Below are 56,794 nucleotides of genomic sequence, written 5' to 3' on the forward strand. Positions count from 1 at the left end.
GGCCCGACGAGATGCCTCACACCGGGGGGTGAGGTGCTGCCACTGTGACACCAACCGGCCCTTTCCGTGAAGGTGCCGTTATCAAGCCGTTAGTTGCTTGCCACGTTGCCGATACTTGAGAAAAGATCACAAACGGCGCGGATCACACGGCCCTGAACAGGCAAGACGTGCACACACCGATCGAGACCACCCGGCGCTTCCGGCGCGGCGGACGAACCCCGACCCTCGGCGGAGCCCTCGAACGGGTGCCGGGTACGCGCAGTTTTTACCCGTACGGCTGAGGTGGCCGTCGACTGTGCGGGTGTCGTCGCCGACCGGGTGGACGAGGGGGACGCCGTCAGACCAGCCGGCGGTCGGCGGCCCAGCGGGACAGCTCGTACCGGTTCGACATCTGGAGCTTGCGCAACACGTTGGAGACGTGCGTCTCCACCGTCTTGATCGAGATGAACAGCTCCTTGGCGATCTCCTTGTACGCGTACCCCCGGGCGAGCAGCCGCAGCACCTCGCGCTCCCGGTTGGTGAGCTGGTCCAGCTCGGGGTCGGCGACCGGGGCGTCCGGCCGGGACGCGAACGCGTCCAGCACGAACCCGGCCAGCCGTGGGCTGAACACCGCGTCCCCGTCGGCCACCCGGCGGATCGCGTCGGTCAGCTCGTCCGGCGAGATGGTCTTCGTCACGTACCCCCGGGCGCCTGCCCGGATCAACCCGATCACGTCCTCGGCCGCGTCGGACACGCTCAACGCCAGGAACCTCACCTGCGGATGGGTACGCCGCATCGCCTCCAGCACGGCCCGGCCACCCCCGTCCGGCATGTGCACGTCCAGCAGCACCACGTCCGGCTCGACGGCCGCGATCCGGGCCACCGCCTCCGCCACCGAACTGGCCTCGCCCACGACCTCGACCCGGGTCCCCAGCTCGGCGCGGACGCCGGCCCGGAACATGGCGTGGTCGTCGACGAGGAACACCCGCAGCGGCCCTCGCGGCGCCGCGCCCTCGACCGGTTCCTGCTCGGACATGGTCACCTGTCCCTTTCCGCCGTGGAACCGGAACCGGAGCCGGAGCCGCTGATCGGCAGGATCAGCCGGACCTCCGTCCCCTCTCCCGGCTCGGACCGGATCTCCGCCCGGCCACCGTGCCGCTGCATCCGCCCGATGATCGAGCCCCGGACGCCGTGCCGGTGATTCTCCACCGTATCCGGGTCGAAGCCCTTGCCCCGGTCCCGCACGAACGCGCTGACCTGCTCCGGCTCCACCTCGGCATAGAGCGAGACGGTCTGCACCCCGGCGTGGCGGGCCGCGTTGACCAGCGCCTCCCGGGTGGCCGCGACCAGCGCCCCGACCCGCTCGTCGGTCTCCCGGTCACCGACCACCACCGCTTCGACGGTGATGGCGAACGTGTCCTCCACCTCGGCGGCGGCCTGCTCCAGCGCGGCCGCGAAACGCTCGGTCGGCGAGGCGGCCGGCTTGTAGAGCCAGTTGCGCAACGAGCGCTCCTGCCCCCGGGCCAGCCGCTGCACGGTCTTGACGTCGGTGGCGTTGCGCTGGATCAGGGCGAGCGTGTGCAGCACCTGGTCGTGCACCATGGCGGCCAGTTCGGCCCGCTCCTGCTCGCGGATCCGCCCCTCCCGCTCCGAGCGGAGCTGGTTCCAGGTGCGCCACAGCACCGGACCGGTGACCACGCCCACGCCGGCCAGCCCGACCAGCGCGAAGATGACGCCGTTGAGCACCGCGTCGAAGTTCTGCGCCGGCGAGTAGACAGCGGCCACGCCGATGATGCCGACCGCGACGAGCACGCCGCCGCCGATGAAACGGAGCACGAACGCCCGCCGGTCGCTCTCCTCCACCACCGCGCCCAGCCAGGGCACCGCCGAGTCGCCCCACTGCCGGCGGCGCTCCGGGCCGGACTGGTGCCAGATGACACCGGCGCCGACCGCGATGATCGCCACCAGCCAGCCGGCGGTGCCGGCCGCCCCGACCGAGTCGAACGCGACCACCTGGAGCAGCAGCACGCCCAGCCCGATCACCACGAACGGCAGCAGCTGGGCGAGGTCGCGGCGGGGCGGCGCGGCGGTGTCGCCGGGCCGGGGCGGGACCACCGCCCAGAAGGCGGCGTAGAGCAGCAGCCCGAGCCCGCTCAGCCCGAGCAGCACCATGAACGCCACGCGTACCCGGAGCACCGGGATGCCCAGGTGCTCGGCGATGCCGGCGGCCACCCCGGCGGCCAACCGGTGCTCGGTGGCCCGGTAGAGGCGCGGGGGATGCGGCGTGACGGTGCTGCTGATCTTCAGGCTCCTTCAGTCGGTGCGGAGGTGCCGGTGGTGACCGACGCCCCGATCGTCACACGGCGGGAACGCCCCGGACCACGGGGACGCCCCGGACATTCACCGCCGGGGGATCTCAGGGTGGGGTCAGGGTCACCTCCGGAGGTCGGCCGGGCGGCCGGGGCCGCAGTATCGGAGGCATGACCGAGGACGCTGCCCGTCCGCCCCGCCCCTGGGCGGCAGCACAGGACGATCCACCGCCGCCCCCGCCGGGGCCGGCACCCGCCGCCGACGACACGACCCCGCCGCCCGGCGGCGGCGCGCCGTTCGCCGATCCACCCCCCGGTGGGTACGCCCCACCGCCCGGCGCCGCCGGCTTCACCACCCGGTACGGGCTGGTCCGCCCCCGGGAGGGCCGCTACCTGGCCGGGGTGTGCGCCGCCATCGGCCGGGCCACCAACACCGACCCGGTGCTGTGGCGCGTCCTGCTGGCCGTGCTCGGCTTCTTCGGCGGCATCGGCATCCTGGTCTACGTCGCCGCGTGGCTGATCATCCCCGGCGAGGGCGACACCGCCTCACCGGTGGAGTCGATGCTCGGCCGGGGCCGCTCCAGCATGTCCCCGGTCACCGTCATCGTGCTCGGCATCGTGGTCGCGGTCGGCTTCGCGTACGTCGTCACCGACGGTTTCCGGGCCATCCTGCTCGGCGCGGTGATCCTGGTCGGTGGCGCGTTGCTGCTCAACCGCGACCAGCGCGGGCCCGCGTCCGGAGCCGGCGCGTACCCCGGTCCGGTGCCGCCGGCCGCCGGGCCGTTCCCCGCGCCACCGACCGCGGCCTGGGCCGGCCCGTCCGCCGGTTCCGGACCGGCATGGCCCACGCCGCCGTGGCCCGGCGGACCCGCCGGGTACGCGCCGCCGACCGGGACCGGCACCGCGTCCCCCACCGGCGGACCGGGCGGCGTCCGGTCGCCGGGGTGGCCCGCCGGCTCCCCGCCGGCCGCCCCTCCCGGACCGGACCACCCGGCCACCCCGCACGCCTGGGCCGAGCCGGGGCACCCCGCCACGCCGCACCCGCACGCCGAACCCGGCTACCCGCCCGCGCCGGCCATCGGCGCCGGGACCGGCTACCCGGCCGCGCCGGTGTCCGGCCCGGGGTGGCCCGCCGCGGCCGGCACCCGCCCGGGTCGACCCGAGCCGGTGACCGCCGCGCTCCCCGCGGTGACCTCGCCGGGCGGTGACACCGCCGCCCGGCCGACCTCCGGCGCGGCCCCGGCCTGGCCCGCCGCGCCGACCACCGGCGCTCCACTCGGCGAACCGACCGCCGTGCCCCCGCCCGCCCCGGTGGGCGCGCCGCTGCCGCCGGGCGGCTACCGCCCACCGTTCGCCCCGCACGGCCCGTACGCCGGGTCGCCCGCCGCCCCGGTGCCGGTCCCGCCGCCCCGGCCACCGAAGCGGCCGAAGGAACGCTCCCCGCTCGGCGCGATCACGTTCTCGCTGATCTTCCTGGCGCTGGGCCTGGTGGCCATGCTCGACCTGCTCGACGTGTTCCCGGTCGGCGCGGCCGGCTACTTCGCCGCCGCGCTGGCCACCATCGGCCTCGGACTGCTCGTCGGCACCTGGTTCGGCCGGGCCCGCTGGCTGATCGCTCTCGGTCTGGTGACCGCGGCGGCGCTCGGCGTCGCCACCGTCGCCGAGTCCTACGACCGGGTGCGCGGCATCGACGGCAACGTCACCTGGGCGCCGCCCGACCGCCGCGACCTGGCCGACCGGTACGAGAACAACCTCGGTGACGCGGTGCTCGACCTGCGGGCGATCGACTTCGACAAGCAGGACATCCAGGTGACCGTCGACGTGAACCTCGGCAACGCGACGGTGGTCGTACCGCCGAACGTCGACGTGACCACGGTGGCCGACGTGAACGCCGGTGACGCCTCCGTCTTCGGCCGGCACACCGGAGGGCTCAGCGGTCGCCGCTGGGAGAGCACCGACGCCGGCGCGGACGGCCCCGGCGGGGGCAAGCTGCGCCTCTATGTCCACGTGAACGCCGGCAATCTGGAGGTGACCCGGTGAAGGCCCACCGTACGGACATCGTGTCGTTCGCCTTCGGACTCGTCTTCCTCGGGCTCGCCCTCTGGTGGCTGCTGGCCCGGATCCTCGGGCTGGACGTGCCACCGGTGGGCTGGTTCCTGGCCGGTGGGCTGGTCGTGATCGGGTTGCTCGGCCTGGTGGGCGCGCTGCGCTCGGTCCGCGGCCCGGACCGGCCGGCGTCACCGGACCAGCCTGGCGAGCCGGACCGGTGGGCGGCCGAGCCGGCGACCGGGGAACCGGCCGCCGTCGAGCCGGCGGACCGGTCCGAGCCGACCACCCGCGAGCTGCCCCCGGTCGACCCCGGGACGGTCGCACCACCGGCCGGCCGGTGTACCCCCGGGGAGCCACCGGCCTGACCGCGCCGGTGCGGCGGCCCGTCGGCGCGGCCTATGCTGGGTCGAGGGAGATCTCGCCCCCGCCGTCCGGTCCGGGCCGCCCCGACCACGCCCGGCGCTCCCCGTTCCGCCCGGCCGACCGGTCGCGTCGCCGCAGCGGTCCCTGTCCGTCCCTACCGCGTCAGGAGCTCGTCCGCCATGACCCAGTCCCCCGCCGCGCGCGTCACCGGTCCGTCCGGTGCGATCCGCATCGGCGAGCGCGCCGCCCGTACGCTCGTCAGCGAGTTCGCCCGGCGTAACGACCCGAAGACCGGCCTGCTGGTCGGCGCGACCCCGGAGTCCGCGGTGCTGGCCGCGGCGATCGAGGCGCTGCTCCCGGGTGACCGGCTGGTCGTGGCGCCGGCGGAGGGCGCCTCGGCGGCGGCGCTGCGCGAGCACGTGACGGCCCAGGGCCGCTGGGTCGCCGAGCGGGTACGCGTGGTCGACACGCTCGCCGAGGCGGACGCCGCCGCGGCGGTGATCGTCGCCGAGCCGTTCACCGGCACCGCCGAGGACGCCCGTGCCGCGGTGGACGGCCTGTCCAAGTACGCGGCCGACGGCGCGGTGCTCAGCGTCGCCGCGCCGCTGTTCCGCACCGAGGGCGCCGGCCCGGAGCTGGACCGGCAGGGCGTGCTGCACGGCGTCCGCACCGACGTGGTGCTGCGCAACTCCCCGCCGGTCCGGGTGCACCACCTGCGCTTCACCCCGGCGCCGGCCGCGCTGGCGGCCTCGCTGGCGCCGGCGTACCGGCCGTCGAGCGTGCCGGTGACCCGGCAGATGCACATCGACTCCAACGGGGTGGCCGCCGCCGGCATCACGCTCGGCCTGGCCGCCCTGGCCCGGGCCGCCCGGCCGAAGTCCAAGCTCTGGCTGGTGCCGGCGTTGGCCGCGGCCCCGGTGGCCGCGTTCTTCCGGGACCCGCAGCGGGACGTCCCGGAGGACCCGTCGGCCGTGGTCGCCTCGGCGGACGGCCAGGTCCTGTCCGTGCAGCGGCTCGCGGACGAGCGTTTCGGCGACGGCGAGTGGCTGCGGGTCGCGGTCTTCCTGTCGGTGCTGGACGTGCACGTCAACCGCGCTCCGGTGGCCGGCAAGGTGGTCGACTACTTCGTCGCCGACGGCGGGTTCGTCAACGCCATGAAGCCGGACGCCGAGCACAACGTGGCGGCGTACACGGTGCTGGACACCGACCGCGGCACGGTGGTGGTGGCCCAGCGCACCGGCCTGATCGCGCGCCGCATCGTGCAGCGGGCGCCGGTCGGCTCGCTGCTGGCCAAGGGCGAGCGCTTCGGCCTGATCCGGTTCGGCTCGCGTACCGACGTCTACCTGCCGGTCGACGCCGCGGACCCGCTGGTCGGCCCCGGTGACAAGGTGGTCGGCGGTTCGACGGTCATCGCCCGCTGGCGCTGACCCGCCCGGGAACTACGGAGAAGGGGCGCCGCTCGCGAGAGCGGCGCCCCTTCTCGGCGTTACGTGACGCGTGTCAGGCGGCGCGGCGCTGGTGCAGCCAGAGCAGCGGGCCGCTGACCAGGTAGCCCACCACCACGAGGGCGAAGGTGAGCCGGATGTCGACGAGGGCGCCGACCACCGGGGCCACCCAGAGCCACGGCGGCAACTTCACCAGCCGGGCGAGCTTGGCGTAGGGGAAGCTGGACACCATGGCGAAGGCGAGCAGCGCCACGCCGGCGACCATGACCAGGCCGGGGACCGGCACCCCGATCGCCACCGTCAGGGCGAGCACCATCGCCGCCATGGTGGTCGGCACGCCGCAGAAGAACCGGCCGTCCTTCGGCGAGACGTTGAACCGGGCGAGCCGGATGGCCGCGCACGCCGCGACCAGGGCGCAGGCGACCGCGGCGGCTGCCGGCGGGACCGAGCCGGCCAGCGAGGCGTAGACCACCACCGGCGCGGCGAGGCCGAACGAGCACATGTCGGCCAGCGAGTCCATCTGCGCGCCGAACGGGCTGGCCACGCCGAGCTTGCGGGCCAGGGCGCCGTCGAGGCCGTCGAACGCGACGCACGCGATCAGGCAGACCGCGGCGAGCCGCACCTCGCCCTGCATGGCCAGGAAGATGGCCAGCATGCCGAGCATGAGGCTGCTCAGGGTGCACGCGTTGACCAGCGCGAACTTGGCGCGCCGGGCGGCGGTGCGCTCTCCCGGCAGCAGCGGGATCGACATCGCGGGGGACTCGTCGACCGGCGCGGTCATCGGGAGCGCCGGGCTGATCGGGCGTACCGCTTCGACGTCGGCGTCGAACCGGCCGTAGCGGAGGCGCTGGCGGTCGGCGTAGCGGCGGTCGGGGGTGACCAGGTCGGTTCCGGGGCCGGTCAGGCCGTCCCGGCGACCCACCCGGACCAGCAGCACCTGGCGGGCGAACGTGCTGCTGCGGCGCAACCGGCCCGCCCAGCGACGCCCTGCGGGGCGCGGACTGTCAGTCGTACGACGCCGGCGCCATGGGGCTCTCGGCACGTTTCCTCCATCACCGGATCGGCTGGCCGCCCACATCGGGGCGGGTGTCCGGCTGTCTCGTGCCGGACCTTTCGGGCCCGGCAGCCCATTTGCGGAGTACACCATTGCACAGGGGACGGGGGCTTGGCGATAGCTGCCGGCGGTACTTATATCTGCCTCAACCGCACGAACCGCTCAGTTATTCCCATCTCGGGCCGCAACGCCCTTTTCTCTCCGCCGTCCCACCTCCTGACTGTACCGGAGGTGGCCCAGGGCGGCTCGGTGAGCGGTTCAGCTCACTCGCCGCCGGGTGGCCCGGACCGCCACCTCGGTCATCGACAGACCGGCCACCTGCGCCCGGGTGAACCAGGCGGCCCGGGCGGTGGATCCGCCGGCCAGCTCGGTCACCACCGCCTCGGTCGGCGCGTCCACCCGGACCCGGTAGATCACCCGGATGCCGTGCCAGTCCAGCGGACGGCCCTCCGGACCGAGTGCGGCCGGCGTGTGCAGGTTGTCCAGCGCCAGCAGCTCGACCACCCGACCCAACTGCCCGGCCTCCTCGACCAGCTCGCGGAGCAGCCCGGCGGCCGGCTGCTCGCCGTGGTCGGTGCCGCCGCCCGGCAGGTGCCACTTGCCCGCGCCCGGATAGCCGGGGGCGATCATGGTGAGCAGCACCCGGTCGTCCGGGTCGGTGACCAGCCCGTACGCGGCGAAACGCTGCCGGCGGTCGGTGGCCGGCCGGGCGGGCAGGGCCCGGGGCAGGTCGGCCGGCAGCGGTGACACGGGCAGGCCGAGCAGTTCGGCGGTGAACGGCATCAGTGGCCGGCCGGTGGCCTCGTCGGGGGTGAACCAGCCCAGCTCGTCACTGCCGCCGGCCGGCTCGGGCCGCAGCCGTCCGCCCCGGGCCTCGACCTCGAAGATCAGCCGATCGGTGTGCACCGCCACCCCGTCGGCGCGGGAGACGGCCACGTCCGCGATCGCGTCGGCGATCCGGCCGGCCGCCACCGTCAGCCCGGTCTCCTCGGCGAACTCGCGCACCACGGCGTCGGCCGGGTGCTCGGCGTGCTCGACGCCGCCGCCCGGCAACTGCCACACCCCCGGGTACGGGCACCGGACCGACCCCCGGGCGAGGAGCACCCGCCCCGCCCCGTCCCGAAGGACCCCGTAGGCCCCGACCCGCCGCCACCGTTCCACCCCGCGCCCTCCCACCCACTCCCCGCGCCCACTCGCCGCGTCGATCATGAGGTTAGCGGCACCGGGACGGACATTTCGTCCCGCCAACCTCATGATCACCGACGCGGGGGGTGAGGGCGGGTGGGGGGCGGGTGAGGGTCAGAGGAGGTGGGCGGCGTGGACGGCTTCGGCCGTCACCTCGGTGAGGCGGTCGGTGGGGAGGGCGCCCAGCTCCTCGCGACGGAACCAGCGGGCCTCGCAGGTGGAGCCGCCCACGTCCGCCACGGTGGGCGGGGCGGGCTGGTCGACGACCACGCGATAGAAGGCGCGGACGCCGTGCCAGTCGATCGGGTAGCCCTCCGGGCCGAGCGAGGCGGCGTCGCGGTGGCTGGCCACCCCGAGCAGCTCGACCAGGCGGCCGGTCTGCCCGGTCTCCTCGACCAGCTCCCGGATCAGCGCCGCGGCCGGCTGCTCGCCGTAGTCGGTGCCACCGCCGGGCAGGTGCCAGCAGCCGGCGCCCGGGTAGCCGTCGGAGACGCGGGTCAGCAGCACCCGTTCCTCCGGGTCGGTCACCACCGCGTACGCGGCGAAGCGCTGCGCGCGGTGCAGCCCGTCCGGGCCGGGGACGGCGTAGAACGAGGGGAACTCGGGGACCTCCTCCGGCACCACGTCGTGGGAGGAGGTGGGCAGACCCAGGGCACGCGCGGTGAACGACCGCAGCGGGAGCTCGCGGGCCTCGTCGAGGGTGAACCAGCGGGCCAGGTCGGTGGGGCGGTCGACCCGTTCGGTGAGCGTCCCGCCCCGCACCGACACGGTGTAGAGCAGGCGGTCGGTGTGGATCGTGATGTGCCGCTCGGGCAGCGCCCGCATGTCGGCGAGCACGTCCTGCAGGCCGGCGACGGCGACGGAGAGCCCGGTCTCGGCCGCGGTCTCCCGGACGACTGTGTGCTTGGGGTCCTCACCGTGGTCGACCGCCCCTCCAGGGAGGGACCAGGTGCCGGGGGTGCCGGAGCGCTCCGATGCGCGGACCAGCAACACTCGGCCGTTCGAATCAGCACAAACTGCGTATGCCGCGATCCTGCGCAGCGGCTCCAGCGAGGTGGTCACGGGAGCAAATTCTCCCCGGCTGCGGTTACCTCCATCGAAAAGAGTCAGATTCCTGACTCTTCGCTGGCGTCTCAGGGATGGGTCAGGGTAAGTGTCCGGGCGGTCACCGAGGTCGACCGCCGGCCGTCGCGGGACCGTTGACACATGACCTCCACGAACCCCTCCCAGGCCCCGTACAAGCAGCTTCGCCGGCCGGTCAGCGACCGCATGATCGCCGGCGTGGCCAGCGGCCTCGGTCGCTACTTCGCCGTCGATCCCACCCTGGTCCGGGTGGCCTTCGCGGTCACCACCGTGCTCACCGGCGGGCTGGCCGCGCTCGCGTACCCGATCATGTGGTTCCTGATGCCCGAGGAGCCGGCCGGCGCGCCCGCCTGGCCGCACCCGCCGGGCACCGCGCCCGGCTGGCCGCCGGTCCCGCCGGCCGCGCCGGGGAGCGCGCGACCGGAGGCCGGGCCGCCGCCGGCGGCGTGAGCCGGCGTCACTCCCACTCGATGGTGCCCGGCGGCTTGCTGGTCACGTCCAGCACCACGCGGTTGACCTCGGCGACCTCGTTGGTGATCCGGGTGGAGATCCGGGCCACCACCTCGTAGGGCAGCCGGGACCAGTCGGCGGTCATGGCGTCCTCGCTGGAGACCGGGCGCAGCACCACCGGGTGCCCGTAGGTGCGCCCGTCGCCCTGCACGCCGACGCTGCGGACGTCGGCCAGCAGCACCACCGGGAACTGCCAGACGCCCCGGTCCAGACCGGCCGCGGTGAGCTCCTGCCGGGCGATCAGGTCGGCCCGGCGGAGCACGGCGAGACGCTCCTCGTCGACCGCGCCGATGATCCGGATGGCCAGGCCCGGGCCCGGGAACGGGTGCCGCCAGACCATCGCCTCGGGCAGCCCCAGCTCCAGGCCGATCGTGCGGACCTCGTCCTTGAACAGCGTGCGCAGCGGCTCGACCAGCGAGAACTTCAGGTCCTCGGGCAGGCCGCCGACGTTGTGGTGACTCTTGATGTTGGCGGTGCCGGTGCCGCCGCCCGACTCCACCACGTCCGGGTAGAGCGTGCCCTGGACCAGGTATTCCACGTCGCCGTGCGCGGCGATCTCCCGGGCGGCGGCCTCGAAGACCCGGATGAACTCCCGACCGATGATCTTGCGCTTCTGTTCCGGATCGGTCACCCCGGCGAGCGCGCCGAGGAACCGCTCCCGGGCGTCGACCACCTTGAGCCTGATGCCGGTCGCCGCCACGTAGTCCTTCTCCACCTGCTCGGCCTCGCCGGCGCGCAGCAGCCCGTGGTCGACGAAGACGCAGGTGAGCTGGTCGCCCACGGCCCGGTGCACCAGCGCCGCCGCGACCGCCGAGTCGACGCCGCCGGACAGGCCGCAGATGACCTCCTTGTCGCCCACCTGCTCGCGGATCCGGGCGACCTGGTCGTCGATGATGTTCTCCGGCGTCCAGGTCGGGGCCACGCCGGCGATGTCGTACAGGAAGCGGGTCAGCATCTCCTGCCCGTGCGCGGTATGCCCCACCTCGGGGTGGAACTGCACGCCCGCCCGGCGGCCGGCCAGGTCCTCGAACGCGGCGACCGGCGCGCCCGCCGACTCGGCGGTGACCGTGAAGCCGGCCGGCGCCTCGGTCACGCAGTCGCCGTGGCTCATCCAGACCGGCAGGTCGGCCGGCAGGTCACGCAGCAGCACGCCGGGCTCGGTCAGACGCGGGCGCAGCGGGGTGCCGCCGTACTCGCGGTTGCCGGTGCGCGACACCGTGCCGCCGAGCGCCTGGGCCATGGCCTGGAAGCCGTAGCAGATGCCGAGGACCGGCACGTCGGAGTCGAACATGCCGGCGTCGATCTGCGGGGCGCCCGGGGCGTAGACGCTGGACGGACCGCCCGACAGGATGATCGCGGCCGGGTTCTTCGCCAGCATCTCGGACACCGGCATGGAATGCGGGACGATCTCCGAGTAGACCCTCGCCTCCCGGACACGGCGCGCGATGAGCTGGGCGTACTGGGCTCCGAAGTCCACCACGAGGACGGGGCGAGGCGTGCTCATGCGCACAAAGCCTACCGACAGTCACCGGCGCGGCGGACGCGCCCCGGCGGCACGTCGCTCGCCGGGTGTTAAGAAGGGGCCCCGCCTCTACCGGAGGCGTTAACAGGGGCCCCCTCCTTTCACCGCAACGCGGCGGGGGCGTGCGGGGGGACGGCGGGGGTGCGCGGGGGGACGGGCGGCACGCGGGTGTACGGGGAGCCGGGCGCGGGGCGTGGGTCCGGGTCGCCCTTGTTGGGCCAGAACGACATGGCCCGCTCCGCCTGCGCGGTGATCGTCAGCGACGGGTTGACGCCCAGGTTCGCCGAGACCGCCGCGCCGTCCACCACGTGCAGCCCCGGATGCCCGTAGACCCGGTGCCAGGGGTCGACGACGCCGTCGGCCGGGGTGGCGCCGATCACCGCGCCGCCGAGGATGTGCGCGGTCATCGGGATGTTGAACGGCTCCGTCACCGCGCCGCCCGGCGTGCCGTCGATCTCCTCGGCGAGCAGCCGGACCGCCTCGTTGCCGGCCGGGATCCAGGTCGGGTTGGCCGCGCCGTGGCCGGGGCCGGAGACCAGCCGGCGACCGCGCCAGCGGGTGGTCAGCGAGTTGTCGACCGACTGCATGACCAGCGCGATCACGGTGCGCTCGGACCAGCCCCGGACGGACAGCATCCGGGCGGCCAGCCCCGGCTGCCGGACGATGCTGCCCAGCCAGCGCCGGACCCGGTGCGGCCCGCCGTCGACCAGCAACGACTGGAGCAGGCCCATCGCGTTGGAGCCCTTGCCGTAGCGGACCGGCTCGATGTGCGTCTGCGGGTCCGGGTGGAACGAGCTGGTGATCGCCACGCCCTCGGAGAAGTCCAGGCCACGCCGCCGGGCCGCACCCGACGCCACCGAGGCGCCGAGGATGGCCTCCGAGTTGGTCCGGGTCAGCTCGCCCAGCCGGGGCGAGAGCGCCGGCAGCGCGCCGGTCGCCTTCATCTCGTGCAGCAGCCGCTGGGTGCCGAGCGCGCCGGCCGCGAAGACCACCTGGTCGGCGTGGATCACCGCGCGGCGCTTGCGCAGCCAGGCCCCGGTGCGCGCGGTGTGCACCGCGTAGCCGCCCGCCGGGTCGGGGCGTACCGCGGTCACCGTGGTCAGCGGGTGCACCTGCGCGCCGAGCCGCTCGGCCAGCCACAGGTAGTTCTTGACCAGCGTGTTCTTGGCGCCGTGCCGGCAGCCGGTCATGCACGACCCGCAGTGGCTGCACCCGGTGCGGTCCGGCCCCACCCCGCCGAAGTACGGGTCGGGCACCCGCTGGCCCGGACGGCCGATGTGCACGCCGACCGGGGTCGGGTGGAACGTGTGCGCCACCCCCATCCGCTCGGCCACCGCCCGCATGGCCCGGTCCGCGCCGGTGTCGATCGGGTACGTGGTGACGCCGAGCATCCGCTTCGCCTGGTCGTAGTGGCGGGCCAACTCGTCGCGCCAGTCGGTGATGTCCCGCCACTGCGGGTCGGCGTAGAACGCGTCAAGCGGTTCGTAGAGCGTGTTCGCGTAGACCAGCGACCCGCCGCCCACCCCGGCGCCGGAGAGCACCAGGACGCCGCCACCGGCCTTGCGGTCGGCGGAGCGGAGCAGCGTGATCCGTTGCAGCCCGAAGCAGCCGAGTCTCGGCGCCCACAGGAACCGCCGCGCCTGCCAGGACGTACGCGGGAACTCCTCGTCGGCGAAACGCCGGCCGGCCTCCAGGACACCGACCGAGTAGCCCTTCTCGGCCAGCCGCAGCGCGGTGACGCTGCCGCCGAAGCCGGAACCGATGACGACCACGTCGTAGCGCATGCACGCATCATTACCGACGGGTAGCTATGGCGCCAGCACGCGTTTTTCGCAGATCATGCAGAGCGCTCGACCGCCGGTGCAACCTCTGGTACCCCCGGACGCGTCGAATCCGACGGGGAGAGGAAACAGCCGTGACGAGACGACGCCTGCTGGGTCTGGCCGCCCTGGTGGCGGCACTGCTGATCGCCGGTGGGGCGGTGGTGACCACCCGACTGGTGGGGCACGACGCGCCGACCCGGGCCGCCGCGCCGGCCACCTCGCCACCCGGCTCACCCACGCCGGCGACGACCACCGCCAGCCCCACCCCGCCGCCCGGCGCCGACCTGACCGGCCCGCTCAACCTGATGCTCGTCGGCGTGGACACCCGGGTCAGCATCCCCGGCTGGGAGCCGCACGCCGACGCCGTGCTGGTGCTGCACGTGCCCGCCGGGCTGGGCCGGGCGTACCTGTTCTCGCTCCCCCGCGACCTCGTGGTCGACATTCCCGCCTTCCCGAAGGCCCGCTACCCGGGCGGGAAGACCAAGCTCACCCACGCGATGAGCTACGGCAGCCGCGTCCCCGGCGACAAGGCCCACCCCAGCACCGCCCAGGGGTACGAACTCCTGCGCGCCACGGTCGCCCGCTACACCGGGCTGCGTATCGACGCCGGCGCGGTGGTCACCTTCGGTGGCTTCGACAAGCTGGTGGACACGCTCGGCGGCGTCGACCTCTACGTCGACCAGAAGGTCGCCTCCCGGCACCGCCGCCCGGACGGCACGATGCGGCCGCTGGCCGGCAGCGGGTACACCGGACCGCAGATGGTCTACCAGAAGGGCGACCGGCACCTGACCGGCTGGCAGGCGCTCGACTACGCCCGGCAGCGCTACACCGCCGGCGGCGACTACACCCGGCAGCGGCACCAGCAGCAACTGATCCGCGCGCTCGCCCGCAAGCTCCTCGACCAGGGCACGGCCCGCGATCCGCAGCGGGTCGAGCAGGTGGTCGCCGCGCTGGGCAGGACCCTGGTGTACGTCGGCGGCGGCCGGAAACTGATCGACTTCGCGTACGCCCTGGGCGGGATGCCGGCGGACCGGATCACCCTGGTCGGGCTCCCCGGCACCGGGGTGGGCAGCGGCGGCGCCTACCGGGGCGAACAGCTCCAGCCGCTGGGCCGCGACTTCCTCACCGCGCTGCGCGGCGGCCGGGTCGACGCGTTCCTGTCCGCCCACCCGTCGCTGCGGGTCAAGACCTGAGGTGTTAGGCGGGGGCCCCGCCTATGCAGAATGCGTTAAGCGGGGGCCCCGCCTTACTTGGCCTTCGGCACGGGCGGGCGCTCGGTGCCGAACAGCCACGCGTCGAAGACCTTGTCGAGCTGCTTGCCGGACACCCGCTCCGCCAGCGCCACGAAGTCCGCGGTGGTGGCGTTGCCGTTCTTCCGCTCCGCCGCCCAGGTCCGCAGGATGGTGAAGAACGCGGTGTCGCCCACCGCGATCCGCAGGGCGTGCACTGTCATCCCACCGCGGTCGTAGACGGAGCTGCCGAACAGGTTCTCCACCCCCGGCCGGCCCGGCGGCGTCCGCCACACCACGCCGGAGGCGCCCGCGTACTTCTGCTCGAACGTGCGCTGCACGGTCGAGGACCCGCTGTGCTCGGCCCAGAGCCACTCCGCGTACGTGGCCAGCCCCTCGTTGAGCCAGATGTCCTGCCAGCGCTGGATGGAGACGCTGTCGCCGTACCACTGGTGGGCCAGCTCGTGCGCCACCACGTCGGTGTTGTCGCCCTGCCGGAAGAAACCGGCGGAGTAGACCGGCCGGCTCTGCGTCTCCAGCGCGTACCGGATCCGGGCGTCGGAGACCACCACACCCCCGTACGCGTCGAACGGGTACGGCCCGAACAGGCTCTCCAGGTAGTCGGCGACCTCGACGGTACGGGCGATCGAGCGGTCCGGCGCGCCCTCGGGCAGTTGGGTGGTGACCGCGCTCCACACCGGCCGGCCCTTGTGCTCGCCGGTCGTGACGCGGAACTTCCCGATCGCCACGGTGGTCAGGTAGCTGGCCATCGGCGAGCTCTCCGACCAGCGCCAGGTGGTCCAGTCGCCGGCCGTCGACTTCCCCTTCGGCACGCCGTTGCCGACCGCCGTCAACCCCTTGGGCACGGTGATCTCGACGTCGTAGGTGGCCTTGTCCGACGGGTGGTCGTTGACCGGGAACCAGGTGCTCGCCGACTCCGGCTGGCCGAGCGCGATCGCCCCGTCGGCGGTGTGCAGCCAGCCGCCCTCGCCGAGCGCCTCCGTGCGCAGCGGCGTCGGCTTGCCGTCGTACCGGATCTCGGTGACGAAGCCGTTGCCGGCGGTGAGCCCGGTGGCCGGCGTGACGACCAGCTCGTCGTCGGTGCGGGCGTGCCGGGCGGCGGCGCCGTCCACGGTGACCGACCGGACGGTCAGCCCGGCCAGGTCCAGGTTGAACGCGGACAGGTTGGCGGTGGCGGTGGCCCGCACCGTGGCGGTGCCGGTGAGCTTGTCGGTGTCCGGGTCGTAGCGCACCTTGATCGTGTAGTTCGCGACGTCGTAACCGCCGTTGCCGTAGCTCGGGTAGTAGGGGTCGCCGGCGCCGGACGCGCCGGGCGCGAAGCTGCGGGCGGCCGTGGGAGCGGGCGCGGTCGTCGCGGCGCCCCGGTCCGGTTCGGCCGGCCCGCAGCCGGCCAGCAGCAGCGTGCCGCAGGCCAGCAGCCCGAACCGTCGTCGTCCGCCGTGCCGCGTCATCGTTCCGATCCCTTTCGAATGCCTGCTCAGCGGTCCAGGACCAGACCGACCTTCTGGAACTCCTTGAGGTCGCGGTAGCCGCACTTCGCCATCGCGCGGCGCAGGCCGCCGAAGAGGTTGAGCTGCCCGTCCGGCTCGTCGGCCGGGCCGAACAGCAGCCGCTCCATCGAGCCGATCGGCTCACCGGCCACCTCGAACGCGCCCCGGGGCAGCGACGGGTGGCTGGCCGCCGAGTGCCACCAGGCGCCGCCGGCCGGGGCCTCCTCGCAGAGCGAGAGCGGCTCGCCGAGCATCACGGCGTCCGCGCCGCAGCCGAGCGCCTTGGCGATGTCGCCGGAGGTCTGCATGTCGCCGTCGGCGATCAGGTGCACGTACCGGCCACCGGTCTCGTCGAGGTAGTCCCGGCGGGCCGCGGCCGCGTCGGCGATCGCGGTGGCCATCGGCACCCGGATGCCGAGCACCGACTCGGTGGTCGACCAGTCGTCGCCGCCGATGCCCACGATCACGCCGGCCGCGCCGGTGCGCATCAGGTGCAGCGCGGTCTTGTAGTCGGTGCAGCCACCGACGATGACCGGCAGGTCGAGGTCGGCGATGAACTCCTTGAGGTTCAGCGGCTCGTCGGTGGTGGAGACGTGCTCGGCGGAGACCAGCGTGCCCTGGATGACCAGGATGTCCACGCCGGCGTCCAGGATCACCGGGGCCAGCGCCAGGGTGTGCTGCGGCGAGACCCGGACGGCCACCGTGCCGCCGCCGGCCCGCAGCTCGCGGACCCGCTCGGCGATCAGGTCGGGGCGGATCGGCTCGGCGTAGACCTCCTGGAGCCGCTTGGTGGCCCGGGCGTCCTCGCCGAGGCCGGCCAGCTCCTCCAGGATCTTGGCCGGGTTCTCGTACCGGGTCCAGAGGCCCTCGACGTTGAGCACGCCGAGGCCGCCCAGCTCACCGAGGCGCACCGCGGAGGCGGGGCTCATGGTCGCGTCCGAGGGGTGCGCGACGCAGGGAATGCCGAACGGGTAGGCGTCGAGCTGCCACGCGGTGGAGACGTCGTCGACGTCCCGGGTGCGGCGGCTCGGCACGATGGCGATGTCGTCCAGGTGGTAACCGCGCTGCGCGGTCTTGCCCAGCCCGATCTCGACCACGTCACGCATGGGGACTCCAGGTGTGTTCGGGGGTGGAGGGAGAGGTCAGCGGGAGTGGTAGTTGGGTGCCTCGACGGTCATCTGGATGTCGTGCGGGTGGCTCTCCTTGAGCCCCGCCGCGGTGATCCGGATGAGCTGGCCCCGCCGGTGCAGCTCCGGAATGCTCTCGGCGCCGACGTAGCCCATGGCGGCGCGCAGGCCGCCGATGAGCTGGTGGGCGACCTGGGCGAGCGGCCCGCGGTAGGGCACCTGGCCCTCGACGCCCTCCGGGACCAGCTTGTCCTCGGCCATCACGTCCTGCTGGAAGTAGCGGTCCTTGGAGTACGACTTGCCCTGACCACGCGACTGCATCGCGCCGAGCGAGCCCATCCCCCGGTACGCCTTGTACTGCTTGCCGTTGATGAAGATCAGCTCACCGGGGCTCTCCTCGCAGCCGGCCAGCAGGCTGCCGAGCATCACCGTGTCGGCGCCGGCCACCAGCGCCTTGGCGATGTCGCCTGAGTATTGGATGCCGCCGTCGCCGATCACCGGCACGCCGGCCGGCCCGGCGGCCCGGGCCGCCTCCATGATCGCGGTGACCTGCGGCACGCCCACCCCGGCCACGATCCGGGTGGTGCAGATGGCGCCCGGCCCCACACCCACCTTGACGCCGTCGGCACCGGCGTCGACCAGCGCCTTCGCGCCCGCGTACGTGGCGATGTTGCCGCCCACGATGTCGATGGTCACGTCCCGCTTGAGCCGGGCGACCATCTCCAGCACGGCCCGCTGGTGACCGTGCGCGGTGTCCACGATGACCACGTCGACGCCGGCGTCGACGAGCGCGCGGGCCCGCTTGTAGCCGTCCTCGCCCACGCCGACCGCGGCGGCGACCCGGAGCCGGCCCGCGTCGTCCTTGGTGGCGTTCGGGTACTGCTCGCTCTTGGTGAAGTCCTTCACCGTGATCAGGCCGCGCAGCGCGCCGGACCCGTCCACGATCGGCAGCTTCTCCACCTTGTGACGGCGCAGCAGGTCGAGCGCGTCGTCCTTGCTCACCCCGACCGGCGCGGTGATCAGCGGGGTGCGGGTCATGATGTCGCGGACCGGCGTGGCCGGGTCGGAGACGAAGCGCATGTCGCGGTTGGTGACGATGCCGACCAGTTGGCCCTGCCCGTCGACCACCGGCACGCCGGAGATGCGGTAGCGGCCGCAGAGCGCGTCGACGTCGCGGAGCGTGTCGTCCGGGCTGGCCGTCACCGGGTTGGTGATCATGCCGGACTCGGAGCGCTTGACCAGGTCGACCTGGAGCGCCTGGTCCTCGACGGAGAGGTTGCGGTGCAGCACGCCGATGCCGCCCTGGCGGGCCATGGCGATCGCCATCCGGCCCTCGGTGACGGTGTCCATCGCGCTGGAGAGCAGCGGCACGGTCAGCTCGATGTTGCGGGTGAGCCGGGTGCGGGTGTTGACCCGGCTGGGCACGACGTCCGACTCGCCCGGCTGCAGCAGCACGTCGTCGAAGGTCAGCCCGAGCGGCACCACCCGGGCGGAACCGGCCGGCAACTCGGGCAGATGGCCGCCCAGCTCGCCGCCGTCGGGGCCGGTCGGGTTCTCGGTGCTGGGCGAATTCTCCACGATTGCTCCCCTGAGCTGGTCGAACGGGCTGCAGCGAGGCGGCGCGCGCGGACACCGGCGCGCACCGGTGTGACGGCGCGTCGCCTCATCGTACCCACTGGCCCGGCCCGCCCCGGGCAGTGGCGGGCCCGACGTAGGCCGGGCCACAGCGGGGCCGGGGGCGGGCTTTCCGGCGGCTCGGAGGCTACGGTGAGGGGGTGCACGACGAGCCCATCGACCCGTTCAACGGCGACCCGGCCGATCCGGCTGCCGGCCTGCACGATGCCGGCGAGGAGGACACGCTCGACCCGCTGACCGAGGTCGAGCGTCAGGACGTGCTGGAGGATCTCGCCGATCTGGAGATCTACCAGGCCCTGCTCCAGCCGATCGGGGTGCGCGGCCTGGTGATCGAGTGCGAGGACTGCCGCGAGCCGCACTACTTCGACTGGGACCTGCTCCGGGGCAACCTGCGCCACCTGCTCAACTCGGGGCGTCCGCGCGTGCACGAGCCGGCCTACGATCCCGACCCCGACCACTACGTGAGCTGGGACTACGCCCGGGGCTACGCGGACGGCGTGCACGACACGCTCACCGAGGGCACTGACGACGCCGCGTCGGAGTGAGCCCGGCCGGGCTCAGGCGACCAGGCCGGCCCGGAAACCGGCGGCCACCGCGTGCGCCCGGTCGCGCGCGCCGAGCTTGCGGAACAGCCGTCGGGCGTGCGTCTTGACGGTGTCCTCGGAGACGAACAGCTCCCGCCCGATCTCCGCGTTGCTCTTGCCTTCCGCCATGCCGAGCAGCACCTGAAGCTCACGCTCGGTGAGCCCGATCGCGCTGCGCGGCGTCCGCGCCGGGCGCTGGCCGGGGCCCGGCTGGGGCCCCTCCGCGCCTTCCGCCGCCGGGTCGTTGGCGTCCTCCCCACGCTGCACCGGCACCACCGTGGGCAGGCCCGCGGGATCCGTCGCCGTCGCCGGCCAGCCCGGCCCGCCCGGGGTACGCCCCGGCGTCGCCGCCCGGGTCGGCCCGCCGACCGCCGCCGCGTCCCGGGCGGTGTCGGCGACCCGGTGCCGGTTGGCCCGTCCGGGGGCGGAGAGCAGCAGCAGCGCCTTGGCCACCGCGCTGGTCAGGTCGTGGTCGGCGTTCTGGATCAGGCCCCGGGCGCCGGCGCTGATGGTGGCCGCCGCCGACTCCGACTCCTCGGCACCGAGCAGCAGCACCGCGGCCTGGGGCGCGCGGGCGAGCACCCGCCGCACGAAGCCGGCACTGTCCGGCCGGGTCAGGGCGGTGTCGGCCAACACGACGTCGACCGGACGCTCGGCGAGCCGCAACATCACCTCGGGATCGGAGACGGCCGTCCGGACGGCGCCGGACAGCCCGAGCCGCGCCGCCGCGGAGGTCAGATGCTGGGCTGCCAGTGGGGTCCGAACGCAGATCAGAACGCTACGCACTGTGGTCTCCTCTCCGACTCAGAGCAGACCACGTGCGGGTCGGGTCGGGAGGGGGTTCCGAGCAATCATCCGAACTTTTCCGACAGATGGGGCATATGCCGCCGAGTGTCCGAGCTTTTCGATCACAGATGTGTGAGCCGGGGACGGCTCGGGTACCGAGTGGTCCAACCGGAACCGGCATCCCGCGCGGACCGCCGCCCGGTAGCTGGCCACGAACATTCTCCGCGGTGCCGCGCGGGAGGAGGGGTGCTGATGTCGAACGTACGTAGGCTGCCTGGACCCATCGTCGACCTCTGGGACTGGCAGCGGCTCGGCGCGTGCCGGGGCCGCGACAGCGCCCAGTTCTTCCACCCGGACGGCGAGCGCGGCTCGTCCCGGCTGCGCCGCGAGTCCGGCGCGAAGTCCGTCTGCCGTGCCTGCCCGGTGCGCGCCGAGTGCGCCGCGCACGCCCTCGCCGTCCGCGAGCCCTACGGCGTCTGGGGCGGCTTCAGCGAGTCCGAGCGGCTGCGGCTGCTCGCCCTCGGCTGGGAGGACGCGGCCGACCGCCGGCAGGCCCGGGTCGACGTGGCCCGCCTCGAGGCCCGCCTCGGCCGACCCCACAAGACCGCCGTCCCGGACCAGCGCAAGGTCGCCTGACCTCGCCCGCACTTCCCGCCGCCGCGCCCCGCACCCCGGGGCGCGGCGGCGTTTCCTCGTCCGGGCCGGACCGGATGGAAGCGAGCGGGTGATCAAGGGGTTTGCGTCCACCGCGGAGATCGACTCCGACGCAAACTCCTTGATCACGCCCCAGGAGGGCTCGGTCGGGGGGTGGGCGAGGGGGGGCCTGCGGTCAGGTGACGGTGAGGGTGAGGGTGTGCCAGCCGGTTGCGCCGTCCGGGGCGACCGGGCTGCGCTGCTCGGGCTGCGTCTCGCCGGCCGCGTCGGTGGCGCGCACCTGGAGGCGGTGCTCGCCGGGGGTGGCGTCCCAGCGCCACGACCACTGGACCCAGGTGTCCGACGACACGGCCGGGGCCAGCGTCGCCTCCCGCCAGGGACCGTCGTCGACGCGTACCTCGACGCGGCGGACGCCACGGTGCTGCGCCCACGCCACGCCGGCGACAGTCACCGGGCCGGCGGCCGGGCGGCTGCGGGCGCGGGGCGTGTCGATCCGGGACTGCGTCTTGACCGGGCCCTCGGCCGACCAGCCGCGCGGCACCCAGTACGCGTCGAAGTCGGCGAAGCTGGTCAGCTCCAGCTCGGTGAGCCACTTGCACGCCGAGACGTACCCGTAGAGTCCGGGCACCACCATCCGCACCGGGAAGCCGTGTGCCACCGGCAGCGGCTCGCCGTTCATCCCGACCGCCAGCAGCGCGTCCCGCCCGTCGCGCAGCACGGACGTGGGGGTGCCGCAGGTCCAGCCGTCGACCGCGCGCCCGACCACCTGGTCCGCGCCCTCCTCCGGGTCGGCCTCGTCCAGCAGCTCCTTGAGCGGCACGCCGAGCCAGCGGGCGTTGCCGATCAGGTCGCCGCCCACCTCGTTGGAGACGCAGGCCAGCGTCACGTAGCGCTCGACCATCGGCCGGGCGAGCAGGTCGTCGAAGCTCAGCTCGATCGGGTTGCGCACCCGGCCGTGGATGCGCAGCTTCCAGGTGACCGGATCCACCTGCGGCACCACCAGCGCGGTGTCGATCCGGTAGAACTCCCGGTTCGGCGTGACGTAGGGGGCGAGCCGGGGCAGGGACAGGTCCGCGCCGGCCGGCACCGGCGGGGCGGGCGCCGTCGGGGCGGGCAGCGTGACCGCCTCGCGGGCCGCCGAGACGCCGCGCCGGCCGGCGAGCCAGTGCCCACCGAGCCCGGCCACCGCCGCCGCGCCGGTCAACAGGCCGGCGCCGCGCAGGAACCGGCGCCGCGACTCCTGGTCCCCGCCGTCCAGGGGCTCCCAGTCGCCCGACGCGTTCTCCTCACGCGCGAGCGCGGCGACTGCCGGGGGCGGCGTGGGACCGGGCCGGGACGCCGTCGCGCCGGCGGTGCCGTCCGGAGACGTCGTGGTGGCCGCCGGGTCGCGGTCCGCGCGCAACGGACCGGCCACGAACGCCCAGAGCGTCAGCCCACCGAGACCGGCGCCGACCACTGACGGAAGCGCGTCGAACGCGTCCGCGCCGGCCCGGGTCAGCGCGGCGACGACACCGAGCACGGCGAACGCGGCGATGCCGGCCAGGCCGACCACCAGCCGCCGGGCCGCCGCCAGGCCGAGCAGCGCCGCGAAACCGGCCAGCAGCAGCGCCGTCCCGACCAGCAGGGCGATCTTGTCGTACGTGCCGAAGACGTCGATGGCGAACTGCTTGAGCGGCTCGGGCACCAGGTCGACCACGAGACCGCCGACCGCGATCAGCGGGGCGGACCGGGGACCGGTCAGGACGGCCACCGGCTCGGCGACGCCGAGCGCCACCACGGCGGCGACGACGCCGGACAGTGCCGCGTGGCGGCGGGAGATCGTGCTCACCCGGCCCAGTGTGGTCGACCGGTCGGGCCGGCCGCCAATCTCGTCAGCGTTCCGTAAGCGGATACGCGTCAGGGCACACCGCCGGCTCGGCGGTGTGCCCTGACGTCGGGCCGTACTCCTCGGGTCAGAAGCCCGGGCCGTGCTGGTGGCCGTGGCCGTGCGAGTGACCGTGCCCACCGGCGGCGGCCGGCTCGGGCTCGGCCGGCTTCTCCACGACCAGGCTCTCGGTGGTGAGCAGCAGGCCGGCGATCGAGGCGGCGTTGGTGACCGCGTTACGGGTCACCTTCACCGGGTCGAGGATGCCGGCCTTGGCCAGGTCGACGTACTGGTCGGTGGCGGCGTCGAGGCCGGTGCCCCACTCCTGGTCGACGACCTTCTGCACCACCACGTAGCCGTCGTGGCCGGCGTTCTGGGCGATCCAGCGCAGCGGCTCGACCAGCGCCTTGCGCACGATCGAGACGCCGACCTTCTCGTCACCGGTGAAGCCCAGGTCGTCGTCGAGCACCGGCAGGATCTGGGCCAGGGCGGCGCCGCCACCCGGGACCGTGCCCTCCTCGACCGCGGCCTTGGTCGCGGCGATGGCGTCCTCGATGCGGTGCTTGCGCTCCTTCATCTCGACCTCGGTGGCCGCGCCGACCTTGATCACCGCGATGCCGCCGGAGAGCTTCGCCAACCGCTCGGCCAGCTTCTCCCGGTCCCACTCGGAGTCCGAGGCCTCGATCTCCTTGCGGATCTGGGCGACCCGGTCGGCGACCTCGGCGGACTGGCCGCCGCCGTCGATGACCGTGGTGTTCTCCTTGTCGACCACGACGCGGCGGGCGGTGCCCAGCACCTCCAGGCCGACCTGGTCGAGCTTGTAGCCCAGCTCCGGGGCGACCAGCTCGGCGCCGGTCAGGATCGCCATGTCCTGCAGCATCGCCTTGCGACGGTCGCCGAACCCGGGGGCCTTGACCGCGCAGACCTTGACGGTCTTGCGGATGGCGTTGACCACCAGCGTGGACAGGGCCTGGCCCTCGACGTCCTCGGCGACGATGAGCAGCGGCTTGTTGTTCTGGAGGACCTTCTCCAGCAGCGGCAGCAGCTCCTCGATGGCCGAGATCTTCTGCGTGGTGATCAGGATGTACGGGTCCTCCAGGACCGACTCCTGCCCCTCCGCGTCGGTGACGAAGTTGGGCGAGATGAAGCCCTTGTCGAACTGGAGACCCTCGGTCACCTCCAGCTCGGTGGTGAGCGCGGAGCCCTCCTCGACGGTGATCACACCGTCGCGGCCGACCCGCTCCATCGCCTCGGCGATCAGCTCGCCGATCGTGGCATCCTGCGCGGAGACGGTCGCGACGTGCGCGATCGACTCCTTGCTGGCGACCTCGACGGCCTTGCCGAGCAGCGCCTCGGAGACCTTGGCGGCCGCCGCGTCGATGCCCCGCTTCAGGCCGGTCGGGTTGGTGCCGGCGGCCACGTTGCGCAGGCCCTCGCGGACCATGGCCTGGGCCAGCACGGTCGCGGTGGTGGTCCCGTCGCCGGCGACGTCGTTGGTCTTGGTCGCCACCTCCTTGACCAGCTGCGCGCCGAGGTTCTCGTACGGGTTGGTGAGCTCGATCTCCTTGGCGATGGTCACGCCGTCGTTGGTGATCGTGGGCGCACCGAACTTCTTGTCCAGGACGACGTTGCGCCCGCGGGGGCCGAGGGTGACCTTGACCGCGTCCGCGAGGGCGTTGACACCGTGCTCGAGCAGGTGCCGGGCGTCATCCGAGAAGCTCAGGATCTTTGCCATCAGTATCCCTTCGAAGCGACGTTGCCCCGGCCCGGCGAGCCGGACCGGGGCAACGACACTGATCGGTTGCTTACTTCTCGATGACCGCGAGGACGTCGCGGGCGGAGAGCACCAGGTACTCCTCGCCGGCGTACTTGACCTCGGTGCCGCCGTACTTCGAGTAGAGAACGGTGTCGCCGACCTTCACGTCGACCGGCACGCGGTTGCCCTTGTCGTCGATCCGGCCCGGGCCGACAGCGAGGACGGTGCCCTCCTGCGGCTTCTCCTTGGCGGTGTCGGGGATCACGATGCCCGAGGCGGTGGTGGTCTCGGCCTCGTTCGCCTGCACCACGATGCGGTCCTCGAGCGGCTTGATCGCAACCTTGGTCGCGGTAGTCACGGGCATACCCTCCTGGGGTACTGGGTGTCGTTACCGGTCGGCGCGCCGACCAGCGTCAATCTGCCACATGCCACCGGGCGGGGCCGTCGTCGCGGGTGCCGGTCCGCCTGGCGTTCAACGCTCGGGCACCAGGCCCGGGCGTTGGCACCCTCAGGGTGAGAGTGCTAATCGCAGGTTATTCCTCGGCTAGCACTCCGTCAAGGAGAGTGCCAGCGCGTCGCCCGCCGAGTCGCCCCGGCGGGCGGTCGGGAGAATGGACGGGTGGATCTCGACCAGCTCACCGCGCTGCGTACCCCCGAGGGGTCGGCGGCGCTCGCGGCGGCCGAGCGGGTGGCCGGCGGCGACCCGCTGGCGGCGGCCGCCGCGCTGCGCTCGGCCGGGATCCCGGGCGGGCTCGCGGCGGCGGCGCTGACCCAGGCGGAGCTGCGTCGCCGGGCGGCCGGCAAGTTCGGCCCGGCGGCGGCCGGGATGTTCCTCACCCGGCCCGGGCTGGAGCAGGCCACCCGCCGGGCGGTCGCCGACCGCCGGGCCGCGCGGCTGCGGGCCGCGGGCGTGACCACCCTGGCCGACCTGGGCTGCGGGCTGGGCGCCGACGCGCTCGCCGCGGCCCGCGCCGGCATCCGGGTGTACGCGGTGGAGGCCGACCCGGTCACCGCCGCGATGGCCACCGCGAACGCCGAGGCGGCCGGGTTGGCCGACCTGGTCACCGTGGAGTGTGGCGACGCCACCGCGTTCGACGTGTCAGCGGTCGACGGGGCGTTCTGCGATCCGGCACGCCGGCGGGCCGGCACCGGGCGGCGCATCTTCGACCCGAGCGCCTACTCGCCGCCGTGGGACTTCGTCACCGGGCTGGCCGAGCGGGTGCCGCGCACCGTGGTCAAGGTGGCGCCCGGCCTGGACCACGCGCTGATCCCGGCCGGCGCCGAGGCGGAGTGGGTGAGCGTCGACGGCGACCTGGTGGAGGCCACCCTCTGGTGCGGCCCCCTGGCCGTCGCCCCCCGCCGCGCCACCCTGCTGCGGGAGAAGGAGGGGCCCCCGCTTAACGCCTCCGGTAGAGGCGGGGCCCCTTCTTATCACCTGACCGGCACCGGCGCGGACGAGGCGGAGGTGGGTCCGGTCCGGCGGTTCCTGTACGACCCCGACCCGGCGGTGGTACGCGCGCACCTGGTCGCCGAGATGGCCGCCGACCTGGACGCGACGCTCGCCGACCCGTCGATCGCCTACCTGTACGCGGACGCGGCCCGGCCCACCCCGTTCGCCCGCTGCCTGGAGATCACCGACGTGCTGCCGTTCTCGTTGAAGCGGCTGCGCGCCCTGCTGCGGGAGCGCGGGGTCGGGCGGGTGGAGATCCGCAAGCGCGGCTCGGCGCTGGAGCCGGAGAAGCTGCGCCGCGACCTGCGCCTCTCCGGCGACGCGGCGGCCGGTCTGGTGCTGACCCGGGTGGCCGGCGCGCCCACCGTGCTCGTCTGCCACCCGGTCCCGGCGCCCGCCTGACCCACGTCACCGCCGCCCGACCTGGGCCGCAGCGCAACCGGGCCCGTGGCCGGGACGGACGGGCCGGCTCGGCTCGCCGTGCGGCGGCGGCCGGGTTAGCTTGACCGTCATGGCGGGACAGGGCACTCCGGCGACCGCGTTGCTGACCAGGCGCAAGGTCGCGTACCGCACCCACCCGTACGACGTCTCGCCGGACGCGCCGAACTACGGCGCGCTGGTCGCCGCCGCGCTCGGGGTGCCGCCGGCCCGGGTGTTCAAGTCGCTGGTCACCAACGTCGACGGCGCGCTGACCGTGGCGGTGGTGCCGGTCACCGGTGAGCTGGACCTGAAGGCGCTGGCCGCGGCGGTCGGCGGCAAGCGGGCCGCGCTCGCCGACCGGGCGGTGGCCGAGCGGGCGACCGGCTACGTGCGGGGCGGGATCAGCCCGCTGGGGCAGCGCCGGACGCTGCCGACCGTGGTCGACGTGTCCGCGCTGGCGCATCCCACGGTGTTCGTCTCGGCCGGCCGCCGGGGCCTTCAGGTGGAGCTCGCGCCGACCGACCTGGTGGCGCTGACCGGGGCCGTGACCGCCCCGATCGCGGCCGGCTGAACCGGACGTCTGGGAGCGTTTCCGCAGTCGGTGTCCGCGGGGTGACAACCGCGTTGCTGAATTGTTACCGCCGCCAACAAACTTCTGACCTCGGCACTCTTGCGGAGCGCGGGAACCGCGGAATACGTTGCCGGACACAACAAAACACCGTCAACAACTCCCCCACCCCCCGAAAGGACCCGTGCACATGCGCAAGGGCTTCCTCACCTTCGCGGCCGTCGGTCTCCTCGCGACCGGCAGCATGGCCGCCTGCGGTGACAACGGCGGTTCCGACCAGGCCGGCGGTTCGAACGACAAGAAGCCGAAGATCGGCGTGATCCTTCCGGACAGCAAGTCCTCCGCCCGCTGGGAGGGCGCGGACCGCAAGTACCTGGAGGAGGCCTTCAAGGCCGCCGGTGTCGACTACACCATCCAGAACGCCCAGGGCGACAAGTCCGCCTTCTCGACCATCGCCGACGGCATGCTGACCAGCGGCGTGACCGCTCTCATGATCGTCAACCTGGACTCCGGCACCGGCAAGGCCGTGCTGGAGAAGGCCAAGTCGCAGGGCGTCGCCACCATCGACTACGACCGGCTGACCCTGGGCGGCTCCGCCCAGTACTACGTCAGCTTCGACAACGAGGCGGTCGGCAAGCTCCAGGGCGAGGGCCTGAGCAAGTGCCTGACCGACAAGGGCGCGCAGAAGCCGGTAGTGGCCTACCTGAACGGCTCCGCCACCGACAACAACGCCACCCTGTTCAAGAACGGCTACGACTCGGTCCTCAAGCCGAAGTTCGACTCGGGCGACTACGTCAAGGGCCCGGACCAGGCCGTGCCGGACTGGGACAACGCGCAGGCCGGCGTGATCTTCGAGCAGATGCTCACCCAGCAGAAGGGCAAGATCAACGGCGTCCTGGCCGCCAACGACGGCCTGGGCAACGCCGCCATCTCGGTGCTGAAGAAGAACCAGCTCAACGGCAAGGTGCCGGTGACCGGCCAGGACGCGACGGTCCAGGGCCTGCAGAACATCCTCGCCGGTGACCAGTGCATGACGGTCTACAAGGCGGTCAAGAAGGAGGCGGACGCCGCCGCCGAGCTGGCCATCGCGCTCGCCAAGGGCGAGAAGAAGGACACCGGCCAGACCGTCAAGGACCCGGAGGGCAACCGGGACGTGCCGTCCGTGCTGCTGGAGCCGAAGGCCATCTACAAGGACAGCGTCAAGGACGTCGTGGCCGACGGCTACGTCACCAAGGACGAGCTCTGCGGCGGTGCCTTCGCCAAGCTCTGCGCCGACGCCGGCGTGAGCTGACCCACCCGCATCAGGCGGCGCCGCCCGGCACGGGAACCACTCCCGCGCCGGGCGGCGCCCACGCCGGACGGGATCCGAGACCTCCCTCCGCCCAAAGGAGACCCCCGTGTCCGCAACCCCCCTGCTGGAGCTACGCGGGATCGACAAGAGCTTCGGTCCCGTCCAGGTGCTGCGCGACGTCGCCTTCGCCGCGTATCCCGGCGAGGTGACCGCACTCGTCGGCGACAACGGCGCCGGCAAGTCGACCCTGGTCAAGTGCATCAGCGGCATCTACCCCACCGAGTCCGGCGAGTTCCTCTTCGACGGCCGGCCGGTGAGCATCAACAGCCCCCGGGACGCCTCCTCGCTCGGCATCGAGGTCGTCTACCAGGACCTGGCGCTCTGCGACAACCTCGACATCGTGCAGAACATGTTCCTCGGCCGGGAGAAGCGCAGCGGCATCGTGCTCGACGAGCCGACCATGGAACAGATGGCCGCCGAGACCCTGGCCGGCCTCAGCGTCCGCACCGTCAAGTCGCTGCGCCAGCACGTGGCAAGCCTCTCCGGCGGCCAGCGGCAGACCGTCGCCATCGCCAAGGCCGTGCTCTGGAACAGCCGCCTGGTCATCCTGGACGAGCCGACCGCCGCGCTCGGCGTCGCGCAGACCGCCCAGGTGCTGGAGCTGGTCCGGCGACTGGCCGACAAGGGCCTCGCCGTGGTGCTGATCTCGCACAACATGAACGACGTCTTCGCCGTCTCCGACCGGATCGCCGCGCTCTACCTCGGCCAGATGGTCGCGCAGGTGAAGACCACCGACATCACCCACTCGCAGGTGGTCGAGCTGATCACCGCCGGCCGGTCCGGTGACCTCGGCCTCACCGCCGAGCCGGGCACCGGCACCGCCGACGCAACCTCGGGAGCCCTCCGATGACCGCCACCGCAGTGAAGAAGGAAGGGCCGGCGGCCGTCACGCCGACGCTCACCGTCGGCGACCACGTCCGCAACTACGTCGCCCGGGTACGCGGTGGCGACCTGGGCTCGCTGCCGGCCGTCATCGGCCTGGTCGTGCTCTGCCTGGTCTTCGCCATCGTCCGACCGGTGTTCTTCTCGGCGGCGAACTTCGCCAACCTCTTCACCCAGGGCGCCGCGGTCACCGTGATCGCGATGGGGCTGATCTTCGTCCTCCTGCTCGGCGAGATCGACCTGTCCGCCGGCTTCGCCAGCGGCGTCTGCGCCGCGATCCTGGCCAACGTGGTCAGCGTGCTCGGCTACCCGTGGTACGTCGCGATCCTCGCCGCCCTGGTCACCGGCGTGGTGATCGGCCTGACCCTCGGATTCCTGGTCGCCAAGATCGGCATCCCGTCCTTCGTCGTCACCCTGGCCGGCTTCCTCGCCTTCCAGGGCGTGGTGCTGCTCCTGATGAAGGAGGGCACCAACATCTCGATCGACGACGACGTGATCATCGGCATCGAGAACGGCCGCATCCCGCCGGCCATCGGCTGGCTGCTGGCCGCCGTCGCGATCGCCGGATACGCCGCCGCCCAGTTGCTGCGCCACCGCAACCGCGTCTCCCGCGGTCTGGTCACCGACCCGATCGCCGTGGTGGGCGCCCGGATCGCCGGCATCGCCCTCATGATCGGGTTCGCGGTGTACGTGCTCAACCAGGAGCGCAGCATCAACCCGCTGATCACCTCGAACAAGGGCATGCCGGTGGTCGTACCGGTCATCGCGGTCCTGCTCGTCTTCTGGACCTTCGTGCTCAACCGCACCGGCTACGGACGGCACCTGTACGCCGTCGGCGGCAACTCGGAAGCGGCGCGACGGGCCGGCATCAACGTGGACCGGATCAAGATCTCGGCGTTCGTCATCTGCTCGGGCATGGCGGCGGTCGGCGGCATCATCGCCGCCAGCAAGGACCGCTCGGTCGACCCGAACACCGGCGGCAGCAACGTGCTCCTCTACGCGGTCGGCGCGGCGGTCATCGGCGGCACCAGCCTCTTCGGCGGCAAGGGCCGCATGATCAACGCGGTGCTCGGTGGCGCCGTGGTGGCTGTCATCATCAACGGCATGGGACTGCTCGACCTCAGCTCCGGGCTGAAGTACATCTTCACCGGACTGGTGCTGCTGCTCGCCGCCGGCGTCGACGCACTGTCCCGCCGACGCTCGGCCGCCACCGGCACGCGCTGACCCCCGAGGTACGGACACACACCATGGCAGTGGCAATGCGCGCGGGTCCCAGCCAGGACGAGATCCGACGGCAGAACCTGGGCGCATTGCTCCGCTACGTGCACGTGCACGGGGCCACCACCCGCGCGGAGCTGACCACCGCCCTCGGGCTCAACCGCAGCACCATCGGCGCGCTGACCGCCGACCTGGCCGGCGCCGGTCTGGTCAGCGAGGGGACGCCGAAGGAGACCGGCCGGGCCGGACGACCGTCACTTGTCGTCCGGCCCGAGTCGGGCCGGGTCTACGCGTACGCGTACAGCGTCGAGGTGGACCGGCTGCGCGCCGCGCGGGTCGGACTCGGCGGCAAGGTGCTCGACCGCCGGGAACTGGACCGGCCCCGCAACCTGGTCGCCGGCGAGGCCGCCCCGCTGCTGGCCGGCGCCGTCAAGGAGATGCACCACTCGGTGCCGCCGGACTCGCTGTGCGTGGGCGCCGGGGTGGCCGTGTGCGGCATGGTGCGCCGCGACGACGGGCTGGTACGGCTCAGCCCCACCACCGGCTGGGTGGACGAGCCGATCGGCGCGGCGCTCGCCGCCGAGCTGGGCATCGACGTACCCATCACGGTGGGCAACGTGGCCGACGTGGCGGCGTTCGCCGAGCACGCCCGCGGCGCGGCCACCGGCTGCGACAACGTCATCTACCTGTACGGCGACGTCGGCGTGGGCGCCGGCATCATCGCCGGCGGCCGGCGGTTGACCGGGCACGGCGGCTACGGCGGCGAGGTCGGCCACATGGTGGTGGTCCGCGACGGGGCGCGCTGCGACTGCGGCCGGCACGGCTGCTGGGAGACCGAGATCGGCGAGCACGGGCTGCTGCGGGCCGCCGGGCACGCCGAGGCGCGCGGCCGGGAGGCGCTGCTGAACGTCTTCGACGCCGCCGACCGCGGGGACGCCCGCGCACAGCGGGCGGTACGGCAGGCCGGCGACTGGCTCGGCTTCGGCGTGGCCAACCTGGTCAACATCTTCAACCCGGAGATGGTCATCTTCGGCGGCACCATGCGCGACCTCTACCTGGCCGCCGCCGCCCAGGTACGCAGCCGGCTCAACCGCAACGGGCTGCCCGCCTGCCTGGAGCACGTGCGGCTGCGTACCCCGGAACTCGGCGACGACGCGGCGCTGGTCGGCGCCGCCGAGCTGGCCTTCGAGCGCCTCCTGGCCGACCCGCTGAACTGATCGGCCCGGTGATCCGTACCAACGTGCGGACGGCCGGTCGGCTCGGCCGTCCGCGACCCCGCGTAGCGGTCCGGATCGAGGAGGCAACCCAACCATGGCATCGCTGGAATCCGCACGTCGCCGGCTGGCGCACCGGGTGACCCTGCTGCTCGTCGTGATCGGCGCGGGGATCGGCGTTCTTCCCGGCGCGGCTCTGGCCGCACCCAATCCGGGGGTGCAGATGAACGCCGCGGACATGACGCTGCTCAACGGCGTCCGGCTGGCCGGGCTCTGGGAGATGCCGGCCGGCACGATGGCCGCCGAGAAGGGCCAGTCCCCCCGGGTCCGGGAGGTCGGCGCGGAGATCGCCCGCCAGCACGGCGTGCTGGACCAACTGGTGGTCGAGGCGGCCAACAAGCTGGGCGCGGTGCTGCCGACGGAGCCGACGACCCAGCAGAAGGGGTGGCTGACCGAGATGCAGAACGCCAGCGGCGCCCAGTTCGACCAGATCTTCGTCACCCGGCTCCGGGTCGCCCACGGCAACATCTTCCCGGTGATCGGGGCGGTCCGGGCCAGCACCAAGGACCCGATCGTGCGCAAGCTCGCCGAGGACGCCAACAAGTTCGTCAACGACCACATGACCATGTTGGAGAGCACCGGGCTGGTCCGCTGGCAGCAGCTGCCGCCGCCCGCGATTCCGGCCGCGCAGAGCGACTCGCTGGTCGCCGCCGCCCAGGCCAACGCCGCCGGCGGCGGCGGGCTCCAGGTGGGCACCGGGATCGTGTGGGCGGTCTTCCTGCTCGCGCTGGGCACCGGTGGGTACACGACCTGGCGGTTGATGCGCCGCGCCTGACGGGTGTTAAGCGGGGCCCCTTCCTATACGCCAGGCGTTAAGAAGGGGCCCCTCCTTGCACCTCAGCCGTGCCAGGAGCGCCAGAGGGCCGCATACGAGCCGTCGGCGGCGACCAGCTCGTCGTGCGACCCCAGCTCGGTGATCCGGCCGTCGGACACCACCGCCACCCGGTCCGCGTCGTGCGCGGAGAACAGCCGGTGCGCGATGGCGATCACGGTCCGCCCGTGCAGCACCGCGGCCAGCGACCGCTCCAGCGCCCGGGCGGCGCGCGGGTCGATCAGCGAGGTGGCCTCGTCCAGCACCAGCGTGTGCGGGTCGGCGAGCACCAGCCGGGCCAGCGCGAGCTGCTGCGACTGCGCCGGGGTGAGCGGGTGCCCGCCCGCGCCGACGGTCGTCGCCAGCCCCTCCGGCAGCGCCTCCGCCCAGTCGAGCGCGTCGACCGCGGCCAGCGCGGCGCGCACCGCCGCCGGGTCGGCGGCCGGCCGGACCATCGCCACGTTGTCGGCGAGCGTGCCGATGAACACGTGGTGCTCCTGGCTGACCAGCGCGACGTGGGTGCGCAGCTCGTCCAGGGGCAGCTCGGCGAGGGGTCGACCGTCGACGGTCACCGCACCGGCGGACGGCGTGTGCACGCCGGCCAGCAGCCGACCCAGCGGGGACTTGCCGGCCCCGGACGGGCCCACCATGGCCAGCCGTTCCCCCGGCCGGGGCACCAGCGTCACGCCGTGCAGCACGTCGTGGCCGGCGCGGTACGCGTACCGGACGTCGTGCGCGGCGAGCCGACCCTCGGTGGTCGACCGGCGCGACGCGACGGGTGCCGGGGACCGCTCGTCCGGCTCGACGGCGACGCCGAGCAGCCGGGCCAGCGAGGCGCCACCCACCTGGAACTCGTCCAGCCAGCCGAGCAGCCGTTCGATCGGGTCGGTGAGCTGCTGGGCGTAGAGCGTGGCGGCGGTGACCTGGCCCAGGCTGGCCCAGCCCTTCAGGTGGAACCAGCCGCCGATGAGCAGCGTGGCCACCATCGGCACCAGGTAGCCGAACTCGGCCACCGGCCAGAACACGGTCCGCAGGTACAGCGTGTAGCGCTCGGCCGCGTACGACCGGCTGATGTCGGCGTCGCCGCGGGCCCGGCGGCGGGCCGCCTGGCGTAGCGCCTCGGTGGTCCGCGCCCCCTCGACCGTCTCGCTGATCCCGTCGGTGATGTCCGAGTAGGCGGCGTTCTCCCGCAGGTAGCCCTGCGGCGCACGGCGCAGGTACCACCGGGTGCCGGCCCAGAGCACCGGCACCGCGAGCAGGCTGGGCAGCGCCAGCAGCGGCCCGGTCAGCACCAGCGCGCCGAGGATCAGCAGCACGGTCAGGGCCGCGATCAGCGTCTCCGGCCCGGCGAACCGGACCGTCCGCGACAGCGCGGACACGTCGCGGGAGGTGCGGGTGAGCAGGTCACCGGTGCCGGCGCGCTCCACCGTGGACAGCGGCAGCGCGAGCACCCGGTCGACGAACTCCTCACGCAGCTCGGCGAGGACCCGCTCGCCGAGCCGAGCCGAGGCCAGGTGCGCGAACCGGACCAGCACCGCCTGCACCACCACGAAGGCGGCGATGGCCGCCACCACCCGGTCCACCGTGGTGGCGGCCACGCCCCGGGAGATCCCCTCGACCAGGTCGCCGAGCAGGCGCGGGGTGACCAGCCCGGCCGCCGCGGCGAGCGCGTGCAGGCCGAGCACGGCGGCCAGGCCACGCGGGTGCCGGCGGACCAGCTCCCGCACGTACCGACGGACCCGCGCGGCGTCGGCGACGGGCAGCGCGTTGCTCATCGGTCCTCCTCCCGGCTCACCGTGGCCGCGTACCGGGGCTCGGCGGCGAGCAGCTCCTCGTGCCGGCCCTCGGCGACGACCTTGCCGTCCTCCACGAAGACCACGTGCTCGGCGCGCCCGAGCACCAGCGGGCTGGTGGTGCAGACCAGCGTGGTGCGTCCGCGCCGGGCGGCGGCCAGCCGGTCGGCGATGCGCGCCTCGGTGTGCGCGTCCACCGCGCTGGTGGGCTCGACCAGGATCAGCGTCTCCGGGTCGGCGACCAGCGCGCGGGCCAGCCGCAGGCGCTGCCGCTGCCCGCCGGAGAACTCCCGGCCCCGCTCGGCGACCGGGCCGTCCAGGCCGCCGGGCAACGCCTCCACGATGTCCGTCGCGCTGGCCGCGGCCAGCGCCGCCTCGACCGCGGCGCGGTCCGCCCGGTCGTGCGGGTCCAGCTCCGTGCGGAGCACGCCGCTGAACAGCTGCGCGTCGTTGTCGGCCACCAGGATCCGCTCGCGCACCGTCGCCAGCGCCACGTCCCGCAGCGGTACGCCGTGCAGCGTCACGTCCCCGTCGGCGTACCGGCCGAGCCGGTCGGCGATCTCCACCGCGTCCTGCGGTTCGGTGGCGGCCAGCGCGGTGAGCCGGCCCGGCCGCAGCACCAGCCCGGAGCGCGTGTCCACCAGCTCGCCCGGCCCGGCCGGCACCGGCACCGGGTGGGCCGGGTCGGTGAACTCCGGCGCGAGCCGCAGCAGCCGGACCACCCGGCGGGCCGCGACGTGTCCCCGGGTCAGCTTGTCGGCCGCCTCGGTGAGGTTGCGCAGCGGGCTGACCAGGAACGCGGTGTAGCCGTAGAAGGACACCAGCTCACCGGCGTTGATCTCGCCGCGCAACGCGAACCGGGCGCCGAGCCAGGTCACCAGCACCACGAACACACCGGGCAGCAGGATCTGGGCGGCCTGGAGCAGCGACTCCACCCGGGCCACCCGCAGGCCGTCGGCGCGCAGCGCCTGCGACCGTTCCCGGTAGCGGGCGGCCAGCACCGGCTCCCCACCCACCCCGCGCAGCACCCGCAGGCCGGAGACGATGTCGACGGCCCGGGCGGTGAGCCGGCCGGTCGAGTCCCGGTAGGCCGCCTGCTGCCGGTGCAGCGGCCGGATCAGCAGTGCGACCAGCGCCATCAGCAGCGGCACCCCGAGCACCACCACCAGGCCGAGCGGCAGCGAGGCGTTGAGCAGGATCACCGCCACGGTGACGATGCCGACCACGGCCCCGGTGCCGCGGGCGGTGATGTCGATCGCGCTGCCGATGTGCTCGATGTCGGACGTGCCGATGCTCACCACCTCGCCGGCGGCGACCCGGCGGGGCAGCGCCGCGCCGAGCCGGTTGGTGGCGTCCACGGTGACCTGCACCGTGCGGTACGCGGCGCCGAGCCAGTTGTGCACCGCGCAGCGGTGCCGCAGGATGCCGGCGCCGGCCTGCACCAGGCCCAGCCCGAGCAGGGCGAGGCTCCAGCGCACCAACGCGTCCGGGTCGCGCTGGGCGAGCCCGGCCTCCACGGCCCGGCCGATCGCGGCCGGCACCAGCGCCTGGGCCAGCATCCAGATCACGCCGAGGGTGATGCCGCCGCCGAAGTACACGGGATGTCGCCCGGCCAGCCACACCAGGTAACGGGTGGCGGACCGCGCGTCGGGGGTGCCGGGATCGCCGGTCGGTGAGAAGCGCATGACCCACCGACGCTAGGCGGCGGGACGCGCCGGACGCCAACCAATTCCGGCTGACCCTAGCGGTCGACCTCGGTGAAGTCCCAGCTGTGCGGCGGGCGGGCGACCAGCCGCATCGGCGGCTCGGGCAGCTCCCGGGGGTTGCTCCGCCACTTGGAGATGACCACCAGCCGGTGGTCGGTGGAGGAGAACACCTCGCTGCCCACGTGCATCGGGTCGTGCTCGAACTCCGGCAGCGCGGTCTCGCAGACCCAGGTGATCAGGTCGGCGAAGCCGTACGGTTCGGCCTTCGCCTCCCACATCCGGACGATCATGTCGGTTCCCTCCCCGGTCAGACGCTGACCACGGTCAGCGGCATGGCCGAGTCGGCCGGCAGGTCCAGCCGGCTCGGGGCGACGCCCGCGGCGACCAGGTGCGAACCGAGCGCCGCCACCATCGCGCCGTTGTCCGTGCAGAGCTTCGGCCGGGGCGTACGCACCCGGACGCCGTGCTTCTCGGCCCGCTGCTCGGCCATCGCCCGCAGCCGGGAGTTGGCCGCCACCCCGCCGCCGATCACCAGCGTGTCGATCCCGCTGCTGCGGCAGGCGTCCAGCGCCTTGCCGACCAGCACGTCGCAGACCGCCTCCTGGAAGGACGCCGCCACGTCGGCCACCGGCACCGGCTCGCCGGCCCGCTGCCGCGCCTCCACCCAGCGGGCCACCGCCGTCTTCAGGCCGGAGAAGGAGAAGTCGTACCGGTGTCCGACCAGGTCCTTCGCGGCGGTCAGTCCGCGCGGGAAGGCGATCGACGCCGGGTCGCCGGCCCGTGCCTCCCGGTCGATGTACGGGCCGCCGGGGAACGGCAGCCCGAGCAGCCGGGCCACCTTGTCGAACGCCTCCCCGGCCGCGTCGTCGATGGTCGCGCCGAGCGGCACGACGCCCCGGGCCAGGTCGTCGACGCGCAGCAGCGAGGAGTGCCCGCCGGAGACCAGCAACGCGATCGCCGGCTCGGGCAGCGGGCCGTGCTCCAGCGTGTCCACGGCCACGTGTGCCGCGAGGTGGTTCACCCCGTACACCGGCTTCTCCGCGGCCACCGCGTACCCCTTGGCGGCGGCGACGCCGACGAGCAGCGCGCCGGCCAGGCCCGGCCCGGCGGTCACCGCGATGGCGTCGATGTCGGCGATGGTGACGCCGGCTTCGCGCAGCGCCCGGTCCATGGTGGGCACGATCGCCTCCAGGTGGGCCCGGCTGGCCACCTCGGGCACCACGCCACCGAACCGGGCGTGCTCCTCGACGCTGGAGGCCAGCGCGTCGGCGAGCAGCGTGTGCCCGCGCACGATGCCCACGCCGGTCTCGTCGCAGGACGTCTCGATGCCGAGGATCAGGGGTTCGTCAGCCATGCGCGTCAGTCCTCGGTGCGCTGCATGACCAGCGCGTCGGTGTTGCTCGGTTGGTAGTAGCCGCGCCGGACGCCGATCGGCTCGAAGCCGTACGTCGCGTAGAGGCGCTGGGCCGGGCCGTTGTCGGCGGCGACCTCAAGCAGGGTGCTGCGGACGCCGCGCCGGGCCGCCTCGGCGAGCAGCGCCTCCAGCAGCAGCCGGCCGACGCCCCGGCGCTGGGCGTCCCGGCGGACCGCGATGTTCTGCACCCACGCCTCGTCGGGCGGGGCCACGGCCAACCCGGCGTAGCCGGCCACCGCGCCGTCGTCGTCGGTGGCGACCAGGTAGAAGTGCCCGTTGGCGAGTTCGTTCCAGAACATGCCCGGGGACCACTGCTCGGCGCCGAACAGGTCCGCCTCGATGGGTAGCACCTCGTCGACGTGCCACCAGCGGAACCGGCCCAGCCTCATCGCAGGACCGGCTTGTGGCCGGTGGCCGCCACCGCGTCCGGGCGGCGCAGGTAGAGCGGGGTGAGCGCCTCGCCCGGGGCGTCCGCGCGGATCCGCTCGGCGGCGAGCCGGACCAGCGCCAGCGGGTCCGGGTAGCGCGGCTCGGCCCGCACCGGCAGGCCCAGCACGTCCGCGTACCGGTGCGCGCCGTCGCCGACCGCGACGGTGACCGCCAGGTCGCGCGCCCGCTCGGCGACGACCGCCGGGGCGGCCACGTCGGGGCCGGCGAGGCGCTGCCCGGCGCCGTCGTAGACGGCCCAGTAGACCTCGCGTCGCCGCGCGTCGCTGGCCGCCAGCACCGTCGCGCCGTCACCCGACCGCTGGCCGAGGCCGTCCAGCGAGCAGACGCCGTACGTCGGGACGCCGAGCACCTGGCCCATGGTGGCGGCGGTGACCAGCCCCACCCGCAGCCCGGTGAACGGGCCGGGGCCGAGCCCGGCGACGATCGCGCCCAGGTCGGCCGGACGTGCGCCCACGTCGGCGAGCACGGCGTCGACCTGGGGCGCGAGCAGCTCGCCGTGGGCCCTGGCGTCGACCGTGCACCGGGACGCGCGCAGCACGACGCCGTCCGCCGAGACCTCGGCGAGCGCCGCGGTCACCGCGGGCGTCGAGGAGTCCACCACCAGTACGAGCACGGTGAACCAGCCTAGCCGCCGCCCGTCGCGCCCCTCCCACCCCATGGCATCACGCTGCGTAGCGTCCCGATGGGGACATCGCTTTTACGCGATATACCTGTCGGTCATATTTATGACTCAGAGGTATACCGCGTGAAAGTGGGGTGGCATCCTGCGGGCATGACGGAGAGTCGCCTGGTCCAGCAGATCGCCCACGCCCTACGGCACGAACGCGAACGGGCCGGGCTCACCCAGCAGGCGCTTGCCGCCCGCGCCGGGCTGAGCCAGGCCGCCATCGCGCGGATCGAGCGAGGCGACCGGCTGCCCAGCCTGACCACCGCGGAGCGCCTGCTCACCGCGCTCGACCGCCAGTTGCGGATCGAGGTCGAGCCGCTGGACAGCCACCTGGACGCGACGCTCGACGAGATGTCCGGGGTCGATCTGGTCGAGCGGCTCGAGGATCTCGGGCTGGACCGCCTGGTCGCCGCGCTCGGTGACCTGCCGTACGTGCTGGCCGGCAGCACGGCGGCCCTGTTGCAGGGCGCGCCGATCCCGGTGGACGCGGTCGAGATCGCGGTGCGCTGGCAGGACTCGCCCCGGTTCACCGCGTTCCTGGAGCGGGCCCGGGCCCAGCGGTGGAACGCCCGCTGGGAGCAGTGGGGCGGGGTGCACCCGGAGCCCGAGGAGCCGGGCGAGCACCGCTGGTCGACCCGCCACGGCGAGCTGCGGGCCCGAATGGTCGACGAGCTGCCCGAGCCGATCAGGGTGCGACTCGGCACGCGCACCTACCCGGTCGAGCCGCTGGTCGAGGTGGAGGTGACCGACAGGCGCGCGGCCGAGCTGCTGCGCCGGCACCGGCAACGCCTCGCGGCCGGCACCGGCGACCAGCCCGACGGGTCAGCCGGCTGAGCGCTCCCAGTCGACGGTCGGCAGACCGGCGTCGGCGAGCGCCTTGTTGGCCGCGCTGAACGGACGACTGCCCAGGAAGCCCTTCGGGTTCATCGGGCTCGGGTGCCCGGCCTCCAGCACCACGTGCCGCGGATTCGTGACCAGCGCCGCCTTCTTGCGCGCGTAGCCACCCCAGAGCAGGAAGACCACCCGCTGGTCGAGCGCGTCGAGCGCCCGGATGGTGGCGGCGGTGAACTCCTCCCAACCCCGGTTGGCGTGCGAGCCGGGGGTGGCCTGACGGACCGTGAGCACCGAGTTGAGCAGCAGCACACCCTGGGCGGCCCAGCCGTCGAGGTTGCCGCTGCCCGGCTTCGGCACGCCCAGGTCCTCGCCCAGCTCCTTGAACACGTTGCGCAGCGACGGCGGCACCGCCACGCCCTCGCGCACGCTGAAGCTCAACCCGTGCGCCTGCCCCGCCTTGTGGTAGGGGTCCTGCCCGAGGATGAGCACCCGGGTCTGGGCCGGCCCGCACAGCCGGTAGGCGGAGAACAGGTCCGCCAGCGGCGGGAAGACCGTGGCGGTCGCGTATTCCCCCGCGACGAAGTCGGCCAACGCCGTGGTGCGGGCCGGATCGAGGTGCGGGGTGAGCGCCTCACGCCACGGCTCGGGCAGGAGCGCCAACAGGTCGAGGGCGGGAACGTCGTCGGGCATCGGCAACCTTTCGCAGTCGTCCCCGGGACTCTAGGCAGCGGGTACGACAGCGCTCAGTCGAGGGTCGCCAGCCGGGCCGCCCAGTCGCCGCCCACCGGCTCCAGCGTGACCACCCGGGTGTCGTCGTCGTGCCGGTCGATGCGGACCCGCAGGTGCGCGTCGACCAACTGCTCGACCATCCCCTCGCCCCACTCCACCACGGTCACCGCGTCGTCCACCGAGGCGTCCAGGTCGAGGTCGTCGATCTCGGCACGCGGATCGGCGGACTCCCCCAACCGGTACGCGTCGGCGTGCACCAGCGTCACCCGGCCGCCCCGCGCCGGGTCCGGCCGGTGCACGCGGGCGATGACGAAGGTGGGCGACGTGATGTCGCCGCGCACCCCGAGGCCCGCGCCGACGCCCTGGGTCAGCGCGGTCTTCCCGGCCCCCAACGGACCGCTGAGCAGCAGCAGGTCACCGGCGCGCAGCACGCCGGCCAGCCGCCGGCCGAACTCGTGGGTGTCGTCGACGGTCTTCACCTCCACCACCACCGTCACAGCGACTCCAGGAACCGCTCCAGCGCCGCGTTGACCTCGTCGGCGTGCTCCAGCATCACCACGTGCCCACTGTCGTGGATCTTCACGAACTCGGCCTCCGGCAACCGCCGGACGATCTCCTCCGAGTGCGTCACCGGCGTGATCATGTCCTTGTCCCCCACGATCACCAGCACCGGCGTGCCGGCCAGCGCCGCCAGCGCCGGGAACCGCGAGTGCGTGGCCAGCGTCCGCAGGTAGCGGGTGACCGTGTCGGCCGAGGTGCGAGAGTTCATCGTCTCCACGTACGAGACCAGGGCCGGGCTGGGCCTCGGCGTGCCGAAACCGTACTTGCGGGTGAGCAGCCAGGCCACGTTCGACGTCGACTTGCGAGCCTTGTCGATCACCGTGCCGCCGTACCGGGTGGCGTTGCTCATCATGTAGAGCACCGGCGCGCCGACCCGGCCGAGCAGGGCGGGCGCCACCAGTTTCGTCTCGGCCGCCAGACCGCCGGAGGTGGCCATCAGCACGGTGCCCACCACCCGGTCGCCGAACAGCTCCGGGTAGAGCTCGGCCAGCGCCATGATCGTCATGCCGCCCATCGAGTGCCCGATCAACACCAGCGGCCCCTCCGGGACCACCTCGTCGAGCACCCGGCGCAGCGTGCGACCCAGCGCGGTCAGGTCGTACTCGCCGGTCTCCAGCCGCCCGGACCGGCCGTGCCCGGGCTGGTCGTACGCGACCACCCGGTAGTCGCCCCGCTCGGCGAGCAGCTTGCGCTGGAAGTGGAACGTTCCCATGTCCAGGCAGAAGCCGTGCACCAGCACCACTGTCGGGTGCCCGGCGACCGGCCGGGTCGGCTCGACCACCTCCACGTGGATGTCGGTGCCGTCCGGCATCTCCAACCGGTACGCCTCGTCGTGGCGCTGCCGGCCGAAGACCTCGTGGGCGTACCGGTCGGTGGGGTCGTTCTTGAGCCGACGGACCAGCACCCGCTCGCTGACCACGCCCGCCGCGAGCCCGGCCGCGGCCACCCCGACGGCGGCGCCGACCAGCCCGGCGACCTTGCCCGCGGCGCCGCGCGGACGCGGCACCCGCAGCCGCTGGCTCATGGCTTCTCGCCGTCGTAGACGCGGGGCACCCGGACGCCGCCGAACCGGGTCACGATCTCGTAGTTGATGGTGCCCACCGCCTCGGCCCAGTCGTCGGCGGTGGGCTCGCCGCCCGCGCCGCTGCCGAACAGCGTCACCACGTCGCCGGCGGCCACCTCGTCGTCACCGCAGTCGACCACGAACTGGTCCATGCACACCCGCCCGGAGATGGTCCGCCGCTCGCCGCCGAGCAGCACCGGACCGGTGTTGGAGGCGTGCCGGGGCACCCCGTCGGCGTAGCCGAGCGGCACCACGGCCAGGTTGCTCTCCGCCTCGGTGAGGTAGGTGTGGCCGTAGGAGACGCCGGTGCCGGCCGGCACCCGTTTGGTCAGCATCACCCGGGCCCGGGCGGTCATCGCCGGGCGCAGGCCGAACTGCTCGCCCGCGATCGGCGACAGGCCGTAGACCGCGATGCCGGGCCGGACCAGGTCGAAGTGGGTGTCCGGCCGGGTCAGCGTGGCCGCCGAGTTGGCCAGGTGCCGGTAACGGGGCCGCAGGCCGGCCCGCGTCACCATCTCCAGCCCTTCGTGGAAGACGGCGAGCTGACGGTCCGTGGTGGGGTGGCCGGGCGAGTCCGCGTACACGAAGTGGCTCCACACGCCGACCACCTCGACCAGACCGTCGGCCTGGGCCTTCGCGGCGGCCTCCAGCAGCGTCGGCCAGTCGGCGACGGTGGCCCCGCCCCGGGACAACCCAGTGTCGATCTTGAGGTGCAGCCGGGCCGGCCGGTCCGCCCGGCGGCTCGCCGCGATCATCTCGTCGAGCTGGCTCAGACTGGCGCAGCCCAGGTCGACCCCGACCGTGACCCCGTCGTGCAGCGGCAGACCCGGATCGAGCAGCCAGGCCAGCACCGGCGCGGTGATCCCCTCCTGACGCAGCCGGAGCGCCTCGTCCAGGGTGCAGACGCCGAGCTGGTCCGCGCCGGCGTCGAGCGCCGCGCGGGCCGCCGGCACCATGCCGTGCCCGTACCCGTCGGCCTTGACCACCGCCATCAGCTCGGCGCTGGTGCCGGCCTTGAGCCGGGCCACGTTCTCCCGGATCGCGTCGAGATCGACACGCACCTCCGACTGCCACATGCCCCCAGCCTACTTCCGCCAGTGATCATCGTGGCCGTGAGCCGCCCGCCCGGCGCCCCCGGCCGGCCCCGGATCAGCCCAGCCGGGCCAGCACCGGGCGCAGCGCGGCGGCCACGTCGGGCGCGGTCACCGGACCGCCGCGCGCCGCCTCCCGGCCGGCCAGCCCGTGCAGGTACGCCGCCGCGGCGGCGGCGCGCTCGGGGGCCAACCCGGCGGCGAGCAGCGAGCCGAGCAGCCCGGCCAGCACGTCACCGGTGCCACCGGTGGCCAGCGCCGGGGTGCCGGTCGGGTTGACGTACGCCCGGCCGTCGGGCGTGCCGACGATCGTCCGGTCGCCCTTGAGCAGCACCACCGCGTTCATCCAGGCGGCCAGCCGCAGCGCCGCGGCCACCCGGTCCTCGCCCGGCATCTCACCGCAGAGCCGGGCGTACTCCCGGTCGTGCGGAGTCACCACGATCGGGGCGTCCCGCCCCCGCAGCCGATCGGCGAGCTTGCCGTCGACCAGCAGCGTCAGCGCGTCGGCGTCCAGCACCACCGGCACCGGCGCGGCCAGCACCGCGCGCAGCTCGGCGGCCGACCCGTCACCGGTGCCGAGCCCGGAGCCGCAGACCCAGGCCTGCACCCGGCCGGCGTCGGCGACCCGGTCGGTGGCGATCACGGACGGGTGCTGGTGCACCACCTCGGCCCGGGCCCCGCCGGCGTAGCGGACCAGGCCGGTGGGACCGGCCAGCGCACCACCCACCGACAGCACCGCCGCGCCCGGGTAGGTCGCGGAACCGGTCGCCACCCCGACCACGCCCCGGGAGTATTTCTCCGACGCGGCACCCAGCGCCGGCCACCAGCCGGCCACGTCGGACCACTCGGTCACCCGCAGCGCCGGCGAACCACGCAGCCAGGGGGCGAGCCCGATGTCGACCAGGTCGACCTGACCGGCCAACTCGGCGGCCGGCCCGACCACCAGGGCCGGCTTGAGCGCGCCGAACGCCACGGTCACGTCGGCGTGGACCGCGCGGGGCCGGCCGGCGTCGGTCAGCGGGACGTGGCCGGTGTCCACCGCGACGCCGCTCGGCACGTCCACCGCGACCACTGTGGCCCGCGTGCCGTCCCGGCCCTGGCACCCGGTCAGGCTCGCGGCGAGCTGGTCGGCGGTCTCCCGCAGCCCACCGGTGCCGCCGATGCCCACGATGCCGTCGAGCACCAGGTCGACCTCGGCCGGCGGCCGGTCGACCACCCGCCCGCCGGCGGCGCGCAACGCGGCCAGGCCGTCGGCGTGTGCCCGCTCCGGGGCGAGCAGCAGGGCGGCGACCGCCGCGCCCCGGCCGGCCAGGCGCGCCCCCGCGTAGAGCGCGTCGCCGCCGTTGTCACCGGAGCCGACCAGCAGCAGCACCCGGGCGCCGTAGACCCCGCCCCGATCCGCCAGCAGCAGCACGCACCGGCGGGCCAGCCCGGCCGCGGCCCGTTGCATCAGCGCGCCGGACGGGAGGGTCGCCATCAGCCCCGCCTCCGCCGCGCGAACGTCCGCGACCCGCCACACCGCTCTCATGTCGTCCCGCCCCGTTCGTTCCCGTCGGCCGCGATCACGGACCTCACCCTACCGGCGGTTCGGGGCCCGGGCCGGCCGCCGGGACGGCCCTGTGGACAACCGGGGACGTTGTCCACAGGGCCGGCGCGGGCGGTTCCGGGCCACCTAAAGTCCCCGCTGTCCGGGTCCGGCCGAGGGGGTCGGCGGAGTGGGGAGGTCGTCGTGGTCGAGGAGCCGTTCACCGTCGATCCGGAGCTGCTGCGTGCGGTGGCTCGGGAGCTGACCGACGACGCGTACCGGCTGGCGTGCGGGCCGGGCGGGGCGCCGGCACCGGTGGCGCCGGCACCGGACGGGTGGCAGGTCGACGCGGCGCTGGACGAGCTGGACGCCGCGCTGCGCCGCTGGTCCGGCACGCTCGCGGCCCGGGTGGCCACCACCGCCGAGGCGCTGCGCGGCGGCGCGGACGGCTACGAGGCGGTGGACGACCGGGCCGCCCGCCGCCTCGCGGTCCGCAACGCCGGCGTCCCCGGCCGCCCAGGTCCGGCGGGCACCGCTCCGGTCGGTGCCCGCTGAACGGCGGCGGGGCGCGCGTCCGCCCACGTCCGGCGGGTGCCGCCCCGGGTCCGGTCGGCTACGCGCAGCTCTGGCGCGCCGATCCGGGCGCCTGGCTCGCTGCCGGGGCGGCCTGGCGCGGCCTCACCGACCCGGTGCGTCGCCGGGCCACCGCGCTGACCGCCCGGGCCGGCGCGCTCCGGCCCGGCTGGTCCGGCGCGGCCTCGACCGCCGCGCAACGGCGCATCGGTGAGCTGCGCACCGCGCTGACCGACGTGCTTCCCGCGCTGGTCGAGGTCGACCAGGCGCTCGCCGAGTTCGCCACCCGGGTGGGCACGGCGAAGGCCCGACTCGACGCCGAGGTGGCCCGCGCCGAGACCGGCGGCCTGCGGGTGGACCGCTCCGGCACGGTCCGGCCGGATCCCGCCCGACCCGTCAGCCGCACCGGCCCGGCGGTGGTGCGGGCGCAGGCCGGGATCCGGGGCGCGCTCGCGCTGGCCGGTGCGGCGGACCGGGAGGCGGCCGGCCGGCTGGCGGAGCTCGCCACCGCGGCGGTGACCGGCTGGGTCAGCGTTCCGCCCGTCTGGCGGCCGGGTCCCGGAGCCGGTCCGGCCGAGGTGAGCCGCTGGTGGGCCGGCCTGAGCCCGGCCGAGCGGCGGTGGCTGGTCGGGCGCGAGCCGGGCCGGGTGGGCCGCCTCGACGGCGTGCCGGCGACCGCTCGCGACCAGGCCAACCGGCTGCTGCTCGCCGACCGGCGGGAGGAGTTGCTGGCACGCCGCCTCGCATTGCGGCGACCGCTGCCGGCCGGGCCGCTGGAGGTGGCCCGGCGTGCCCGGCTGGCCGGGGTGGAGGCGGCGCTACACGGCCTGGACGGGCTGGCCGAGCGGCTGGCCTCATCCGGGGCGCCGCGGGCGTACCTGCTGGGGCTCGACCCCGCCGGGGACGGACGGGCGGTGGTGGCGCTCGGCAACCCGGACCGGTCCGGCGCGGTGCTGACCTATGTCCCCGGCATGACCGCCGACCTGGCGGACGCGCCGGCCGAGTTGGGTCGGGCCGCCCGGGTGCTCGAGCGGTGCGCGGCGATCGGGCCGGGCGAGGAGGCGGCGGCGGTGCTCTGGCTGGACTACGACGCGCCGGATTTCCTCCCCGAGGCGTCCGGCGCCCGCCAGGCCGAGGCCGCCGGGCCGGCGCTGCACCGGTTCCAGGAGGGGCTGCGGGCCACCCATGACGGGCCGCCGGCCCGGCAGACCGTGCTCGGGCACAGCTACGGCTCGCTGGTCGTCGGCGCCACCGCCCGGGACCACGGGCTGGGCGCCGACGCGCTGGTCTTCGTCGGCTCACCCGGCGTCGGCGTCGACCACGCCGCCGAGCTGCGGATGCCGGCCGGGCAGGTCTGGGCGTCGACCGCGCCCGACGACGTGATCCGGCTGGCCCACCCGCCGGACGAGCTGGCCCGCCGTGCCGTGCTGGCCGGTACGCCGCTCGGCCCGGTGCTGGCCGCGCACGACCGGCACGCCGACCGGCTCTGGTTCGGCGCCGACCCGAGCGCGCCGGGTTTCGGCGGCCGGCGCTTCCCGAGCGCGCGGCACGGCCACACCGGCTACTGGGACGCCGACAACCCGGCCCTGGACGGGATGGCCCGGATCGTGCTGGGCCGGTGAGCGGGCGGCGTGGCGCGGGCCGGGCGGTCGGGAGACGCCGCGGCCCCTCCGGTGTGGGCGGAGGGGCCGGGCGGAGGTGGGGTCGGCTACTCGACCGTGACCGACTTGGCCAGGTTCCGCGGCTGGTCGACGTCGTGCCCACGGGCGGCGGCGATCTCCGCGGCGAGCACCTGGAGCGGCACGGTGGTCACCAGCGGCGCCAGCAGCGTCGGCGTACGCGGCACGTAGATCAGGTGGTCGGCGTAACGGACCACCGCCTGGTCGCCCTCCTCCGCGATCACGATGGTGCGGGCGCCCCGGGCGCGCACCTCCTGGATGTTGGAGACGACCTTGTCGTGCAGCATGCCCCGGCCGATCGGCGACGGCACGATGCAGATCACCGGCGTCCCCTTGTCGATCAGCGCGATCGGGCCGTGCTTCAGCTCACCGGCGGCGAAGCCCTCGGCGTGCATGTACGCCAGCTCCTTGAGCTTCAGTGCGCCCTCGAGCGCCACCGGGTAACCCACGTGCCGGCCGATGAACAGCACGGTCGGCTCGGACTTCAACTCACGGGCCAGCTCGCGCACCGGCTCGATCCGGTCGAGCAGCTCGCGCAGCTTGCCCGGCATCTCCTGGAGCTGCGCCACCACCGCGCCCACCTCGTCGGCGAACTTGATGCCCCGCACCTGCGCCAGGTGCAGGCCGATCAGATAGCAGGCCACGACCTGGGTGAGGAACGCCTTCGTGGAGGCGACCGCGATCTCCGGGCCGCCGTGCGTGTAGAGCACCGCGTCGGACTCGCGGGGGATGGTCGAGCCGTTGGTGTTGCAGATGGCCAGCACCCGGGCCTTCTGCTCCTTGGCGTGGCGCAGCGCCATCAGCGTGTCCATGGTCTCGCCGGACTGCGAGATCACCACGATCAGCGTGGACCGGTCCAGCACCGGGTCGCGGTAGCGGAACTCGCTGGCCAGCTCCACCTCGCAGGGGATCCGGGTCCAGTGCTCGATGGCGTACTTGGCGACCAGGCCGGCGTGGTACGCGGTGCCGCAGGCGACGATGAAGATCTTGTCGACGTCGCGCAGGTCCTGCTCGCTGAGGCGCACCTCGTCGAGCGCGATCTCGCCGCTCTCGGTGAGCCGGCCGAGCAGCGTGTCGGCGATGGCCTGCGGCTGCTCCTCGATCTCCTTGAGCATGAACCAGTCGTAGCCGCCCTTCTCGGCGGCCGACGAGTCCCAGTCGATGTGGAAGTCCTTGCCGGCCGCGGGCTGGCCGGCGAAGTCGGTGATCTCGATGCTCTCCGGCGTGATCAGCACGATCTGGTCCTGGCCCAGCTCGACCGCGTCCCGGGTGTGCTCGATGAACGCGGCCACGTCGCTGGCCAGGTAGTTCTCGCCGTCACCGCGGCCCACCACCAGCGGCGAGTTGCGCCGTGCGCCGACCACCGCGCCGGGGATGGCGGCGTCCACGGCGAGCAGCGTGAACGCGCCTTCGAGGCGCTCGCAGACCACCCGCATGGCGGAGGCCAGCAACTGCGGGGTGTCGGTCTCACCGGCCGAGCGGAGGTCGGCCAGCGCGCGGGCGATCAGGTGCGCCGCGCACTCGGTGTCGGTGTCGCTGGCGAACTCGACGCCCTCGTCCTCCAGCTCGGCGCGCAGCTTCGCGAAGTTCTCGATGATGCCGTTGTGGATCACCGCGACCCGGCCGTCCGGGGAGACGTGCGGGTGCGCGTTGCGGTCGGTCGGCCCGCCGTGCGTGGCCCACCGGGTGTGGCCGATGCCGGTGGTGCCGTCGCCGATGCCGATCGGGCTGGCGGCGCAGTCCTCGGGGTTGTCGGCGGCCCGCTCGGAGAGCACCTTCTCGAGGTTGGCCAGCTTGCCGGCCTTCTTCTCGGTCAGCAGCTCGTCGTCGCAGACGACGGCGACGCCGGCCGAGTCGTAGCCGCGGTATTCCAGCCGCCGCAGTCCGTCGAGCACGATGCCGAGCGCCGGGCGCGCGCCGGCGTAACCCACGATTCCACACATGGTCCGCAGCCTAGCCGAGTTTCGCTCATCGTGCGTGCGCGGAAGGCGGCTCACCGATCACTGAACTTGAGCGAACCGGTCGGCCGCCTCCACCAATGGGACAAAGCACTCGGCACCGCAGCCCACCCCGGCACCCGGCACCCGGCACGTGATCGACTCCGCTTCGCCGAAGTGGCGGCGCCGCCGACCGCCGGATACCGCCACCTCCCCGAACTTGCGTCACCAGAGGAGATCTTGGAGGATTTACGCCCCTCCAGGGGCCATTTCGTACCAAGATCTGCCTCGGCCGGGGATCGCCGGTCCGCGCGGATGGCTGCCGCGCCCTACATTGAGGGCCCCGGGCGGCAGCCCCGGTCCACCCCCACCGCGGTCGTCCGCGCCGTACCCCTGTGAGCTGAGCCGATGTCCGAGACGACCCCCACCCCCGAGCCGACCTCCGGCCCCAGCGACCCGACCGCGCCGCCGGCTGCCGGGGAGCGCGCCTCGTGGACACCACCGGACCCGCTCGCCGCCCCGCAGCCCTGGACGCCGCCCTCACCGTGGTCGCCGCCGGAGCGGGACCCGAACCCGTGGGCGTCGCCGGAGCGGGACCCGAACCCGTGGGCGTCGCCGGAGCGAGACCCGAATCCGTGGGCGTCGCCCGGCCTGCCGGCCGCACCCGCACCGCTCCGCCCCGGCAGCCCGGACGGGCCACCGCCCGACGGCCCCTTCGCCGCACCACCCAGCGGTCCGAGCGGCTCGAACCACCCGAACCACCCGAGCGGCTCGAACCAACCGAGCAACCCGAACCACCCGAGCGGCTCGAACCAACCGAGCGAACCGAGCCCGGGTTACCCGGGGGCACCCGGCCAGCCGCCGACCGCGTACCCGCCGACCGCGTACCCGCCGGGGCCCTACCCGCCGGCCGCGTACCCGCCCGGGCCCTACCCGCCGCCGTACGCGTATCCCGGTGGGGCACCGCGGCGGTCGAACGCGGGCTGGGCGATCGGGCTGGTGATCGCCCTGGTCGTCGCGCTGGTGCTGGCCGTCTGCGGCTGCGTCGGCCTCGGCGTGCTCGGCGGTCTCACCGACCGGACGAGCAGCTCCGGTGAGCCCTACGAACGGCCGTTCATCGACGGGCCGGCGGAGCCCGGCGGGTTCACCGACGAGCCGACCCCGGTGCCGGACGTCCCGGTCACCACGCCCTCCGGCGGGCCCGGCAAGTTCACCGTCGTCTACGAGGTGACCGGGGCCGACCAGGTGTACGTGCAGTTCTACGACGCGGACGCCAACTTCCTCCAGCTCGACGACGTGGACGCGCCCTGGCGGCTGCGGTTCACCGCGAACGACCGCGAGCGGGTGCAGGTGATCGCGACCCCGGCCGAGTCCGGCGAGGTGACCTGCCGGATCACCATCAACGGCAAGGTCGTCTCGCGGAACTCGGGGGAATACGGCGCGACCTGCTTCGGGTGGTGAGCGTCCGGCGGCGGGCCGTAGGCTGGCCGCCGTGACGACGACCGATCCGCTGGTGGCCCGGATGCGGCCGTTCGGCACCACCATCTTCGCCGAGATGTCGGCGCTGGCCGTGCGCACCGGCGCGGTCAACCTGGGGCAGGGCTTCCCCGACACGGACGGCCCGCCGGAGATGCTCGCCGCCGCCGCGGAGGCGCTGCGCACCGGGCACAACCAGTATCCGCCGGGGCCGGGGATCCCCGCGTTGCGCGCGGCCGTCGCGGCCCACCAGCGCCGGTTCTGGAATCTGGAGTACGACCCGAACGGCGAGATCGTGGTGACGGCCGGCGCGACCGAGGCGGTCGCGGCGAGCATCCTCGCGCTCTGCGAGGCGGGTGACGAGGTGGTCTGCTTCGAGCCGTACTACGACTCGTACGCCGCTTCGATCGCGCTGGCCGGCGCGGTCCGCCGCCCGGTGACGCTGCGTCCCGGCGCGGACGGCCGGTACGCCTTCGACCCGGCCGAGTTGCGCGCCGCGTTCGGGCCACGGACCCGGCTGGTGCTGCTGAACTCGCCGCACAACCCGACCGGGAAGGTCTTCACCGCCGACGAGCTGGCCCTGGTCGCCGAGCTGTGCCAGGAGCACGGCACGTACGCGGTGACCGACGAGGTCTACGAGCACCTGGTGTTCAGCGACGCCGCCGCGCCGCACGTGCCGCTGGCCACGCTGCCGGGCATGCGGGAGCGGACGCTGCGGGTCTCCTCGGCCGGCAAGACGTTCTCCTGCACCGGCTGGAAGGTCGGTTGGGTGAGCGGCCCGGCGTCGCTGGTCGCCGCCGTGCTGCGGGTGAAGCAGTTCCTGACGTTCGTCAACGCGGGTCCGCTGCAACCGGCGGTGGCGGTGGCGCTCGGGCTGCCGGACGGATACTTCACCGGGTTCCGGGACGACCTGCAACGCCGGCGGGACCAGTTGGTCGCCGGGCTGGCCGACGCCGGGTTCGGCGTGCTCGCGCCCGAGGGGACCTACTTCGTGACCGCCGACGTCACAGCGCTCGGCGGGCGGGACGGCGTGGAGTTCTGCCGGTCGCTGCCGGAGCGGTGCGGGGTGGTGGCGGTGCCGACCCAGGTCTTCTACGACGACGTGGCGGCGGGCCGCCGGTTGGTCCGGTTCGCGTTCTGCAAGCGGCCGGAGGTGCTCGCCGAGGCGGTCACCCGGCTGCGCGGGCTCCGGGAGGACGGATGAGCGACGGGTACGCCGAGCGGCTGCGCCGGCTCGCCGCCCAGCGTGGCTGCGACGCGATGCTCTCCGGCGTACGCCCGGACTCGGTGCGGGAGCAGGTGGCCGCGCTCTGCGCGGTGGCCGGCGACGACCTGCCCGACTTCTACGGCGAGGGTGGCCCGGTCGCGGAGCTGGAGGCGCGGGTCGCCGAGCTGCTCGGCGCGGAGGCGGTCGCCTTCTTCCCCACCGGCACGATGGCCCAGCAGGTCGCCATGCGCTACGGCGCGGAGCTGACCGGCCGCGCCGCTGTCGGCCTGCATCCGCTCAGCCATCCGCTGCTGCACGAGCGCGACGCGTACGCGCTGCTCGGCGGCGTGCGGGCGGTACGCACCACGAGCGCGCCGCGCAACCCCACGGCCGACGAGGTGGCCGCGCTCGACGAGCCGATCGGGACGCTCCTGCTGGAGTTGCCGCTGCGCGACGCCGGGTTCGTGCTGCCCACCTGGGACGAGCTGGTCGCGGTCGTGGCGGCGGCCCGGGCGCGCGGCGCGCGGGTGCACGTCGACGGTGCCCGGATCTGGGAGTCGACAGTCCATCTGGGTCGCTCGGCGGCCGAGATCGCGGCGCTGGCCGACAGCACGTACGTCTCGTTCTACAAGTCTCTCGGCGGCCACTCCGGGGCGGCGCTGGCCGGCGACGCCGAGCTGGTCCGGTACGCCCGCGCGTGGCGGCACCGGTACGGCGGCACGCTGTTCCAGCAGTGGCCGGCGGCGCTCGCCGCGCTCGCCGGGCTGGCGCGGGAGCTGCCCCGGCTCGCCGGCTACGTGGGGCACGCGAAGGTGGTGGCGGAGGCGCTGGCCGCGCTCCCGGGCGCCCGGGTGCACCCGGCGCCGCCGCACACCCACCAGTTCCGGTTCTGGCTGCCGTACCCGGCGGAGGTGCTGGACGCGGCCAACCTGGCGCTCGCCGAACAGGAGCGGGCGTGGTTCGTCGGCGGCTGGCGGGACAGCGAGGTGCCGGGCCTGGCGTTGGCCGAGGTGACGGTCGCCGGGCCGGCGCTGGAGCTGGACGCCGACGGCGTACGCGACCTGGCCGCCCGCTTCCTGCGCCGCCTGCCCGGTTCCTGAGCGCGCCGGCGGCGCGCTCAACCGGCGGCGCGCGCCGGCCCGTCGTCCTCGGTGGATCCGGCCTTCGGACGGCCGGCTGACCCGGCAGCAGGGGACCGGCCGGGCGCGGCAGCCGGGGACCGGGCGGCGAGGTCGGCGAGGGTGGCGCCGCCGTCGGCGAGCAGCGCCGCCTCGGCGTCGTCGACGAAGGCCAGGTCGGCCTCGACGTGCCGGCCGGCGGCCGAGAGCAGCAGCCGGACCACCGGGTCGTCGGCCTGCCGGCGCAGTCCGTCGAGGTTGCGCAGCTCCCGCATGAGATGGCCGCGTTGGTTGGCCAGCACGGTACGGACGGTGGTGGCCTGGCCGGACCGGGCGGCGGCGGTCACCTTGAGGAAGAAGTCGTCCCGGAAGCCGCCGCTGCGCGGGCTGGGGGCGGTGAGCCAGCGGTCGAGTTCGGTGCGGCCGTCGGCGGTGATCTCGTAGACCACCCGGTCGGGCTTGACCGGTTGCGGTTGCCGCTCGGCCACCACCAGGCCGTCCCGGGAGAGCCGGTCGAGGATCTGGTAGAGGTGCCCGATGTTGAGCGGGCCCCACTGCGGCCCGACCGCGGCCTCGAACGCGCCCTTCAGCTCGTAGCCGTGGCTGGGGCCGCGGGCGAGCAGGGCCAGGACCGCGTGCTGGATCGCCACCGTCTTCTCCGATCCGGTTCCGGACAGGCGCCCCGGGCGGGGCCTTGCATTGTCACAATGTATCGCGCAGAGTGTGCTCAGCACACGGGGAGGCGCGATGGTCGGGTTCATCTGGGGTCAACTGCGCGGCCGGGCCGGACGGTCGGTGGCGCTGCTGGTCGGCGTGCTGGTGGCCACCACCGGCTTCGTGGTCCTCACCGGCGCCACCACCACCTCCCGCCTCGCGGTGACCGGCACCGTGGAACGGAACACCCGGGCCGCCTACGACATCCTGGTCCGGCCGAAGGGGACGCGCACGTCGCTGGAGGCGGAGCGCGGCCTGGTCCGGCCCAACTACCTCTCCGGCAGCTACGGCGGCATCACCACCGCACAGTACGACCGGGTCCGGGCGGTCGAGGGGGTGGACGTGGCCGCCCCGATCGCCATGCTCGGCTACTCCACCACGTCGATCGAGATGCCGCTCGACGTCACCTCGGCCGTCGACCCCGCGCTGGACCGCCAGCTCATCCGCATCGACCGCGAGTTCCTCGCCGAGCGCGGCCTGAGCCACGCGCCGGCCCAACCCACCTACGTGTACGTCACCACGCACCCGCTGGCCTACCCGATCATCGGCGACGAGTACTACCCGGACGCGGTGCGCTACACCGACGGGCGGACGTACGACACCAACGACTGCGGGCTGCTGCCCCGGGAGGTGCTGCCGGGCGGGCGTACCGCGCCGATCTGCGACCTGCGCGTCGAGCAGTCGAACGGGTTGCAGGACGCCAGTGAGCGGCAACTGTGGAAGGTGGAGACGTTCCGGATGCTGCCCGGTGGGCGCTTCGAGCGCGCGGCGACCGAGGGCGTCACCAACCTCGACGCCCCCGCCGTCGGAGCCCCCCGCGTGACCGTGACGGTGCGCCTGACCGTGCCGTTCCTGCTCGCCGCCGTCGACCCCGGCGCGGAGCAGAAACTGGTCGGCCTCGGCGACGCGGTGGTCGCCGGCCGGCCGCTCGCCGCCACCGACACCACTGTGGTGACCCGGGAGCGCGGCCTGTCCAGCCGGACCCTGCCGGTGCTCACCACCAGCCGCCCGTTCCTCGACGGCGCGATCCGGGCCACCTACACCCGCCTGCCGCTGGACCGCACCATCGCCGGCGTGCCGCCCCGGAAGCTGGCCGAACGGCTGCGCGGCCTGCCGGCCACCCCGGCCGGCGGCACGCAGCGGGACGCGCTGGGCGCGTACCGGGCCCAACTCGCCGCGGGGCTCGGCCCCCGCACGTGCTGCCACGGGCAGTTGCAGGTCGTCGTGCAGCCGGGACAGGCCGGTTACGACCGGCTGCCCGACGGCACCCTGCGGGTCCGTCCGGCGCCCGCCGACCCCGCCGTGTACGGCGACTCGCAGGACCTGGTCACGCTGCCCCGACCGTGGCTCAGCGAGGACACCGGGTACCGGCCGCTGACCCAGCTCCGGTTGGGCCGCGGCGACCGGGATGCCCGGTCGTGGCAGGCCGTCGGGCTCTTCGACCCGGAGAAGCTGACCGGCTTCAGCGACCTGGGCAGGGTGCCGCTGGAGACGTACGAGCCGCCGCGCGCCGACGGGGCCGACGACGCCAGCCGCACGGCGTTGGGCGGGCAGCCGCTGGAACCGAGCGGCAACCCGGCCGGCTACCTGTCCGCGCCACCGCTGCTGCTCACCAGCCTGTCCAGCGTGCCCGGGCTGCTCTCGGCCGGCAGCAGCCCGCAACGCGCCGCGCCGATCAGCGCGATCCGGGTCCGGGTGGCCGACGTGGACGGCTGGAGCGAACGGTCCGCCGAGCGGGTCCGGCTGACCGCCGAACGCATCGCCACCACCACCGGCCTCGACGTGGACATCACGCTCGGCTCGTCCCCCGCCCCGCAGACCGTCGCGCTGCCGGCCGGCGCGTTCGGCCGCCCCGGCCTGCGGCTGACCGAGAACTGGTCGGCCCTCGGTGTCGCCTCGGTCATCACCCGCGCGGTCGACCGGAAGAGCGCCGTGCTGTTCGTGCTGGTGCTGGTGGTCTGCGCGCTCTTCCTCGGCAACGCGGTCACCGCCACGGTCCGGGACCGCCGATCCGAACTCGCCGTCCTGGCCTGCCTCGGCTGGCCGGCCCGCCGCATCGGCGCGCTGGTGCTCGGCGAGGTCGCCACGCTGGGCCTGGTCGCCGGGCTGCTCGCGGTCGGCCTGGCCGTCCCGCTCGGCCGCGCCCTCGACATCGACGTCGACTGGCGGCGGGCGCTGCTCGCCGTACCGGTGGCCCTGCTGCTGGCGCTGGTCGCGGGCCTGGCGCCGGCGCTGCGGGCCGCACGCGCCCACCCGGCCGCCGCGCTGCGCCCGCCGGTGGCCGGCACGTTCCGGGCCCGCCGGTCCCGCACCATCGCCGGGATGGCAGTGGTCAACCTGGCCCGCGTCCCGGGGCGCACGCTGCTCGGCGCCGCCGCGCTCGCCATCGGCGTGGCCGCGCTCACAGTGGTCGGCGCCGTCGGCCACGCGTTCCGCGGCGCGGTTGTCGGCAGCCTGCTCGGCGACACCGTGTCGTTGAGCGTGCGCGGCGCGGACACGCTCGCCGCGGTGGCCACCCTGCTGCTCGGCGCCGCCGCCGTCGCCGACGTGCTCTACCTGGACGTCCGTGACCGGGCCACCGAGTTGGCCACGCTGCGGGCCACCGGCTGGACCGACGGCGCGTTGGCCCGCCTGATCGGCTACCAGGCCCTGTTCCTCGGTGCGCTGGGCGCGCTCACCGGCGCCGGGCTCGGGCTCGGCGGCGCGGCCTGGCTGGTCGGCGACGTGCCGGCCGCCCTGGTGACCGTCGCCGCCCTGGTCGCCCTGGCCGGAGTGCTGCTCACCTGCCTCGCGGCGCTCGTCCCGGCCGGACTGCTGCGCCGCCTGCCCACCGCACGACTACTGGCCGAGGAGTGACAGTGGAACCGACCACCGGAAGCACCGTGCACGTGGCGGGCCTGGCCCGCGCGTTCGGCGCCGGCACCGAGCGGCTCACCGCCGTCGACGACGTCTCCCTGGAGATCGCGGGCGGGTCGGTGGTGGCGCTGACCGGGCCGAGCGGCTCCGGCAAGTCCACCCTGCTGCACCTGATCGGCGCGATCGAGCGGGCCGACCGGGGCCGGCTGACCGTGGACGACGTCGAGGTCACCGCGCTGCGCCGGGCCGCGCTGGCCCGCTACCGGCAGCGGGTCGGCTTCGTCTTCCAGCGCTACCACCTGCTGCCGGCGCTGACCGTGCTGGACAACGTGATCGCCCCGGTGCTGCCGCAGCGGGCCGGTCGCGCCGACCATCCGGCCCGGGCCCGGGAACTGCTGGCGGCCGTCGGGCTGGCCGGCCGGGAGCGGGCGCTGCCGGCCCAGCTCTCCGGCGGTCAGCAGCAGCGGGTCGCCATCGCGCGGGCGCTGATGGGCCGGCCCCGGCTGCTGCTCGCCGACGAGCCCACCGGCAACCTGGACTCCACCACCGGCGCGCAGATCCTCGACCTGCTGCTCGACCTGCGGGACCGCCACGGCATGACGATCCTGCTGGCCACCCACGAACGGGCCATCGCCGCCCGGTGCGACCGGCTGATCCGGCTCGGCGACGGACGGATCGTCGAGGACGTCGACCTCACCGACGGCGAGGACCCGGCCGACACGTTCGACCGGGCCACCCGGCTGCGGCTCTGACCGGTCGCTGGCCCCGTCCGGCGACCGGGCTGCGGCTCCGATCCCGCGGTACGCGAGCCGCCGGCCCGGTCAGGCGACCGGGCTGGCGGTGCGCACCTGCTCGGCGATGCGCTCGGCGACCGCGCGCGCGGTGTCCTCGGTGGCCGCCTCGACCATCACCCGCACCAGCGGCTCGGTGCCGGACGGGCGCAGCAGCACCCGGCCGGT

The 56,794-nt window shown here is 74.3% G+C and carries 50 protein-coding genes (1 of these 50 only partly in view); 22 read left to right on the plus strand and 28 right to left on the minus strand.

Annotation, left to right across the window (positions count from 1 at the left end; translation table 11 throughout):
- Nucleotides 1-337: 337 nt before the first annotated feature.
- Nucleotides 338-1,015 carry a response regulator gene (locus ACH495_RS06890; protein WP_396856802.1) on the minus strand — a complete coding sequence of 226 codons (678 nt, stop codon included), beginning with the start codon at nt 1,013-1,015 and terminating at the stop codon, nt 338-340.
- A gap of 2 nt (nt 1,016-1,017) precedes the next feature.
- The gene (locus ACH495_RS06895) at nt 1,018-2,280 is read right to left on the minus strand and encodes a PspC domain-containing protein (RefSeq protein WP_396857329.1); all 1,263 of its coding nucleotides are present in this window, start codon (nt 2,278-2,280) and stop codon (nt 1,018-1,020) included.
- Nucleotides 2,281-2,459: 179 nt separating this feature from the next.
- On the opposite strand from ACH495_RS06895, the gene ACH495_RS06900 reads away from it, so the two are divergent.
- From ACH495_RS06900 to ACH495_RS06910, 3 genes are all read left to right on the plus strand, one after another.
- Nucleotides 2,460-4,328: a PspC domain-containing protein gene (locus ACH495_RS06900; RefSeq protein WP_396856803.1), complete on the plus strand. Its 1,869-nt coding sequence runs from the start codon at nt 2,460-2,462 to the stop codon at nt 4,326-4,328.
- Nucleotides 4,325-4,702 (plus strand): hypothetical protein, encoded by a 378-nt coding sequence (locus tag ACH495_RS06905; protein WP_396856804.1) that lies wholly within the window; start codon nt 4,325-4,327, stop codon nt 4,700-4,702. Before ACH495_RS06900 ends, ACH495_RS06905 begins: the two co-directional genes overlap by 4 nt.
- 177 nt (nt 4,703-4,879) lie before the next feature.
- Nucleotides 4,880-6,127: a phosphatidylserine decarboxylase gene (locus tag ACH495_RS06910; RefSeq protein WP_396856805.1), complete on the plus strand. Its 1,248-nt coding sequence runs from the start codon at nt 4,880-4,882 to the stop codon at nt 6,125-6,127.
- 73 nt (nt 6,128-6,200) lie between these two features.
- Here ACH495_RS06910 and ACH495_RS06915 read toward each other — a convergent pair whose 3' ends face one another.
- The 3 genes from ACH495_RS06915 to ACH495_RS06925 form a co-directional block, all read right to left on the minus strand.
- Nucleotides 6,201-7,112 (minus strand): CDP-alcohol phosphatidyltransferase family protein, encoded by a 912-nt coding sequence (locus tag ACH495_RS06915; RefSeq protein ID WP_396856806.1) that lies wholly within the window; start codon nt 7,110-7,112, stop codon nt 6,201-6,203.
- Nucleotides 7,113-7,457: 345 nt separating this feature from the next.
- Nucleotides 7,458-8,408: an NUDIX hydrolase gene (locus tag ACH495_RS06920; protein ID WP_396856807.1), complete on the minus strand. Its 951-nt coding sequence runs from the start codon at nt 8,406-8,408 to the stop codon at nt 7,458-7,460.
- Nucleotides 8,409-8,498: 90 nt separating this feature from the next.
- On the minus strand, nt 8,499-9,446 hold the full coding sequence (locus ACH495_RS06925) for an NUDIX domain-containing protein (RefSeq protein ID WP_396856808.1): 948 nt from the start codon (nt 9,444-9,446) through the stop codon (nt 8,499-8,501).
- A 144-nt stretch (nt 9,447-9,590) separates the two neighbouring features.
- Between ACH495_RS06925 and ACH495_RS06930 the strand changes: the two genes are divergently transcribed.
- Nucleotides 9,591-9,917 (plus strand): PspC domain-containing protein, encoded by a 327-nt coding sequence (locus ACH495_RS06930; protein ID WP_396856809.1) that lies wholly within the window; start codon nt 9,591-9,593, stop codon nt 9,915-9,917.
- A 7-nt stretch (nt 9,918-9,924) separates the two neighbouring features.
- Here ACH495_RS06930 and guaA read toward each other — a convergent pair whose 3' ends face one another.
- Together guaA and ACH495_RS06940 are read right to left on the minus strand one after the other, a co-directional pair.
- A complete protein-coding gene (gene guaA, locus ACH495_RS06935; protein ID WP_396856810.1) occupies nt 9,925-11,481 on the minus strand; it encodes a glutamine-hydrolyzing GMP synthase in 1,557 nt (518 codons plus the stop codon).
- 119 nt (nt 11,482-11,600) lie between these two features.
- Nucleotides 11,601-13,283, minus strand: a complete 1,683-nt coding sequence (locus ACH495_RS06940; protein WP_396856811.1) for an FAD-dependent oxidoreductase — start codon at nt 13,281-13,283, stop codon at nt 11,601-11,603.
- Nucleotides 13,284-13,414: 131 nt separating this feature from the next.
- Between ACH495_RS06940 and ACH495_RS06945 the strand changes: the two genes are divergently transcribed.
- Nucleotides 13,415-14,515: an LCP family protein gene (locus tag ACH495_RS06945; protein WP_396856812.1), complete on the plus strand. Its 1,101-nt coding sequence runs from the start codon at nt 13,415-13,417 to the stop codon at nt 14,513-14,515.
- Between the two features lie 53 nt (nt 14,516-14,568).
- Here ACH495_RS06945 and ACH495_RS06950 read toward each other — a convergent pair whose 3' ends face one another.
- The 3 genes from ACH495_RS06950 to guaB are packed head-to-tail and all read right to left on the minus strand — an operon-like array spanning nt 14,569 to nt 18,767.
- Complete coding sequence (locus tag ACH495_RS06950; RefSeq protein WP_396856813.1) at nt 14,569-16,023, minus strand: M1 family metallopeptidase; 1,455 nt, start codon at nt 16,021-16,023, stop codon at nt 14,569-14,571.
- Nucleotides 16,024-16,049: 26 nt separating this feature from the next.
- A complete protein-coding gene (locus ACH495_RS06955; protein WP_107158862.1) occupies nt 16,050-17,168 on the minus strand; it encodes a GuaB3 family IMP dehydrogenase-related protein in 1,119 nt (372 codons plus the stop codon).
- A 36-nt stretch (nt 17,169-17,204) separates the two neighbouring features.
- On the minus strand, nt 17,205-18,767 hold the full coding sequence (gene guaB / locus ACH495_RS06960) for an IMP dehydrogenase (RefSeq protein ID WP_396856814.1): 1,563 nt from the start codon (nt 18,765-18,767) through the stop codon (nt 17,205-17,207).
- A gap of 197 nt (nt 18,768-18,964) precedes the next feature.
- Between guaB and ACH495_RS06965 the strand changes: the two genes are divergently transcribed.
- A complete protein-coding gene (locus ACH495_RS06965; RefSeq protein ID WP_396856815.1) occupies nt 18,965-19,369 on the plus strand; it encodes a DUF5319 domain-containing protein in 405 nt (134 codons plus the stop codon).
- A gap of 12 nt (nt 19,370-19,381) precedes the next feature.
- On the opposite strand, the gene ACH495_RS06970 is transcribed toward ACH495_RS06965, so the two are convergent.
- Nucleotides 19,382-20,194, minus strand: coding sequence for a response regulator transcription factor (locus ACH495_RS06970; RefSeq protein ID WP_396856816.1), 813 nt, complete (start codon nt 20,192-20,194; stop codon nt 19,382-19,384).
- Between the two features lie 252 nt (nt 20,195-20,446).
- Between ACH495_RS06970 and ACH495_RS06975 the strand changes: the two genes are divergently transcribed.
- Nucleotides 20,447-20,830, plus strand: a complete 384-nt coding sequence (locus tag ACH495_RS06975) for a WhiB family transcriptional regulator (RefSeq protein WP_343445153.1) — start codon at nt 20,447-20,449, stop codon at nt 20,828-20,830.
- Between the two features lie 193 nt (nt 20,831-21,023).
- On the opposite strand, the gene ACH495_RS06980 is transcribed toward ACH495_RS06975, so the two are convergent.
- The 3 genes from ACH495_RS06980 to groES form a co-directional block, all read right to left on the minus strand.
- On the minus strand, nt 21,024-22,676 hold the full coding sequence (locus ACH495_RS06980) for a molybdopterin-dependent oxidoreductase (RefSeq protein WP_396856817.1): 1,653 nt from the start codon (nt 22,674-22,676) through the stop codon (nt 21,024-21,026).
- 124 nt (nt 22,677-22,800) lie between these two features.
- The gene (groL, locus tag ACH495_RS06985) at nt 22,801-24,447 is read right to left on the minus strand and encodes a chaperonin GroEL (RefSeq protein ID WP_396856818.1); all 1,647 of its coding nucleotides are present in this window, start codon (nt 24,445-24,447) and stop codon (nt 22,801-22,803) included.
- Nucleotides 24,448-24,517: 70 nt separating this feature from the next.
- Nucleotides 24,518-24,832 carry a co-chaperone GroES gene (groES, locus tag ACH495_RS06990; protein ID WP_088998427.1) on the minus strand — a complete coding sequence of 105 codons (315 nt, stop codon included), beginning with the start codon at nt 24,830-24,832 and terminating at the stop codon, nt 24,518-24,520.
- 255 nt (nt 24,833-25,087) lie between these two features.
- Here groES and ACH495_RS06995 point away from each other — a divergent pair, with 255 nt between their 5' ends.
- From ACH495_RS06995 to ACH495_RS07025, 7 genes are all read left to right on the plus strand, one after another.
- Nucleotides 25,088-26,320: a methyltransferase domain-containing protein gene (locus tag ACH495_RS06995; RefSeq protein ID WP_396856819.1), complete on the plus strand. Its 1,233-nt coding sequence runs from the start codon at nt 25,088-25,090 to the stop codon at nt 26,318-26,320.
- 109 nt (nt 26,321-26,429) lie between these two features.
- A complete protein-coding gene (gene ybaK, locus ACH495_RS07000; protein ID WP_396856820.1) occupies nt 26,430-26,909 on the plus strand; it encodes a Cys-tRNA(Pro) deacylase in 480 nt (159 codons plus the stop codon).
- A 187-nt stretch (nt 26,910-27,096) separates the two neighbouring features.
- Nucleotides 27,097-28,197 (plus strand): sugar ABC transporter substrate-binding protein, encoded by a 1,101-nt coding sequence (locus ACH495_RS07005; RefSeq protein ID WP_396856821.1) that lies wholly within the window; start codon nt 27,097-27,099, stop codon nt 28,195-28,197.
- 106 nt (nt 28,198-28,303) lie between these two features.
- Nucleotides 28,304-29,107 (plus strand): ATP-binding cassette domain-containing protein, encoded by an 804-nt coding sequence (locus ACH495_RS07010; RefSeq protein ID WP_396856822.1) that lies wholly within the window; start codon nt 28,304-28,306, stop codon nt 29,105-29,107.
- Complete coding sequence (locus tag ACH495_RS07015; RefSeq protein ID WP_396856823.1) at nt 29,104-30,363, plus strand: sugar ABC transporter permease; 1,260 nt, start codon at nt 29,104-29,106, stop codon at nt 30,361-30,363. The genes ACH495_RS07010 and ACH495_RS07015 overlap by 4 nt, the downstream gene beginning before the upstream one ends.
- 35 nt (nt 30,364-30,398) lie before the next feature.
- A complete protein-coding gene (locus tag ACH495_RS07020) occupies nt 30,399-31,574 on the plus strand; it encodes an ROK family protein (RefSeq protein WP_396856824.1) in 1,176 nt (391 codons plus the stop codon).
- A 94-nt stretch (nt 31,575-31,668) separates the two neighbouring features.
- Nucleotides 31,669-32,406: a DUF4142 domain-containing protein gene (locus ACH495_RS07025; RefSeq protein WP_396856825.1), complete on the plus strand. Its 738-nt coding sequence runs from the start codon at nt 31,669-31,671 to the stop codon at nt 32,404-32,406.
- Between the two features lie 62 nt (nt 32,407-32,468).
- Here ACH495_RS07025 and ACH495_RS07030 read toward each other — a convergent pair whose 3' ends face one another.
- From ACH495_RS07030 to tsaB, 6 genes are read right to left on the minus strand one after another with little or no spacing between them, the layout of a single operon-like run.
- Entirely contained in the window at nt 32,469-34,217 is a 1,749-nt protein-coding gene (locus ACH495_RS07030; RefSeq protein ID WP_396856826.1) for an ABC transporter ATP-binding protein, read from the minus strand.
- The gene (locus ACH495_RS07035; RefSeq protein ID WP_396856827.1) at nt 34,214-35,920 is read right to left on the minus strand and encodes an ABC transporter ATP-binding protein; all 1,707 of its coding nucleotides are present in this window, start codon (nt 35,918-35,920) and stop codon (nt 34,214-34,216) included. The genes ACH495_RS07030 and ACH495_RS07035 overlap by 4 nt, the downstream gene beginning before the upstream one ends.
- A 56-nt stretch (nt 35,921-35,976) precedes the next feature.
- Nucleotides 35,977-36,231: a hypothetical protein gene (locus tag ACH495_RS07040; protein WP_396856828.1), complete on the minus strand. Its 255-nt coding sequence runs from the start codon at nt 36,229-36,231 to the stop codon at nt 35,977-35,979.
- Nucleotides 36,232-36,248: 17 nt separating this feature from the next.
- The gene (tsaD, locus tag ACH495_RS07045) at nt 36,249-37,295 is read right to left on the minus strand and encodes a tRNA (adenosine(37)-N6)-threonylcarbamoyltransferase complex transferase subunit TsaD (protein ID WP_396856829.1); all 1,047 of its coding nucleotides are present in this window, start codon (nt 37,293-37,295) and stop codon (nt 36,249-36,251) included.
- Between the two features lie 5 nt (nt 37,296-37,300).
- Complete coding sequence (gene rimI / locus ACH495_RS07050) at nt 37,301-37,744, minus strand: ribosomal protein S18-alanine N-acetyltransferase (RefSeq protein ID WP_396856830.1); 444 nt, start codon at nt 37,742-37,744, stop codon at nt 37,301-37,303.
- Nucleotides 37,741-38,418, minus strand: coding sequence for a tRNA (adenosine(37)-N6)-threonylcarbamoyltransferase complex dimerization subunit type 1 TsaB (gene tsaB / locus ACH495_RS07055; RefSeq protein ID WP_396856831.1), 678 nt, complete (start codon nt 38,416-38,418; stop codon nt 37,741-37,743). Before tsaB ends, rimI begins: the two co-directional genes overlap by 4 nt.
- A gap of 159 nt (nt 38,419-38,577) precedes the next feature.
- On the opposite strand from tsaB, the gene ACH495_RS07060 reads away from it, so the two are divergent.
- Nucleotides 38,578-39,306: a helix-turn-helix domain-containing protein gene (locus tag ACH495_RS07060; RefSeq protein WP_396856832.1), complete on the plus strand. Its 729-nt coding sequence runs from the start codon at nt 38,578-38,580 to the stop codon at nt 39,304-39,306.
- On the opposite strand, the gene ung is transcribed toward ACH495_RS07060, so the two are convergent.
- The 5 genes from ung to ACH495_RS07085 form a co-directional block, all read right to left on the minus strand.
- Complete coding sequence (ung, locus tag ACH495_RS07065) at nt 39,295-39,996, minus strand: uracil-DNA glycosylase (protein WP_396856833.1); 702 nt, start codon at nt 39,994-39,996, stop codon at nt 39,295-39,297. The two genes, ACH495_RS07060 and ung, sit on opposite strands and share 12 nt — an antisense overlap.
- Nucleotides 39,997-40,049: 53 nt before the next feature.
- On the minus strand, nt 40,050-40,532 hold the full coding sequence (tsaE, locus tag ACH495_RS07070; RefSeq protein ID WP_396856834.1) for a tRNA (adenosine(37)-N6)-threonylcarbamoyltransferase complex ATPase subunit type 1 TsaE: 483 nt from the start codon (nt 40,530-40,532) through the stop codon (nt 40,050-40,052).
- Nucleotides 40,529-41,620, minus strand: coding sequence for an alpha/beta fold hydrolase (locus tag ACH495_RS07075; RefSeq protein WP_396856835.1), 1,092 nt, complete (start codon nt 41,618-41,620; stop codon nt 40,529-40,531). The genes tsaE and ACH495_RS07075 overlap by 4 nt, the downstream gene beginning before the upstream one ends.
- Nucleotides 41,617-42,735 carry an alanine racemase gene (alr, locus tag ACH495_RS07080; RefSeq protein WP_396856836.1) on the minus strand — a complete coding sequence of 373 codons (1,119 nt, stop codon included), beginning with the start codon at nt 42,733-42,735 and terminating at the stop codon, nt 41,617-41,619. The genes ACH495_RS07075 and alr overlap by 4 nt, the downstream gene beginning before the upstream one ends.
- A gap of 73 nt (nt 42,736-42,808) precedes the next feature.
- Nucleotides 42,809-44,278 carry an NAD(P)H-hydrate dehydratase gene (locus ACH495_RS07085; protein WP_396856837.1) on the minus strand — a complete coding sequence of 490 codons (1,470 nt, stop codon included), beginning with the start codon at nt 44,276-44,278 and terminating at the stop codon, nt 42,809-42,811.
- Between the two features lie 201 nt (nt 44,279-44,479).
- Between ACH495_RS07085 and ACH495_RS07090 the strand changes: the two genes are divergently transcribed.
- Both ACH495_RS07090 and ACH495_RS07095 read left to right on the plus strand, forming a co-directional pair.
- Nucleotides 44,480-44,830, plus strand: a complete 351-nt coding sequence (locus ACH495_RS07090; RefSeq protein WP_396856838.1) for a hypothetical protein — start codon at nt 44,480-44,482, stop codon at nt 44,828-44,830.
- Between the two features lie 134 nt (nt 44,831-44,964).
- The gene (locus ACH495_RS07095) at nt 44,965-46,470 is read left to right on the plus strand and encodes an alpha/beta hydrolase (protein WP_396856839.1); all 1,506 of its coding nucleotides are present in this window, start codon (nt 44,965-44,967) and stop codon (nt 46,468-46,470) included.
- Between the two features lie 86 nt (nt 46,471-46,556).
- Here ACH495_RS07095 and glmS read toward each other — a convergent pair whose 3' ends face one another.
- On the minus strand, nt 46,557-48,470 hold the full coding sequence (gene glmS, locus ACH495_RS07100; protein WP_396856840.1) for a glutamine--fructose-6-phosphate transaminase (isomerizing): 1,914 nt from the start codon (nt 48,468-48,470) through the stop codon (nt 46,557-46,559).
- A gap of 402 nt (nt 48,471-48,872) precedes the next feature.
- Here glmS and ACH495_RS07105 point away from each other — a divergent pair, with 402 nt between their 5' ends.
- Genes ACH495_RS07105 through ACH495_RS07115 form a run of 3 tightly spaced genes read left to right on the plus strand, consistent with a single transcriptional unit; the run spans nt 48,873 to nt 52,247 of the window.
- Nucleotides 48,873-49,925 (plus strand): MmpS family transport accessory protein, encoded by a 1,053-nt coding sequence (locus ACH495_RS07105; protein WP_396856841.1) that lies wholly within the window; start codon nt 48,873-48,875, stop codon nt 49,923-49,925.
- Nucleotides 49,926-49,956: 31 nt separating this feature from the next.
- Nucleotides 49,957-51,144: a pyridoxal phosphate-dependent aminotransferase gene (locus ACH495_RS07110; protein WP_396856842.1), complete on the plus strand. Its 1,188-nt coding sequence runs from the start codon at nt 49,957-49,959 to the stop codon at nt 51,142-51,144.
- Complete coding sequence (locus tag ACH495_RS07115; protein ID WP_396856843.1) at nt 51,141-52,247, plus strand: threonine aldolase family protein; 1,107 nt, start codon at nt 51,141-51,143, stop codon at nt 52,245-52,247. Before ACH495_RS07110 ends, ACH495_RS07115 begins: the two co-directional genes overlap by 4 nt.
- 17 nt (nt 52,248-52,264) lie before the next feature.
- Here ACH495_RS07115 and ACH495_RS07120 read toward each other — a convergent pair whose 3' ends face one another.
- Nucleotides 52,265-52,915 (minus strand): PadR family transcriptional regulator, encoded by a 651-nt coding sequence (locus ACH495_RS07120; RefSeq protein ID WP_396856844.1) that lies wholly within the window; start codon nt 52,913-52,915, stop codon nt 52,265-52,267.
- Nucleotides 52,916-53,012: 97 nt separating this feature from the next.
- Here ACH495_RS07120 and ACH495_RS07125 point away from each other — a divergent pair, with 97 nt between their 5' ends.
- Together ACH495_RS07125 and ACH495_RS07130 are read left to right on the plus strand one after the other, a co-directional pair.
- On the plus strand, nt 53,013-55,835 hold the full coding sequence (locus ACH495_RS07125) for an FtsX-like permease family protein (protein WP_396856845.1): 2,823 nt from the start codon (nt 53,013-53,015) through the stop codon (nt 55,833-55,835).
- 2 nt (nt 55,836-55,837) lie between these two features.
- Nucleotides 55,838-56,587 carry an ABC transporter ATP-binding protein gene (locus ACH495_RS07130; protein WP_396856846.1) on the plus strand — a complete coding sequence of 250 codons (750 nt, stop codon included), beginning with the start codon at nt 55,838-55,840 and terminating at the stop codon, nt 56,585-56,587.
- Nucleotides 56,588-56,656: 69 nt separating this feature from the next.
- Here the strand turns inward: ACH495_RS07130 and glmM are convergent, their stop codons facing one another.
- Nucleotides 56,657-56,794: the 3' end of a phosphoglucosamine mutase gene (gene glmM, locus ACH495_RS07135; RefSeq protein ID WP_396856847.1), read on the minus strand. The gene runs 1,218 nt beyond the window's last position; only the last 138 of its 1,356 coding nucleotides appear in the window; its start codon lies off the right edge, out of view; it ends in the stop codon at nt 56,657-56,659.

It is taken from the genome of Micromonospora sp. NPDC018662 (assembly GCF_044391475.1).
In the GTDB taxonomy this organism is placed as follows: domain Bacteria; phylum Actinomycetota; class Actinomycetes; order Mycobacteriales; family Micromonosporaceae; genus Micromonospora.

Excerpts from the sequence above, each read along its gene's own strand:
- ACH495_RS06890 (WP_396856802.1), bottom strand. The coding sequence starts at position 1,015 with ATGTCCGAGCAGGAACCGGTCGAGGGCGCGGCGCCGCGAGGGCCGCTG.
- ACH495_RS06900 (WP_396856803.1), top strand. The coding sequence starts at position 2,460 with ATGACCGAGGACGCTGCCCGTCCGCCCCGCCCCTGGGCGGCAGCACAG.
- ACH495_RS06910 (WP_396856805.1), top strand. The coding sequence starts at position 4,880 with ATGACCCAGTCCCCCGCCGCGCGCGTCACCGGTCCGTCCGGTGCGATC.
- ACH495_RS06920 (WP_396856807.1), bottom strand. The coding sequence starts at position 8,408 with ATGATCGACGCGGCGAGTGGGCGCGGGGAGTGGGTGGGAGGGCGCGGG.
- ACH495_RS06930 (WP_396856809.1), top strand. The coding sequence starts at position 9,591 with ATGACCTCCACGAACCCCTCCCAGGCCCCGTACAAGCAGCTTCGCCGG.
- guaA (WP_396856810.1), bottom strand. The coding sequence starts at position 11,481 with ATGAGCACGCCTCGCCCCGTCCTCGTGGTGGACTTCGGAGCCCAGTAC.
- ACH495_RS06940 (WP_396856811.1), bottom strand. The coding sequence starts at position 13,283 with ATGCGCTACGACGTGGTCGTCATCGGTTCCGGCTTCGGCGGCAGCGTC.
- ACH495_RS06950 (WP_396856813.1), bottom strand. The coding sequence starts at position 16,023 with ATGACGCGGCACGGCGGACGACGACGGTTCGGGCTGCTGGCCTGCGGC.
- ACH495_RS06955 (WP_107158862.1), bottom strand. The coding sequence starts at position 17,168 with ATGCGTGACGTGGTCGAGATCGGGCTGGGCAAGACCGCGCAGCGCGGT.
- ACH495_RS06975 (WP_343445153.1), top strand. The coding sequence starts at position 20,447 with ATGTCGAACGTACGTAGGCTGCCTGGACCCATCGTCGACCTCTGGGAC.
- groL (WP_396856818.1), bottom strand. The coding sequence starts at position 24,447 with ATGGCAAAGATCCTGAGCTTCTCGGATGACGCCCGGCACCTGCTCGAG.
- groES (WP_088998427.1), bottom strand. The coding sequence starts at position 24,832 with ATGCCCGTGACTACCGCGACCAAGGTTGCGATCAAGCCGCTCGAGGAC.
- ybaK (WP_396856820.1), top strand. The coding sequence starts at position 26,430 with ATGGCGGGACAGGGCACTCCGGCGACCGCGTTGCTGACCAGGCGCAAG.
- ACH495_RS07005 (WP_396856821.1), top strand. The coding sequence starts at position 27,097 with ATGCGCAAGGGCTTCCTCACCTTCGCGGCCGTCGGTCTCCTCGCGACC.
- ACH495_RS07015 (WP_396856823.1), top strand. The coding sequence starts at position 29,104 with ATGACCGCCACCGCAGTGAAGAAGGAAGGGCCGGCGGCCGTCACGCCG.
- ACH495_RS07020 (WP_396856824.1), top strand. The coding sequence starts at position 30,399 with ATGCGCGCGGGTCCCAGCCAGGACGAGATCCGACGGCAGAACCTGGGC.
- ACH495_RS07025 (WP_396856825.1), top strand. The coding sequence starts at position 31,669 with ATGGCATCGCTGGAATCCGCACGTCGCCGGCTGGCGCACCGGGTGACC.
- ACH495_RS07030 (WP_396856826.1), bottom strand. The coding sequence starts at position 34,217 with ATGAGCAACGCGCTGCCCGTCGCCGACGCCGCGCGGGTCCGTCGGTAC.
- ACH495_RS07035 (WP_396856827.1), bottom strand. The coding sequence starts at position 35,920 with ATGCGCTTCTCACCGACCGGCGATCCCGGCACCCCCGACGCGCGGTCC.
- ACH495_RS07040 (WP_396856828.1), bottom strand. The coding sequence starts at position 36,231 with ATGATCGTCCGGATGTGGGAGGCGAAGGCCGAACCGTACGGCTTCGCC.
- tsaD (WP_396856829.1), bottom strand. The coding sequence starts at position 37,295 with ATGGCTGACGAACCCCTGATCCTCGGCATCGAGACGTCCTGCGACGAG.
- rimI (WP_396856830.1), bottom strand. The coding sequence starts at position 37,744 with ATGAGGCTGGGCCGGTTCCGCTGGTGGCACGTCGACGAGGTGCTACCC.
- ACH495_RS07060 (WP_396856832.1), top strand. The coding sequence starts at position 38,578 with ATGACGGAGAGTCGCCTGGTCCAGCAGATCGCCCACGCCCTACGGCAC.
- ung (WP_396856833.1), bottom strand. The coding sequence starts at position 39,996 with ATGCCCGACGACGTTCCCGCCCTCGACCTGTTGGCGCTCCTGCCCGAG.
- ACH495_RS07075 (WP_396856835.1), bottom strand. The coding sequence starts at position 41,620 with ATGAGCCAGCGGCTGCGGGTGCCGCGTCCGCGCGGCGCCGCGGGCAAG.
- alr (WP_396856836.1), bottom strand. The coding sequence starts at position 42,735 with ATGTGGCAGTCGGAGGTGCGTGTCGATCTCGACGCGATCCGGGAGAAC.
- ACH495_RS07085 (WP_396856837.1), bottom strand. The coding sequence starts at position 44,278 with ATGAGAGCGGTGTGGCGGGTCGCGGACGTTCGCGCGGCGGAGGCGGGG.
- glmS (WP_396856840.1), bottom strand. The coding sequence starts at position 48,470 with ATGTGTGGAATCGTGGGTTACGCCGGCGCGCGCCCGGCGCTCGGCATC.
- ACH495_RS07105 (WP_396856841.1), top strand. The coding sequence starts at position 48,873 with ATGTCCGAGACGACCCCCACCCCCGAGCCGACCTCCGGCCCCAGCGAC.
- ACH495_RS07115 (WP_396856843.1), top strand. The coding sequence starts at position 51,141 with ATGAGCGACGGGTACGCCGAGCGGCTGCGCCGGCTCGCCGCCCAGCGT.
- ACH495_RS07125 (WP_396856845.1), top strand. The coding sequence starts at position 53,013 with ATGGTCGGGTTCATCTGGGGTCAACTGCGCGGCCGGGCCGGACGGTCG.